Origin of the sequence: Shewanella goraebulensis (assembly GCF_030252245.1) — a bacterium.
In the GTDB taxonomy this organism is placed as follows: domain Bacteria; phylum Pseudomonadota; class Gammaproteobacteria; order Enterobacterales; family Shewanellaceae; genus Shewanella; species Shewanella goraebulensis.
Genome location: NZ_CP126972.1, coordinates 3,863,988 through 3,921,658 on the forward strand (window position 1 = coordinate 3,863,988; position 57,671 = coordinate 3,921,658).

General features: G+C 38.5%; 47 protein-coding genes and 1 riboswitch (1 of these 48 only partly in view). Of the genes, 18 read left to right on the forward strand and 29 right to left on the reverse strand.

Features of this window, described 5'->3' with window-relative positions:
* From QPX86_RS16370 to QPX86_RS16380, 3 genes are all read left to right on the forward strand, one after another.
* Positions 1-649: the 3' portion of a RelA/SpoT domain-containing protein gene (locus tag QPX86_RS16370; RefSeq protein ID WP_285163229.1), read on the forward strand. It extends 146 nt beyond the left edge of the window; only the last 649 of its 795 coding nucleotides appear in the window; the start codon falls outside the window, past its left edge; its stop codon occupies positions 647-649.
* A gap of 152 nt (positions 650-801) precedes the next feature.
* Complete coding sequence (locus QPX86_RS16375; RefSeq protein ID WP_220751918.1) at positions 802-1,206, forward strand: SMI1/KNR4 family protein; 405 nt, start codon at positions 802-804, stop codon at positions 1,204-1,206.
* 69 nt (positions 1,207-1,275) lie between these two features.
* The gene (locus QPX86_RS16380) at positions 1,276-1,776 is read left to right on the forward strand and encodes a DUF4447 family protein (protein WP_220751920.1); all 501 of its coding nucleotides are present in this window, start codon (positions 1,276-1,278) and stop codon (positions 1,774-1,776) included.
* 69 nt (positions 1,777-1,845) lie between these two features.
* On the opposite strand, the gene QPX86_RS16385 is transcribed toward QPX86_RS16380, so the two are convergent.
* The gene (locus QPX86_RS16385) at positions 1,846-2,508 is read right to left on the reverse strand and encodes a glutathione S-transferase family protein (protein WP_285163230.1); all 663 of its coding nucleotides are present in this window, start codon (positions 2,506-2,508) and stop codon (positions 1,846-1,848) included.
* 160 nt (positions 2,509-2,668) lie between these two features.
* Positions 2,669-5,263 (reverse strand): TonB-dependent receptor plug domain-containing protein, encoded by a 2,595-nt coding sequence (locus QPX86_RS16390; RefSeq protein ID WP_285163231.1) that lies wholly within the window; start codon positions 5,261-5,263, stop codon positions 2,669-2,671.
* A gap of 311 nt (positions 5,264-5,574) precedes the next feature.
* Here QPX86_RS16390 and QPX86_RS16395 point away from each other — a divergent pair, with 311 nt between their 5' ends.
* Entirely contained in the window at positions 5,575-6,837 is a 1,263-nt protein-coding gene (locus QPX86_RS16395; RefSeq protein ID WP_407696597.1) for an NRAMP family divalent metal transporter, read from the forward strand.
* A gap of 164 nt (positions 6,838-7,001) precedes the next feature.
* Complete coding sequence (locus tag QPX86_RS16400; RefSeq protein ID WP_102528924.1) at positions 7,002-7,472, forward strand: YehS family protein; 471 nt, start codon at positions 7,002-7,004, stop codon at positions 7,470-7,472.
* Positions 7,473-7,538: 66 nt separating this feature from the next.
* Here the strand turns inward: QPX86_RS16400 and QPX86_RS16405 are convergent, their stop codons facing one another.
* Positions 7,539-8,126 (reverse strand): C40 family peptidase, encoded by a 588-nt coding sequence (locus tag QPX86_RS16405; protein ID WP_220751928.1) that lies wholly within the window; start codon positions 8,124-8,126, stop codon positions 7,539-7,541.
* A gap of 330 nt (positions 8,127-8,456) precedes the next feature.
* Between QPX86_RS16405 and QPX86_RS16410 the strand changes: the two genes are divergently transcribed.
* A complete protein-coding gene (locus QPX86_RS16410) occupies positions 8,457-10,145 on the forward strand; it encodes an NAD-dependent malic enzyme (protein ID WP_220751930.1) in 1,689 nt (562 codons plus the stop codon).
* 133 nt (positions 10,146-10,278) lie between these two features.
* Here the strand turns inward: QPX86_RS16410 and QPX86_RS16415 are convergent, their stop codons facing one another.
* Complete coding sequence (locus QPX86_RS16415; RefSeq protein ID WP_285163232.1) at positions 10,279-10,962, reverse strand: Crp/Fnr family transcriptional regulator; 684 nt, start codon at positions 10,960-10,962, stop codon at positions 10,279-10,281.
* 28 nt (positions 10,963-10,990) lie between these two features.
* Positions 10,991-11,425, reverse strand: coding sequence for a DUF3069 domain-containing protein (locus tag QPX86_RS16420; protein WP_220751935.1), 435 nt, complete (start codon positions 11,423-11,425; stop codon positions 10,991-10,993).
* A 722-nt stretch (positions 11,426-12,147) separates the two neighbouring features.
* On the opposite strand from QPX86_RS16420, the gene QPX86_RS16425 reads away from it, so the two are divergent.
* The 4 genes from QPX86_RS16425 (at position 12,148) to queG (ending at position 19,188) form a co-directional block, all read left to right on the forward strand.
* Positions 12,148-14,004: a tetratricopeptide repeat-containing diguanylate cyclase gene (locus QPX86_RS16425; protein WP_220751937.1), complete on the forward strand. Its 1,857-nt coding sequence runs from the start codon at positions 12,148-12,150 to the stop codon at positions 14,002-14,004.
* A 111-nt stretch (positions 14,005-14,115) separates the two neighbouring features.
* Positions 14,116-15,987, forward strand: a complete 1,872-nt coding sequence (locus QPX86_RS16430; RefSeq protein ID WP_285163233.1) for a tetratricopeptide repeat-containing diguanylate cyclase — start codon at positions 14,116-14,118, stop codon at positions 15,985-15,987.
* Entirely contained in the window at positions 15,984-17,927 is a 1,944-nt protein-coding gene (locus tag QPX86_RS16435) for a tetratricopeptide repeat-containing diguanylate cyclase (RefSeq protein WP_220751941.1), read from the forward strand. The genes QPX86_RS16430 and QPX86_RS16435 overlap by 4 nt, the downstream gene beginning before the upstream one ends.
* A gap of 112 nt (positions 17,928-18,039) precedes the next feature.
* The gene (gene queG / locus QPX86_RS16440; protein ID WP_285165186.1) at positions 18,040-19,188 is read left to right on the forward strand and encodes a tRNA epoxyqueuosine(34) reductase QueG; all 1,149 of its coding nucleotides are present in this window, start codon (positions 18,040-18,042) and stop codon (positions 19,186-19,188) included.
* Positions 19,189-19,289: 101 nt separating this feature from the next.
* Here queG and QPX86_RS16445 read toward each other — a convergent pair whose 3' ends face one another.
* Positions 19,290-19,499: a dodecin gene (locus QPX86_RS16445; protein ID WP_055026266.1), complete on the reverse strand. Its 210-nt coding sequence runs from the start codon at positions 19,497-19,499 to the stop codon at positions 19,290-19,292.
* A gap of 692 nt (positions 19,500-20,191) precedes the next feature.
* On the opposite strand from QPX86_RS16445, the gene QPX86_RS16450 reads away from it, so the two are divergent.
* On the forward strand, positions 20,192-21,103 hold the full coding sequence (locus tag QPX86_RS16450) for a LysR family transcriptional regulator (protein ID WP_220751945.1): 912 nt from the start codon (positions 20,192-20,194) through the stop codon (positions 21,101-21,103).
* Positions 21,104-21,225: 122 nt separating this feature from the next.
* On the opposite strand, the gene QPX86_RS16455 is transcribed toward QPX86_RS16450, so the two are convergent.
* The 6 genes from QPX86_RS16455 to QPX86_RS16480 form a co-directional block, all read right to left on the reverse strand.
* Positions 21,226-21,978 carry an HDOD domain-containing protein gene (locus QPX86_RS16455; protein ID WP_220751947.1) on the reverse strand — a complete coding sequence of 251 codons (753 nt, stop codon included), beginning with the start codon at positions 21,976-21,978 and terminating at the stop codon, positions 21,226-21,228.
* Positions 21,979-22,158: 180 nt separating this feature from the next.
* Positions 22,159-24,138 carry a TonB-dependent receptor gene (locus QPX86_RS16460; RefSeq protein WP_285163234.1) on the reverse strand — a complete coding sequence of 660 codons (1,980 nt, stop codon included), beginning with the start codon at positions 24,136-24,138 and terminating at the stop codon, positions 22,159-22,161.
* 146 nt (positions 24,139-24,284) lie between these two features.
* A riboswitch (cobalamin riboswitch) is annotated at positions 24,285-24,539 on the reverse strand.
* A gap of 177 nt (positions 24,540-24,716) precedes the next feature.
* Entirely contained in the window at positions 24,717-25,373 is a 657-nt protein-coding gene (locus QPX86_RS16465; protein WP_220751951.1) for a hypothetical protein, read from the reverse strand.
* A gap of 108 nt (positions 25,374-25,481) precedes the next feature.
* The gene (locus QPX86_RS16470; protein WP_220751953.1) at positions 25,482-25,799 is read right to left on the reverse strand and encodes a DUF3622 domain-containing protein; all 318 of its coding nucleotides are present in this window, start codon (positions 25,797-25,799) and stop codon (positions 25,482-25,484) included.
* A 107-nt stretch (positions 25,800-25,906) separates the two neighbouring features.
* Positions 25,907-27,835, reverse strand: a complete 1,929-nt coding sequence (locus QPX86_RS16475) for a peptidase U32 family protein (protein ID WP_220751955.1) — start codon at positions 27,833-27,835, stop codon at positions 25,907-25,909.
* 141 nt (positions 27,836-27,976) lie between these two features.
* Positions 27,977-28,543, reverse strand: a complete 567-nt coding sequence (locus tag QPX86_RS16480) for a phosphoribosyltransferase (RefSeq protein ID WP_102528939.1) — start codon at positions 28,541-28,543, stop codon at positions 27,977-27,979.
* A gap of 178 nt (positions 28,544-28,721) precedes the next feature.
* On the opposite strand from QPX86_RS16480, the gene QPX86_RS16485 reads away from it, so the two are divergent.
* Complete coding sequence (locus QPX86_RS16485) at positions 28,722-29,396, forward strand: DNA-J related domain-containing protein (protein WP_407696598.1); 675 nt, start codon at positions 28,722-28,724, stop codon at positions 29,394-29,396.
* A gap of 190 nt (positions 29,397-29,586) precedes the next feature.
* On the forward strand, positions 29,587-30,333 hold the full coding sequence (locus tag QPX86_RS16490) for a thiol:disulfide interchange protein DsbA/DsbL (RefSeq protein WP_285163235.1): 747 nt from the start codon (positions 29,587-29,589) through the stop codon (positions 30,331-30,333).
* Between the two features lie 128 nt (positions 30,334-30,461).
* Here the strand turns inward: QPX86_RS16490 and QPX86_RS16495 are convergent, their stop codons facing one another.
* The 5 genes from QPX86_RS16495 to QPX86_RS16515 all read right to left on the reverse strand — a co-directional run bounded on the left by QPX86_RS16495 (position 30,462) and on the right by QPX86_RS16515 (position 36,499).
* Positions 30,462-30,992 (reverse strand): cytochrome b/b6 domain-containing protein, encoded by a 531-nt coding sequence (locus QPX86_RS16495; protein ID WP_285163236.1) that lies wholly within the window; start codon positions 30,990-30,992, stop codon positions 30,462-30,464.
* A 94-nt stretch (positions 30,993-31,086) separates the two neighbouring features.
* Positions 31,087-31,608: a menaquinone-dependent protoporphyrinogen IX dehydrogenase gene (gene hemG, locus QPX86_RS16500; protein WP_285163237.1), complete on the reverse strand. Its 522-nt coding sequence runs from the start codon at positions 31,606-31,608 to the stop codon at positions 31,087-31,089.
* Positions 31,609-31,906: 298 nt separating this feature from the next.
* On the reverse strand, positions 31,907-33,568 hold the full coding sequence (locus tag QPX86_RS16505; protein WP_285163238.1) for a di-heme oxidoredictase family protein: 1,662 nt from the start codon (positions 33,566-33,568) through the stop codon (positions 31,907-31,909).
* A gap of 255 nt (positions 33,569-33,823) precedes the next feature.
* Positions 33,824-34,993, reverse strand: a complete 1,170-nt coding sequence (locus tag QPX86_RS16510; protein ID WP_285163239.1) for an imelysin family protein — start codon at positions 34,991-34,993, stop codon at positions 33,824-33,826.
* 81 nt (positions 34,994-35,074) lie between these two features.
* Positions 35,075-36,499, reverse strand: a complete 1,425-nt coding sequence (locus QPX86_RS16515) for an OprO/OprP family phosphate-selective porin (RefSeq protein WP_220751965.1) — start codon at positions 36,497-36,499, stop codon at positions 35,075-35,077.
* A gap of 182 nt (positions 36,500-36,681) precedes the next feature.
* Here QPX86_RS16515 and QPX86_RS16520 point away from each other — a divergent pair, with 182 nt between their 5' ends.
* Both QPX86_RS16520 and QPX86_RS16525 read left to right on the forward strand, forming a co-directional pair.
* Entirely contained in the window at positions 36,682-37,878 is a 1,197-nt protein-coding gene (locus tag QPX86_RS16520) for an MFS transporter (RefSeq protein ID WP_285163240.1), read from the forward strand.
* A 33-nt stretch (positions 37,879-37,911) separates the two neighbouring features.
* Entirely contained in the window at positions 37,912-38,745 is an 834-nt protein-coding gene (locus QPX86_RS16525; RefSeq protein WP_220751968.1) for a TIGR03899 family protein, read from the forward strand.
* 7 nt (positions 38,746-38,752) lie between these two features.
* On the opposite strand, the gene QPX86_RS16530 is transcribed toward QPX86_RS16525, so the two are convergent.
* A complete protein-coding gene (locus QPX86_RS16530; protein WP_285163241.1) occupies positions 38,753-39,406 on the reverse strand; it encodes a hypothetical protein in 654 nt (217 codons plus the stop codon).
* A gap of 458 nt (positions 39,407-39,864) precedes the next feature.
* On the opposite strand from QPX86_RS16530, the gene QPX86_RS16535 reads away from it, so the two are divergent.
* Positions 39,865-40,287: an organic hydroperoxide resistance protein gene (locus QPX86_RS16535; RefSeq protein ID WP_220751972.1), complete on the forward strand. Its 423-nt coding sequence runs from the start codon at positions 39,865-39,867 to the stop codon at positions 40,285-40,287.
* 85 nt (positions 40,288-40,372) lie between these two features.
* On the opposite strand, the gene QPX86_RS16540 is transcribed toward QPX86_RS16535, so the two are convergent.
* Positions 40,373-40,900 (reverse strand): DUF3087 family protein, encoded by a 528-nt coding sequence (locus QPX86_RS16540; RefSeq protein WP_285163242.1) that lies wholly within the window; start codon positions 40,898-40,900, stop codon positions 40,373-40,375.
* A gap of 147 nt (positions 40,901-41,047) precedes the next feature.
* On the opposite strand from QPX86_RS16540, the gene QPX86_RS16545 reads away from it, so the two are divergent.
* Positions 41,048-41,221, forward strand: coding sequence for a helix-turn-helix domain-containing protein (locus tag QPX86_RS16545; protein WP_285165188.1), 174 nt, complete (start codon positions 41,048-41,050; stop codon positions 41,219-41,221).
* A 198-nt stretch (positions 41,222-41,419) separates the two neighbouring features.
* On the opposite strand, the gene QPX86_RS16550 is transcribed toward QPX86_RS16545, so the two are convergent.
* The 6 genes from QPX86_RS16550 to QPX86_RS16575 form a co-directional block, all read right to left on the reverse strand.
* On the reverse strand, positions 41,420-41,557 hold the full coding sequence (locus QPX86_RS16550) for a hypothetical protein (protein WP_285163243.1): 138 nt from the start codon (positions 41,555-41,557) through the stop codon (positions 41,420-41,422).
* Positions 41,558-41,567: 10 nt separating this feature from the next.
* Entirely contained in the window at positions 41,568-41,708 is a 141-nt protein-coding gene (locus QPX86_RS16555) for a hypothetical protein (protein WP_285163244.1), read from the reverse strand.
* 327 nt (positions 41,709-42,035) lie between these two features.
* Entirely contained in the window at positions 42,036-42,941 is a 906-nt protein-coding gene (locus QPX86_RS16560) for a viperin family antiviral radical SAM protein (RefSeq protein WP_285163245.1), read from the reverse strand.
* A 74-nt stretch (positions 42,942-43,015) separates the two neighbouring features.
* Positions 43,016-43,672, reverse strand: coding sequence for a hypothetical protein (locus QPX86_RS16565; protein ID WP_285163246.1), 657 nt, complete (start codon positions 43,670-43,672; stop codon positions 43,016-43,018).
* A gap of 10 nt (positions 43,673-43,682) precedes the next feature.
* Positions 43,683-44,063, reverse strand: a complete 381-nt coding sequence (locus QPX86_RS16570; protein ID WP_285163247.1) for a hypothetical protein — start codon at positions 44,061-44,063, stop codon at positions 43,683-43,685.
* Positions 44,060-44,710 carry a hypothetical protein gene (locus tag QPX86_RS16575; protein ID WP_285163248.1) on the reverse strand — a complete coding sequence of 217 codons (651 nt, stop codon included), beginning with the start codon at positions 44,708-44,710 and terminating at the stop codon, positions 44,060-44,062. The genes QPX86_RS16570 and QPX86_RS16575 overlap by 4 nt, the downstream gene beginning before the upstream one ends.
* A gap of 597 nt (positions 44,711-45,307) precedes the next feature.
* Here QPX86_RS16575 and QPX86_RS16580 point away from each other — a divergent pair.
* Positions 45,308-46,198, forward strand: coding sequence for a hypothetical protein (locus QPX86_RS16580; RefSeq protein WP_285163249.1), 891 nt, complete (start codon positions 45,308-45,310; stop codon positions 46,196-46,198).
* Here the strand turns inward: QPX86_RS16580 and QPX86_RS16585 are convergent.
* The 4 genes from QPX86_RS16585 to QPX86_RS16600 all read right to left on the reverse strand — a co-directional run bounded on the left by QPX86_RS16585 (position 46,187) and on the right by QPX86_RS16600 (position 57,484).
* Entirely contained in the window at positions 46,187-50,623 is a 4,437-nt protein-coding gene (locus tag QPX86_RS16585) for a DUF3883 domain-containing protein (RefSeq protein WP_285163250.1), read from the reverse strand. The two genes, QPX86_RS16580 and QPX86_RS16585, sit on opposite strands and share 12 nt — an antisense overlap.
* Before the next feature lie 26 nt (positions 50,624-50,649).
* Positions 50,650-52,686, reverse strand: coding sequence for a hypothetical protein (locus QPX86_RS16590; RefSeq protein WP_285163251.1), 2,037 nt, complete (start codon positions 52,684-52,686; stop codon positions 50,650-50,652).
* On the reverse strand, positions 52,686-57,176 hold the full coding sequence (locus tag QPX86_RS16595) for a hypothetical protein (RefSeq protein ID WP_285163252.1): 4,491 nt from the start codon (positions 57,174-57,176) through the stop codon (positions 52,686-52,688). The genes QPX86_RS16590 and QPX86_RS16595 overlap by 1 nt, the downstream gene beginning before the upstream one ends.
* Positions 57,177-57,277: 101 nt before the next feature.
* Positions 57,278-57,484, reverse strand: a complete 207-nt coding sequence (locus tag QPX86_RS16600) for a DUF2188 domain-containing protein (RefSeq protein WP_285163253.1) — start codon at positions 57,482-57,484, stop codon at positions 57,278-57,280.
* Positions 57,485-57,671: the final 187 nt, after the last annotated feature.

Genomic DNA, 57,671 nt, shown 5'->3' on the forward strand with positions numbered 1-57,671 from the left:
CTTAGCCAGCACTTCTGGCACAGCGCCAAAACAATATACAGATAACTTAAACCAATTATTTGAACGAGCCCCCTTAGCACAAACCGAATTAACCAATTTACTGAATGACATTAGTCAAGATTGCCATGCACAATTGCTAATACCAGAGATTAAAAGCTACCAACGTGCCCAACTTAAAATTGACCGTAAATTTGATGGTGATGCAAGTTATATAACCGACATAGCCAGAGCAACCTTGGTTGCTGATGACGTTGAAACCTTAATGCGTAGCTATCACGCTTTGGCTGAGACCACTGAAGTTGTGCAAGTTAAAAACCGTTTTGCAGAGCCAAAGGCCTCAGGTTACCGCGATTTAAACTTGCTAGTAAAACTGCCTCAAACCAAGATGATTGTAGAAGTTCAATTACACCTAGCTGAAATTGCCGACATTAAGAGTGGTCCTGAACATCACGTATATGAACAGATTCAAAATATTGAAGCTATAGCACAAACCCAACACCGTGCACTTACAGATATTGAGTTGATGCAAATCGTCAAATTACGTCAGTCATCTCATAAGCTTTACCACAAAGCTTGGCTTGGCTATAAACGCCAGAGTCTTGCTCAATTTGACAACTCTCAAATAGGAGAACAGACACAAGCAGCATAACCCCATTTAGTTTCATCTATTTTTCGTAAGACCCCCTTCCTTTCGCACCTTATTTTAAGGTGCTTTTTTTGTCTTTTTACCGATGAGATAATTGGTTATAGGCGCTATTCAAGCTATACTCCCGCCATTATTGCCGATAACGGGAAACACTGATGAATGACATCATTGAAATGCTTCAAGAGTTAAGCGAAACGGTACCTGTACCACTTGAATTACCGACATTCGAGCAACTGGTAGAAGTTGAAGAACAAATTTTAATTTCACTGCCAAACGACTTAAAAGAATACCTGCTATTTGGCAGTGATGTAATTTACGGCGCCATCGAAATGGTCACCGCATCTGATCCATACTCTCATACCTACTTACCAGAAGTGACCAGCTATGCATGGTCTGTTGGTATGCCAAGAGAATATATTGCTATTTGTCAGCAAGGGGATAACTTTTACTGCATCGATCAAGAAGGCAATGTGCGCTTCTTTAAAAATGGTCGCATGGCAGACATCATGTGGGAATCGCTTTGGGATTGGATCCAAGATATTTGGCTGAAACGCAAATAGCCAACAGCTTATCTTGAAGCTAAAACGCCAAAGACTTCACCAGCAAGAATTGAATTTATAGGAACTACCATGGCTAAATCAAACACCCTAAACGCAATTGAAATGCAGTGCTTACGCTTATCTTTAGGCTTAAGTGTTGAGCAAATTGCTGAGCTAACTAAAAGCACAGCTGAAGCCGTGACAGCTTGGGAAGCCGGTGAAGCCGAAGCGCCAGCTATTGCACAAAAGAAGCTGCTTGAAATTGAAGATACCATTGAGATGCAAGTCCTCAACACCACAGACGGTATCGAAGCATTATTTAAAACAGAGCCAAAGCGTCGCTTAGCCTTTGTGGTGTATCCAACTCAAGCGATTTACACTCAGTACAACCCCGAGTTTTTAAGCTCACTACCTTTTACAGAGCTTTATAATACTGCGGCATGGCGCATCAAAAAAGAGTGTCAAATTGTACTAGAAGTAGAAGTTAGCTTAATCCCACTTGAAGTTGAAGCTTATAAAAGCTTCCGCGCTGATAATGGCATGAGTGAGTCTCGTGAAAGCCGTGCAAAATGGGCTGCGACTCAGCTATAAAGCTGTCTAATGATTAAAAAAGGGAAGCAATTGCTTCCCTTTTTTATATCCATTATTCGGACTAAATCATTACAGCTCTTCTTGAGTCGCTTTAGCAATCGCTTCAGATTTTTCTAACGCCCTTGTCATTGCAGGTCGCTGTTTTAAGCGGTCTCTATAGGCTGCGAGTTTCGGCGGTATCGTTTGTTCAAATACCGTTCCCCATAACAAGGTTTGAGTCAGTAGAATATCTGCGATAGTTAGCGAGTCACCACAAACATAACCTGTATCGGGTACCCATTGCTCTGCAATTTTAGCGGCTTTATCAAATTCAAATTTAGCAACGGGTAACATGGCGTCTACACGCTGTTCTTCTGGCAGAGCAAAACGGTGTTTGCCCATACTCCATAACGGCTGTTCTAACTCACATATGACAAAACTCACCCACTGATGGTGCAAGCCTGCTTGCTTGCTACCTGGTTCTGGTAAAAATTTACCCTTGCCGTACTTCTCTGCAAGGTATTGCAAAATAGCGGCTGATTCTGTCAGCACAAAGTCACCATCGGTAATCACTGGCATTTTACCGCTTGGATTAAGGCTTAAAAATGCCTCGCTACGGTTATCACCTTTAGCAAAATTAAGAAATCTAAATTGCCAATCAACCCCGAGTTCTTCCAATAACCATGAAACCCGCAGCGCTCTAGAACGTGGCGTGCCATATAAGGTAATACCTTTGCTTACATCTATTTCCATGCTTTATCTTCCTTTGGCGAATGAACTACTGAACCAGACTTCGTTAACAATCAAACCGACTTTAAATTGGCGCCACCAAAAATCGGTATTAAAAAAAGACGAGCCTAAAGCTCGCCTTCTTTGTAAAGCTAGGAATTAAACCTAACATATGTTCAGTTAATTAAAACTGATAACTGACTTTACCGTACCATAATGCACCAATGGCTGAATGGGTCGCTTGATCGTAACCCATAAAGTCTGCGGCACTGAATGAAGGCTCTTCATTCAATACATTATTACCACCTAGAGTAAGTGACCAATGATCGAAACCGATGTAAGTCACGTTCAAGTCAAGTGTCATCATTGAATCAATGGTACCCGTAGCGCCAGCATCAATGTTATCAGCGTATTCACCAATATAATTTAAACGCGCACTGGTTTGCCAATTGGTATAACCCCAATCCATGCCACCCGTCCAACGATACTCAGGATGCTGATACTCACCTGCTAATTCACGCTTGCTGCCATCTTCGCGAACCTGATCAAAACTATTAACCCAAGTTAAGTTATAACTAAAGCCAAATTCACCAGCAGACTGAGTATTCATGGTGTACTGCAAGTCAACATCAACACCGTCTGTTGTTTGACTTCCTAAGTTGGCAAATTGGTCGTAAATCTCGATAATTCGCCCAGGTACACCATTAGCATCTGTTGGCTCGCGCTTAACCACACTTGGGTCATCACCTTGAGTGTTTACCAAATATTGAGTATCCGAGGTAATTAGCCCATCTTGATCATAATTCCAATAATCCACTCCGACGCTTAAACCATCGGTAATTTCCCAAATACCGCCGAAGTTATACGAAGTCGATTCTTCTGGCTGTAGATCAGGGTTACCTGAAAAAATAACTGTACGCTCTTGCGCGGTACAATCTTCTTCAAGCCCAGTTAAAGGACAACGCACCGCATCAACTAAACCTGGAGATTCCTGTGAAGGGCCTAAACCTAACTGCACTAAAGACGGTGCTCTAAAGGCTTCGCCCCAACTTGCACGGAAGGTTAAATTATCAAGCGGTGTATAGCGCAGAGCTATTTTAGGGTTAGTTGTGTCACCAAAGTCACTATAATCTTCATAACGTAGTGCTAATTGAGCTTCAAGCTTTTCAAAAACGGGAACAGCTAACTCAATAAACAATGACGTTTGATCGCGTTCACCATAGGCTTCAGTGGCTTCTGTACCAAATATTTCTCCCCGCTTAAATAACTCATCAGGATTATCAGATAACTCTTCTTCACGATACTCAAACCCAACGGCCATCGCTACACTACCTGCTGGCATATCAAATAAATCACCGGTTATTTTTCCGTCAAAAGCATTGGTTGTGGATTTACCGTTACGAGTGGTACTGACACTAATCTCGTCAATCACATCACCTTGCTGTGTGGTGGCTAACGGATTAAATTCACCTGAATTTATGGCCTCTTGCAAACGTGGAGTCCATACAAAACCTTGCTCACCGTACTCATGATTGCGATTATAGGAATAGGTATAAGCTAACTCCCACTCCCAATCTGATAGCATGCCATTAAGCCCCAATACCAATCTCGCACTGTCAGATTCTGAAGATTTCTGACGCGGGCCTGTTTCAGTTAGACGGCGACGCATAGTTAAATCTTCACCAGGAAACGGGTTTATTGCTGCACCACTGGTGAATAATGGGTTGTCGTTAAGCATATAAAACTCGCCAAACGATGGACTCGCAGCCCCTTTAACCACACTTTCATTATGTTGATACATCATTTCAGCAAACAGACTTAAGTCATCATTAAACTCATAGTTTTGAAAAACAGATAAGCCCATGCGTGTGGACTCTGGTACAGAAGTCATTAATGGCGCGTAATCATATCGACAGTAATTTCCCTTCACGCTATCAGCAGGACAATTAACGTCTGGCGTCCAACTGAACAAATCAGACTTAGGGGTGATTGAGCCATCAACTCCAATAGTGGCTGGAATATAAGAGCCTGGGTTACCTGCGGACGATCTAAAGTCGTCCCCGCCATTAGGGGTTTGATCGGCAGAGCTTGAGTAATCGCGATCGGCAAAAAGTGTTTCACGCTCTTTGAAGTAATCTAGAATCACAGTGGTATGAGACTTACCGTTTGCCGCCTCTGTCCCCCACAAAATAGACCCTGCTTGCTGGCCTCCTCCATCTTCAACAGTTTCAGCAAGTTTGCCGTTGACTTCAAAGCCTTCGAAGTCTTTTTTCATAATGATGTTAATTACACCTGCAATCGCATCGGAGCCATAAGTCGCAGATGCGCCATCTTTGACGATATCGATACGTTTCACCGCCGAAATAGGTATTGAGTTGATATCAACAAACGCTGTATCAATCGACTTAGCAAATGATGACACCGCTATACGGCGACCATTTAATAACACTAATGTGGCATCCGCACCTAAGCCACGTAACGATACCGCAGCGCCACCATTCGCGGTGTCATCTGAGTTATTACCTTGAGTTGAAAATGTGCCGCTCCCTGACACGGGTAATTTACTCAATAACTGCGAAATATCTTGCGCGCCTGAGCGAGCGATATCTTCAGCACTTAACACCGTCATCGGTGAAGCACCTTCTAAATCGGTTCGTTTAATATGGGTTCCTGTGACTTCAATGCGTTCGACTTCGGGTTCGGCAGCAAAAGCAGTAGGAGTAAGGATGAGTGATACGGCAGCGGCGCAGGCGCTCTGCCAGAATTGAGGTCGTTTCATAATTGTCCCTAATATGAATTATTATTTTGAATAGGCTCAACATCATTTTTAAGCCTTTATGTTCCTAATATGAATGACTTACAAATTATTCTATTTAGGTTCATCTCATGCGCACTACATTAGTGCATCATGTTTTTCTAACATAAGTAATTCACACCAGATGTCAATGGCTAGTTTTTAATCACTTGTAACAGAACGCTTTATCACTTACATATTGTAAACAATTTGTTATTTTGCGCATTCAGCAAAATATGACATAGTCATACATCACCTTGAAACTGAATAGTATTCTCACCTTAAACAATAAGAACATGATGCCGAATCAAAAATCCTCCAACAGTAATTACTCAGCTACCACATTATTTGCCAGTCTTGGCCCAGGGATTTTGATGGCCGCAGCCGCAATTGGGGCATCTCATTTGGTGTCTTCCACTCGCGCTGGGGCAGAATTTGGATGGCAACTCGTGTGGGTGGTGTTACTGGTGAATTTTCTTAAGTATCCTTTCTTTGCCGCTGGTGCTCGTTATACCGCAGCAACTAATGAAAGCTTACTGCACGGCTATTTTAAACAAGGCCGCGGCTATTTGTTAATGTTTACTTGCTTAAATACTATCGCAGCCATTGCTAGCACTGCGGGAGTCTGCATGCTAACCGCGGCAATGCTGACCCAGTTCATCCCTTTACCCATAGATGTGTTAGCCTTTTTAGTCTTAATCAGCTCTTTAGCTGTGCTAATTTTAGGTCATTATCAACTGCTCGACAAAATGACCAAAGTCATCATGCTCGCACTCACCTTAACCACCCTTATCGCCGTAGCTCTCGCTTGGCAACATTATCAAACACCAGCAATTACAGAGACCTCGACCAGCCCTTGGCAATGGGCTTATGTTGGATTTTTAGTGGCAATGATGGGCTGGATGCCAGCACCGATAGAAGTCAGCGCATGGAATTCGTTATGGTTAATCGAAAAGAAAAAAACACAAACAATAACGAGTAAACAAGCAATATTCGATTTTAATTTAGGCTTTATCGTCACTGCTATTTTAGCCATAGTGTTTCTTGCTCTTGGCGCATTAGTCATGCATGGAAGCGGCGAGTCTTTCTCAAACTCTGGCGCTGTTTTCGCAGGTCAGTTAGTGGATTTATATAGTGATGTTATGGGCGAACAAACTCGCTATTTAATTGGCCTTGTGGCTTTCTTATGTATTTTCAGTACCACTGTGACTGTGATTGATGGCTATAGCCGCACATTAGATATTGGTTGGCAGTTATTGAACAACCAACAGGACTGCTCAAAAAGGTTAACCCGTGTCATGTTGATAGTGTCGGCACTGGGCTTACTATTAATCTGGTTTTTTAAAGGTGCACTACTGCCACTACTTGAATTTGTCATGACCCTAGCGTTTTTAACCACTGTGATTTTTGCATGGCTCAACCTTCGATTAATGACCAGTGATACCCTGCCAGAAAAACACCGTTATGGTACAAAAATGAAGATACTGGCGTGGACAGGACTGGTCTATCTGGTTGGATTTTCTGGCTTATTTATTTATTGGAAGTTAGCCATTCAGTAAATGCAGCAATTTTTGCTATTTACCTTCAAGCTTTTAACCGTTTAATTGCAGATAATCTGAACTATTAGGCTATTTTCAGGTATAATCCGTGTCCGATTTTTATTTAATTGCTGGAATCTTAATCCTGCTATTAAAAAACTGCGCAGCCGCGCCCAGAGACTTATATGATTAACAACGATATTATTCGCCGTCTTCGTTTTGTGTTTGATTATTCGAATGCCAAAATGATTAAAGTTTTCGCTCAAGCCAATGTTGAAGTCAGCACTGATGAAATCATTAGCTTACTTAAAAAAGAAGCGGAAGAAGGTTACAAAGCCTGTAACGATAAGGTTATGTGTCAGTTCTTAGACGGACTAATTATCGAAAAACGTGGTTTACGTGAAGGTAGTGAAGTACCTGCACCTGTTAAAAATCTTACCAATAACCTAATCTTCAAAAAGTTACGCATTGCGCTTGAACTTCGAGAAGATGACATTATTGAAATTTGTGGCTTAGCTGACTTTGTTATTGGCAAGTCAGAATTAGGCGCATTGTTCCGTAATCCTGATCATAAGAACTACAAAACCTGTGGCGATCAGATTTTACGTAACTTCTTACACGGATTATCAATCAAGCACCGCGGTGTTGAGTTGTAAAAATGCGTTGTAGTGTTCATCGCTATTGATTGCACAGCTTTGGCTGTGCATTTTTATGTCTTTTTTTCACTTATCACTTAATATCACTTCATCCCAATAAACAACCTGCTTAAATTTCTGTGCTAATAGCGTATTGAGTTGTTCAAAGCTCCGTATTTCCACCTCTTCACCGTTAACACACGACCATACAAAACGATGGCAGTTGTTAGTGAATAAATCATATTCTCTATATTGATATATTGCTTTTTCTGCTCGCGTGAGCGCATTCGGAGAAATAAGAGGTTGATGTAAATGGTTACATGCTTGGAAAATACGACTGCCACTGCGCCCTTTTAAAAACCGTTGTGCCGATATCGGCCTTATTAAGCCACTGCCATGTAACTCAACCAAGTGATTATCCCCTAGCCAAATACCGCTATGCTCAATCACGCCAAAAACAAAACAACAAACAATAGCACCTGGCGCAGCTGCAACTTTCACCTCTCCTCTATGCCAAATGCTTGGAGTTAAAGCGCTCGCTGAGTTTTCAGTAGGTATTTTGGGCGATCGCCCCATGAGGCGCTCATGCTGCAATGTTTTTCGTTGTTTTCGATCGTCAGCAAGCAAAATAGCACCCACAGCTGCGGTTCCAAGCCAAATAAGTGGAAGAGCCATTCACACCTCACAGAATAAAATTCATACACAACTCAGCATGGCACTTAATCACCTTAATGTCAGAATCAAAATGTTACGATGTTTTACACCTTCACTTTCATCAATTAGCCGCCTTACCTCTAACAACATTCCCGCTGCTATAACCAACCGCCCAATCTCAAGTCAAATTCAAACAGAAAAAAAGTGTGAAATAGCTCACTTAACAGACCACAAAAAATATAACTTGTGTTAACCTTCACCGATAACAATAAGCGTCTACTATTAGGCAAGAATAACCGCCTAACACTAGCTAGAAATAACAGTAATTCGACACTGATAATAAGGTTTCCAATGGACGATAATAAACGCCCTCTCTATCTTCCTTTCGCAGGTCCGGCCATTCTTGAGTCTCCTTTGCTAAATAAAGGCACCGCCTTTAGCGAAGAAGAGCGCATTTACTTTAATCTTGAAGGGCTAATTCCTTGGGTTATTGAAACCATTGAAGAGCAAGCATCACGAGCTTATGAACAATATAAAAGTTTCAGTAATGACCTCGATAAGCATATTTACCTGCGTAATATTCAAGATACTAACGAAACCTTATTCTATCGCTTAGTGCGCAACCACATCAGTGAAATGATGCCGATTATCTACACCCCTACAGTGGGTTTAGCTTGTGAGCGCTTTTCGAAAAACTATCGCCGTAACCGTGGCCTGTTTATCTCATACGACAACAAAGACCGTATTGATGACATTTTAAATAACTCAACCCGTCACAAAGTGAAAGTCATTGTAGTAACAGATGGCGAACGCATTTTAGGCCTTGGCGATCAAGGTATTGGTGGCATGGGGATCCCAATTGGTAAGTTATCGTTATACACCAGTTGTGGTGGTATAAGTCCAGCCTATTGCTTGGCGATTACCTTGGATGTGGGTACCGATAATCCTAATTTACTAGACGACCCTATGTACATGGGCTCGCGTCATCCTCGTATTGGTGGCGAAGAATACGCAGACTTTATCGAAGAGTTCATGCAAGCAGTGAGTCGCCGCTGGCCTGAAGCGTTAATTCAATTTGAAGATTTTGCTCAGAAAAATGCCATGCCATTACTTGAGCGATATAAAGACAGATTCTGTACTTTCAATGATGATATTCAAGGCACTGCAGCAGTGACTGTCGGCTCATTATTGGCGGCATGTAAGGCGGCTAATACTCAACTTTGTCAGCAGCGTGTCGCTTTTTTAGGTGCTGGCAGCGCAGGTTGTGGTATTGCTGAAGCCATTGTGGCACAAATGGTTTCTGAAGGTATTTCAGATGAACAAGCACGTTCGCAAGTCTTTATGGTCGATCGTTGGGGTTTATTGCTTGATAACATGCCAACCTTACTCGACTTCCAAAAGAAACTGGCACAAAAAACAGTCAATGTTGAGCAGTGGGATGGTTTTAGCGATCATATTTCATTACTTGATGTGGTAAATAATGCCAAACCAACCGTATTAATTGGTGTATCTGGCGCGCCAGGTTTATTCACTGAAGAAATTATTCGTGCAATGCATAGCCATTGTAAACGTCCGATTGTATTCCCTTTATCGAACCCGACTAGCCGTGTTGAAGCGACACCTAAAGATGTGCTGCATTGGACTTCTGGTCAAGCATTAGTCGCGACAGGTAGTCCGTTTGAGCCAGTCGTCATTGATGGGGAAACCTTCGAAATAGCCCAATGTAATAATAGCTTTATCTTCCCTGGTATCGGTCTAGGCGTATTAGCTAGCGGGGCAACACGCGTGTCAGATGAAATGCTAATGGCTTCTAGTCTGGCGTTATCAGAATGCTCACCACTAGGTAAGAATGGCTCAGGTTCATTACTGCCAGCCCTTGAAGATATTCAAGAAGTCAGTAAATACATTGCCTTTGCCGTGGCGAAAAAAGCCATAGAACAAGAATTGGCATTACCTTGCCCTGATGACTTATTGATTCAGAAGATTGATAGCAACTTCTGGGAGCCTGAATACCGCCGTTATAGACGTACTTCGTTCTAATCATTAATAGTTGAAGCCATTAAATCATAAGCACAAAAAAGCCTAGCAATTGCTAGGCTTTTTTATTGAGCATATGGTGATGTTTATTTTAATACCAAATGGTGCAGTATTAAGCGAGTCATATAATGTTGAATTACATGACGACTTTATCTTCTAACGCCTTACACATACCCGCATAATTTGTAATGATCATTTTGCCTCTTACCAACTCAATAAACCCTTTTTGGGCGAACTTATTAAGCACTTCATTGACGCGAGGACGGCTCACATTCGCAATTTCACTCAACTGCTGTTGAGTAATTTTGATTTCAATTCTTGTTGAGTCTGTAACCTTTTTACTGCGAGCAAGCTCTAATAAGAAGAAATTAATTCGCTCTTCAATCCCATAAAAAGATAAATGCATACCTTGTACAAGCTTAGGACTATTGGTTCGCATAATGCTGTAAAGCAGCTTGTATACTTCACCGTTAGTCTTAGCTAATTCATTGAGTTCTTTTTTAGGAAAAAACAGACTTCTGATGGGTTCAAGTTCACAAGTATATAGATTGATTTTAGGATAAATCTCAATAGCAACGGCGCCAACCCACATCTGCTTGCCAAATATAAAGCTCGCTAAAGGTCTGTTATCTAAACTGGTTGTCGCAAATGTTCCTAACCCTTGGGCACAATAAAACAAACCACGTTCATCATCACCATGAAGAAGCGTCGCATACTTTTGAATGCCATCAAGTTCAATCGCAACATCTAGTATTTCGGCTTTAGTTCGCTCGCTTAATTCACAAGGCCAGGTTATTTGGTTGGTTAATATTGACGTCATTGGGTTTCCAAACATTTGCTATAACAAGTTATGCTGACATAACTTGTTTAAAACTATTCAACATCGAACGATCAGTTCGGGCTTTTTTCAATTTTCTAATACTTTCTTTCAATGACTGCTCAGCTAAGCGGCCAAAGACACCGTCATATTCTTTTTCATCAATAGCTTCATCAGACTCAGCTTCATCAGCGATTTCTTGAGCGACCCGACTTAATTGCATCCAAGCATTGGCAATATAGAAACCGTGGAACTCCGCTTGTGGCATCAATTTCTGCGCACTCGCTGGCATAGCATCCCAGCTTTTAACGAATAAGCCGGCATTATCTTCAATTAACTCTTTGAATAAGCCTTCATAAGCTTCAAGTAATGTCTCTGGCAATTTATCCATCGGCAGTACTTTGTTGGCTACGTTGAAAGACACTTGCTTCGCTACTGCTTTATATTCTTCACTCATATGACTCATTTACATTTCTCTCTTGATTTAAAAGTACTTCTAGATACCAATCAGGGTTTGGATACTCGACGGTGTATATCCAGCAATGGCGCATACCTTAATGCCTTCACTTAATCTAGTAAAGCAACATAGCCTGCGTAAGCTGCATCTTTGAGAGTTTCACAAACTTACCTCTCGCGTAGACTTTAAAAGTAGCAAACATAACTTGAGTCACCACTTCATACACTGGATGCTGATATTTATGCAGTCATGTGTTCTAAGCTGATGTTATAAAGCTCAGCCTTATAAATAGTTACCTAATTAAGCTTAGATAAAAAGAAACACATTGTTTAACTGGCATAAAGCTAAAGACGTTCAAGAGAAAATATGATTGTTTAATATATTTAAAAACACAAGATATCAACATATTTGTTTCAGTAAATATGATGAATTCATTTCAAATTTAGTTCAGAAGAAGTAAGTGAAATAGAAGCCTAACAAAGTGGGTAGACACATGACTAGTACATTAATTACCATTCACTTAAACTTAACCTTTGTATCAATAAAAGTTGCTATTTAAGCAACAGTAACCCGCTAATTAATCTCAAATAAGTTAACAAAAGACCACATAGCAATCACCTTAAAGCTTTAATTGAACAAACCAGTTTATATGTCATAATGAAGCCAGACATTTAAACTCACATGAGACATATTCGATTAAAATCCTGCTGCACTTTGTATTAGCTATATTCTTGTGTGTCTCGGCTCTCACAACTCAAGCTAAAGCTAACGACAATATTAATGATCAGAAAACCCAACAAAGAATCGATTATCTATTCGACGTGTTCAATGAGGGGAAAGAAGGTGATCTTGAAAAACTAGCAGCATACTTAGCTGAACTTGAAACACTCATTCCTCAAGATGATATTAAGCAGCAAGAAAAACTCATTCCTCTTCAATGCTGGTACCATCCTTCAGAAACGTCCGAAGAATTTATACAAGCGATTAAACACGCCGAAGAATTAATGAATCGCCATCAAAAGAGCTATCCATCAGCCCTTCACGCAGATTTGTTACTTTGCCGCGCTTCTCATTATCAATATTCAGGTAAGCCTCAACAGGCAAAATTAGACTACGACGCTGCGATTCAAGAAGCTTATCAAATTGAAAACTTACGCTTAATTGCCGATGGTAGAAGTATGCGCGGTGCTATGCTGTCCTATGAAGGAGATTATACTGGCGCGCTTGAAGATCTCATTCCCGCGCAATCTATGTATGAACAGCTTAAATTGGATTACTGGGCACAAGTTAACTTAAGTGAGATAGCCAATAGTTTTCGCCGTTTCGGCGACCCACAAATGGCGCTTAATTATCAGCAAAAGCTCGAGAAAGCTTATCTTGAAAATAATCAAGATTTAGAAGCTATCGATGTCAATACTCAAATCGCTTATTCCTACGAAGAACTCGGAAAAAATGAGCTAGCACTTGAACGATTCGAGAAAAGTTATCAATTCTGGATAAACAGAGACCAGCCAATCCCTGCAGCAGGTGCTGCAGTTGATATTGCAGGTATTCAGTTAAAACTGGGTCAAGTTGATTTAGCCATCGAAACGTTAGAGCTCGCAGAAAAGACCATTACCATAGAGCTTGATGGTTTATTTAGTTTTATGAAGTTATTCAGGGCTCAGGCAGCACTAATAAAACAGCAACCAGAAAAAGCATTAGACTATGCAATCGAAGCTGAAATGGGTTTCGATGTCAGTAAAAATGAGCGAGGTCTAAGCCAAGTTTATACCTTAAGAAATGAAATTTATTTATTTTTAGAGGACTATCAATCTGCCCACCACGCTTTGAGTGATTATCTGAAACTGCACCATAAACTTGATCAAAAAAGCCTCAGCAGTCGCAATAGTGAAATGCGTGCACGATTTAATACCGATAAAATTGAATCTGAAAATCAGGTGCTTCAACACATACAGCGTATAAAAGAACAAGAGCTCAAAGTATTAGAGAAGAATAAAGAGTTACAGCAAGTTATTATTTTTTTAGTCGCCATTATTTTAATTATAATGACCCTGTATGCAATCAAACAGGTCAAACGAAAGCAATTATTCAAGAACCTAGCACTTACTGACGAGTTAACACAATTAGCCAATCGTCGACACACATATAAGTTGGCAAAGAGTTATATTGAACAAGCACGTAAAGAAAGTACTCATTTTTCGCTGATTTCATTCGATGCCGATCATTTTAAAAAGGTAAACGATACGCTTGGCCACGATATAGGCGATAAAGTATTAGTGCTATTAGCTGAGGTTTCTCGTAATTTAATGCGCAAATCGGATACTGTTGGACGCGTTGGTGGTGAAGAATTTTTGGTTTTATTACCAGGTGCCAATGAGCAACAAGCACAGGATATTGCCGAAAGATTAGTCAAAACCGTAGCTAATGCTGATTGGCATGAAATTGCCCCTGAGCTTAAACAAACTATTAGTGCGGGCGTGAGTCAATTTGACAATGATAGTAACTTAGAAGCGCTATTATTACGTGTCGACAATGCACTGTATCAAGCAAAGTCTGCAGGAAGAAACTGTGTTAAGACGGTATAAATAACCTTGCAAAAACATATTCGATGTAACGATTATTATAGATATCTCATCCGTATATTTGTCTCAATTATCGTGTTGTTCGGGCACGTTTCATTTTCAGCCTCAGCCAACATGATAGAGAATAAGGCGGCAGATGAGTTAATAAGTCAGTTTGAAAGTGATCAACTGACGGGAACGTTATATTTTGATGAAAAGCTACTTGAGCTTGAAGCTCTGATAGATGAAGCTGATAAACCAAGATTAGAAAAGCTTTCTACCTTAAGCTGTACTCGAATCCCATCTGGTTCAAAAGAAAAGCTGCAGGATTTTGTTACTCAATACTCAAGCCTTGAACAACAGAATTTTTATTATCAATCTTCGCCCGTATTACTTAATTTGTGCCGCTCTATTGCGCTGATGTACTTAGGTGAGCTGCAACAATCTGAGCAGATAAATCAACAAATGCTAGCCAAAGCAGAGGCATTAGGCGAAACCAAATTAATTGCCGATGCATATTTTACAATAGGCCAATTAAGCTTATTTAAATCCCAGTTTTTAAGCGCTATCGACAGTATGTCGATATCGTTTGAGCTCTATCAAAAGCTGGGCTATTGGAACACTGCCAATATTAATATTATCTCCTTAGCCAGTGCTTACCGTCGTTTGGGAGATAACAAAAAAGCCCTCTATTATTATAATATTGTTGAGCAACATTTTATCGAGAACAATAAGCTCAATTTATTGGCCACGGTAGAACAAGCGATGGCTTATATTAAGCTCGATAGCGGTGACTACCAAGAGTCACTGAATTACTTTGAGAAGATATATCAGGTCGCAGTAAAATCTGGAAGTGACTTGTACATGGCTGAAATCGCTGTCGATATGTCAGCACCTTTAATTAAACTTAACCGCTTAAATGAAGCAGAAAAGTGGTTAGATCAAGCTAAGCCCTTCATTAAAGCTAATAATTATTCTCACTTTGGTTATATGCACACTTACTACCTTGAATTGCGATTACGACAAGAGCAATACGAGCAAGCATTAGTGCATTTTATTGAAGCCAAGAAGAGCTTTGATAAATACAATAACAAGAAAGGCCTAGCCATTGCTTATCCTGTGGTTGCTGAGTTGTATGCTCAGCAAGGAGATTTTAAATCAGCTAATCATTGGCATCATAAGTTTTTAACCATCCATAATCAATTGGATGAAAATGCACTCGCCACCTTTAACTCTGAAATGCGTATTCGGTTTGACTCAAAACAGCTTGAAGAACAGCAGAGCCAGTTAATTGCATTCCAAGCCTTAAAAGAAAGCCAGCTTGAAGCCTTATCCACCAAACAACAGTTACAATATGTAGCTATAGTGCTCACCTTTATTCTCATTGTTATATTGGCTATTTTCTTCGTCAAACTCATATTTAAATCCATCCAATATAAGCAACTTGCTTTAACTGATCCACTGACTCAAATCCCTAATCGATTGTTTGCATATAAAATAGTTAAGCATCTATTTTTAAAAGGAAATAAGTTCTCTATCCTACTAATTGATGTTGACCACTTTAAAGCCGTAAATGACAATTTTGGCCATGATGTTGGTGATACAGCATTGCAATTAATCGCTCATAAAATCAATGAAATCTGTCGCAAAGAAGACACGTTAGCGCGTATTGGCGGCGAAGAGTTTCTGGTTATTATGCCTAATGCTGACGACACCGATGCAATCAGTTTAGCCAGTAGAATTAACCAGCACGTAAAGCTCATTGATACGCAAGCTCTGTCGATGCCAAACCCATTTACTGTCAGTATTGGCATTGCAACAGTCACAGATGAAAAGGCAATCTCGCCATTACTTAAAAAAGCAGATATCGCACTATATCAAGCAAAAAATGCTGGCCGAGATGGCTACGTGAATTATCAAATAGCTCTTGAAGATGAAGATGAAGATGAAGATGAAGAAGATTTAGCACTAAACCTTAAATCATCAAAGCAGGAGCACAGCCAATGATGCGCCATCTCTTCACTGTCATGTTCATGCTTTCCATGTCGATATGCTTGACAGTATCTATCACGCTTTCTTCGCAAGCCTTCGCATTAAGCGCTGATACAACTCAAATTACTGCAAGCGAAAAGAAACCATTCGATAACCCTAGGTTTGAAGAGATTTTTAAACAAGTTGATGACGGCGATATCAATGATGCCAGTTTCCCCATTCTAATTGAAGAAATGGCGCAGCTAATTGCTGAAGGTGATATTGAACGAACTTACCGTCTAATGCCAAAGCAGTGTATGGCATATAATTTTTTAGCAGAGCAACAAAACCAGAATGCTCAAGAGTTTCTTAGCAATATCTATAATCATTATCCTGACATACCACCAGCAATTAGCATTGAACTAAAGCTCTGTGAAGCAACGTTATTACGCTATAAAGGCGAGATTACTGAAGCAAACGAAATGGTTAAAGCAGCTCTTAACAACGCCCAACAAATAGCAAATGAGCGACTCATTGCCGATGCTTATTCAATGCTAGGTCAAATCGCCTCCTATACAGGAGATTTTGCTTTTGCACTTAAAAACCTACTAGAAGCTTATGAGCGTTACCAGCAATTAGGATTGATCACACTTGAACGGTTAGGTTTGCTGGATTTAGCCATCACATACCGCCGTCTTGGTGAAACCGATACGGCGCTTAAGTACTACGCAGAACTTGAACAAGCTTTTAGTGACAGCAATCAAATTGCCTTGGTTATGTTAGTGAAAAATGACATGGCTTATGCCTATGAAGATATCAATGAATATCAAAAGGCCGCTGATTATTATTTAGCAATTTTTAAATACTATGAAGAGGTCCATTCAGATCCTACTTTTACAGCCCGTGTTGCAGTCGATATGTCATCAGCTTTAATCCGCCTAGGCCAGTATCAGCAAGCATTGGATTATCTCGACAAATTTGAATCGGTGATCAGCCCATCAGTTGATACCCATTACAGCTTTTTACATCTTTATAAAGCCCAGGCGAAACATGGTTTAGGCTTAACCGAGCAAGCCATACCCCATCTCAAAAAATCCACTGCAGGCTTTAATAAAAACCACAATAAACGTGGTCATGAAATGCTTCTCGAACTAAAAGTAGAAATTTATGAATCATTAGGACTGTGGCAACAGGCTTACGAAGCACAACTTAAGCTCTATGATATTCACCTTATTCTAGATAAAGCTCTTGAAAACCAAGCCAGTACTGAAATGCGTGTAAAATTTGATAGCGAAAAAATTGAAGCCGAAAATGCCGAATTAGTGGCGTTTCATCAGTTAAAAGATCAACAATTGAGCATTAAACAAGACAACGAGAGATTACAAATCATCACCCTTGCGCTGGGTTTTGCATCGATATTATTGTTAATTTTATTCAGTCTCTATTTCAATAAAAAGTCTAAACAACTCAAGGAACTTGCGTTAACAGATTTATTGACTCAATTACCCAATCGACTCAGTTTTTATCGAGAAGCCCAGGATACTTTTAACCGATTATCTCAACATCAACAGCCCTTCTCGATAATATCTATAGATATCGATCATTTTAAACAGGTTAATGACCAACATGGTCACAGCATTGGCGATATAGTGTTAAAAACTATTGCACAAATCTTACGTCGTAAAATATCGCAAACGAGTGTTATGGGCCGTGTAGGAGGGGAAGAGTTTTTAGTGTTACTGCCTAACACTCGCTCCCAAAGTGCAATAAAAACAGCTCAAACTATTATTGATGAAGTAAATTTTGTCGAGTTTAGTAATTTTAGTGAAAACTTATCGGTAACGGTAAGTGCTGGAGTCGCGGCCTATAAAGACGAAGCTAAACTTACCGAGATCATTAAAAAAGCCGACTTGGCTTTATATCAAGCTAAGAACCAAGGCCGCAATCAAGTGGTTTACTTCCGTGATGATGCTTAGCCAGCCGTTAGCGAGTATAATCAGCACTAGTAATCATCAACTGTAATAGCCTTTCATGCCTGACTCAAAACCAAACACCGACATTCAAGCTGACTCAAGCTTGAGTCGTGAAATGACAGCTCAAGAAACGTCAGATTTGTCACGCCAGATAAAATCATGGGCACAAGAGTTAGGCTTTGCCGAGATAGGAATAACAGATACGGATCTCAAAACAGAAGAACCTAAGTTACAGCAATGGCTGGACAATGGTTATCACGGCGAGATGAGTTACATGGCAAATCACGGCATGATGCGAGCACGCCCCTATGAGCTTCATCCAGGTACTGTGCGAGTGTTGAGTGCAAGAATGGATTATTTACCGCCACAAGCGGGTTTTGCGACTAATCTCTCCGATCCCAACCTTGGGTATATTTCGCGTTATGCTGGCGGACGTGATTACCATAAATTAATTCGCAAACAGCTTAAAAAGCTCGGCGATAAAATTGTCTCACATTGCAACGACTTAGGTGTAACAGGTGTTGATTTTCGACCTTTTGTCGATTCAGCCCCAGTGCTTGAAAGACCATTGGCTGAAAAAGCGGGTTTAGGCTGGACAGGGAAACACTCCCTATTGTTAAACCCAGAAGCTGGCAGTTGGTTCTTTTTAGGTGAAGTATTAATAAACATTCCACTGCCAATTGATATTCCAATCAATCAAAGCTGTAATACCTGCGTAGCTTGCATTAAATCATGCCCCACCAATGCAATACTTGAAGATAATGTGGTTGATGGCCGCCGTTGTATTTCTTATTTAACCATAGAGCTTCAAGACGCCATCCCTGTTGAGTTTCGTCGTGCCATTGGTAATCGTATTTATGGTTGTGATGACTGCCAATTAGTCTGCCCTGTTAACGCCAAAGCCCCTTTAACAGAGCAAGCTGATTTTCATATTCGTGAGCCATTATTGCAGCCTAAATTGCTCACCTTATTCGCTTGGACAGAGAAACAGTTTCTTTCACTCACCGAAGGCAGTCCAATAAGGCGAATTGGCCATAAGAATTGGCTCAGAAACATCGCCGTTGCATTAGGTAATGCTCCATTTAATGAAGATATTATATTGGCGCTGCATGCTCGTAAGGATTCTGATGAAGTAAACGATATGGTCATTGAACATATTGATTGGGCCATCGAAGAGCAAAACAAAGCTCATACAGAAATACTCAGCCGTAAAACTCAACGTGTTATTAGAGCCATTGAAAAAGGCTTACCTAGAGACGCCTAGCACTCTTTCATATAGCCATAGCCAAGTGATAAAAACTAAAATGCAGCTGAAGTGACCTTCAACTGCATTGTGTTTAATAGTAAAAGAGTCACTAGAAGCTGCTAACTTTGATCTAAAGTGAATCCAACTTTAATAGTCACTTGCCAATGCGCAATCAAACCTTCTTCCAAATGCCCTCTTGTTTCGACCACTTGAAACCAGCGCATATGCTTTATTGATTTATTAGCCGCCGCGATCGCATTTTTGATCGCGTCATCCGAGCTAATTGGTGATGATCCTGTCAATTCAATCAGTTTATAGGTATGACTCATTGTTACTCCATCATTATTAAAGGACATTAACTGAGTATAGATAACCTATAAAAATCTGCGTAACTTCAACACAATGAATGAATATTACTCATATTAAAAGCACTTTTAAGGATAAGCAGCAGAGTCTTGTTATGTTTATTCTAAGTTTTAACCCAAATCTTTTTTCATCAATAAAATGAGTCAAACAAGTCACTAAAAGTGACTTACTTATACTCTCACATTCAACTTTTAACCACTACCAAAGCTGAAGCATAATTGAACGTTTGACATTTTATTAGCCACTTTATGGCTTAAACAGGTTATTGCATAAACAGTATGGATATTTGGTGATTGGATATCATAAAAGCCTTATTCTATAAGGCTTAGGTAACTTTGCTAGCTACCCTAACTCAAATGGATTTATCTACGATCATAAGGCCGAACGAACCATTAGGCTTATTCAATAAAACACTATGAGTTTATCCGCAAAAGGAATCGATAATACAAGTTTTAGCTTTATTGGTGACGAATAAAAGGAAACCGTAAGTTTGTAATTTTCATATCAAAAAACGCAACAAGTTAACAAGTTAAGTACATTTATGTAAATTAATTACACAGGCGTCTGGACGTCTAGAAGTTTACTGTGGTACTCTGCATCTAAGCAATCGAATAGATTTCACCCGAAAGTTGAACAAAATTCATGTGAGGATAATATGATAGAGCTGAGACACCTTCGTACTCTAATGGCGCTCAAAGAGAGTGGTAGCCTAGCTGGTGCCGCGAAAAAACGTTTCGTAACTCAGTCAGCGTTATCACATCAGATTAAAGAATTAGAAACCCGAATTAACTCGGCTATTTTTATTCGAAAAAGCAAACCGCTGTCATTCACACAAGAAGGCGCTAGATTATTGAATCTCGCTGAAGAGATTTTGCCTAAAGTGATGGTAACCGAATCAGATCTTAAAAAAGGTCTAGATGCGGAGTCACAATCACTAAAACTGGGCATTGAATGTCACAGCTGTTTCCGCTGGTTAATGCCAGTGACAGAAGCTTTTAAACATATTGCTCCAGACGGACGAATTGACCTTTCAAGTCGACATTTGTTTGATTCATTAAATGCATTAGAAATGGGTGAGTTAGACATAGTGCTGACCTCAGATCCTGTACCTGGTCACGCCTTGGCTTATCAGCATTTATTCGATTTTGAGGTTAAACTAGTTGTCGCTAACGAAAATTCATTAGCAAAAGAAGCTTTTATCAAGCCTGAGCAATTAGCTAAACAAACATTAATTACATACCCTGTTCCACTACAGCGTCTAGATATTTTTAAACACTTTTTAGAACCTGCAGGTGTTGAAGCTGGTGAGCAAAAACAGTGCGACTTAACCGCGATGTTATTACAACGTGTCGCGTGTAACGATGGCATAGCGGCATTACCAAGTTGGTCAATTAATGAGAGCCATGGATTAAACCTCTCTTCAGTAAAACTTGGCGCAGAAGGATTAAAGCGTCCATTATTTGCAGCCTATCGCCGTAATGCGGCTAATACGAGTTTAATTCAAAAATGGTTAACGTTAGTGGCAGCAGAGGGCTTAAAGTTACAGCGCTTAAGTCAGCAACACTAATCTGAGCGCAGTTATATAACCTGTCAAAGAGCGCGTTAGACATAAAAATGCCACTCATTGAGTGGCATTTTTGTATCTGAAACTATTTAGATAAAACCATGAGTTAACTTATAAGTTAGCAGTTACTCATCTCCCACAAGCGGATTAATCAGCACATTGCGCTTAGCTAGCACATGTCTCAAAACCATCCCCGCAGAATTAGGATTATTCGTTTGGCTAATATTATGAGCAACCATAAATTCATTACGTAAATCATCATCTAAACCTAGCGCCTCAAACGCTTCGATAGATAAACTTTGCTGCTGTGTATCAATTAAGTTTTTAATCACTTGCAATGCAATCGCTTTCTCTGAGGCGGCATTTAAAAATGCAAAAGCACTCAAGGTAATCACTTGGCCAAATACACTGAATAAGGCTAGGGTTTGCACTTCGTCAGCATCAATATCAATGGGTTGATCGCTCTCTTCAATATCACGAAGGTGCTGAACCGCATCAACTGCAATATTCTCAGTTAATGTCCAATAGCCTTTTACCAGTTTACTATAAGGTTCTTTTAACTCATCTAAACGCTCTTTTAAATAAAAAGAAAACGCATAGCGATAAATATTCACTTGTCCTAAACGGATAAGAGCATCTTTAATACTACGATTTTTAGTAGAGATGATACCACCAGCTTGAGCAGTATTACTGCGCCATAATAGATGCGCAGCTAAGGCTGGGTCACTTGAAACGATGTCGATTAAAATACGAATATCGGCTTCGTTAATCAGTGCTTTCTTTAAAGGAATCAAAATACCACGTCGACCAATCACTTGCTCTTCGTTTCCGATAATAGCTTTGACTTGAGTTAGCACCTGTTGCTCAAGATAGGTCATATTGTACTGCTTCCCTTTAATATTTTTAGATTTCTATTAGGGAATTTATCCACATAAGCGGCACTAAGGTCAAGTAATTAATCTATTATCAAACAAAAAGCCGACAAGCTGCTTGTCGGCTTTAGATTCTTCGTCATTTACGCAGCTAAGCGAATATAATAGCAGTACAAAAAAAATGGCTTAAAAGCGGTATCCCGCCGTTAAGCGAACTGAGCGACCATTACCAGAATAATATCCATTGCCCCAAGCAGAGTAGTAACCCGCACTGACATATTCTTCATCTAATAAGTTATCGGCGCGCAAACTCGCAGACCAGTTATCGCGTGTATAGTTAAGCGCTAAGTTAGCTAACACATAGCTTGATAACTTAGGATCAACGTTGCCATTATCACCTTCAATAAAACGTTCACCTGTGTAGATACCTTCTACAAATAGCTGCCACTCAGATGCAATATCGTAACTTAAGTGCGCGCGGCCGTTATGCTTTGCAACCCAAGAAAGTGCTTTACCTTCGTTTTCGCCTTCAGTGAACTCTGCATCAATGTATTCATACGATGCTCCTAATAACCAATCAGCTGATAACTGAATATCGTAACTGGTATTGATCCCGTATCGACGCGATGCATCAGCATTAACGTTAGCCCCACCACCTTGAGGACCGTCAGTACGACCAGCATCGTAAACAATCTCATCTTCTAAATCGAGGCGGTACGCATTTAACTTAAATACCTGTGCTGTTGTGGTCCAATCCCAACCCGCTTCATATGAGCGACCAGTTTGTGGGTCTAGCCCAATAGTGGTGATAGGGGTATAAGCTTGTTCATCCACTTTAGCGAAGCGGAAGTTATCATTGGCGCGGATATAAAAACGGTTTTCAATACTTGGACGATAGTTAAGGCCTAACTCAAATGCATGCGCATCATTATCAAGCTCTACACCAGTTGGATAGAGTGTTTGATCTGTTAAGTCATCAGTGACTTCACTGTAACGACCACCAACAACATAAGATAATGTCTTAGTTAACGGTACTGACGCTTGAGCATAAACACTGGCCATTTTTTGCTCATTGTTTCTTTGAGTATAGGCTAAATCAAAGTCAGCTTCACCGATGCTTAAATCAATACCTGCAACAATATCTAAATCACCCTGTTCAAGCTGGTAGTTAGCCGTGGCTTTTGGTGAAAAACTTAATAAATTACGTTCAATACGGCCAGCGCTGCCATATAAAAAGTTAGTGGTTAACGTGTCTGAGTAGGTTAAATCAGCAATTAATGCCCACTCTTGGTTTAACTGATATTCATAGCCACTACGCAGCGCTGTGGTCATTTCGTGAGTGTATTCGCCATCAGTGAAAGGAGCAGCTTGAGTTGGGTCTTGCTCAAACTGTTCAAGTGATAATGCACCTGGTGCTTGGCGGTTATCATCAAAATAGTTAGCTTCGACAAAGAATTGCTGTTTATCTGATTGATACTGTAAACGACCTAACACTGAGCCAGTTTCGCTTTCATTATTGTCTCGATAGTTGTCACTTTGGTTATAGCTCGCTGCTAAATAATAACGCCACGCGTCATTTATCGCCCCAGAGAGATCACCTTTAGCTTCATAAGTATCAAAGCCACCACCACTAAGTTCAAAGCCTCCACCAGTGCCATTAGGTGCCTTAGTGATGATATTAATAACACCACCTACAGCTTGGTCACCATAAAGCACACCTGCTGAGCCGTATAGAACTTCTACGCGCTCAACTTGATTTAATGGCACGGCATTGATGCTAGGCGCTGAGATATCGATATTATTTAAGCGGCGACCATCAATCAAAATCAAGGTGTTACTGGCAGCTTGTGACGCCGTAAAGCCACGCATCGCAAAGGTGGTTCCTGAGTTATTATCAGAAACTTGAATACCTGCTTGGCTACGCAGTAAGTCAGTTAAACTCACCGCGCCGCTCATTTCAATATCAACCTGATCAATTACGTTAACGTTGGCAGCGATGTTTAACGGATTGGCTTCACTCCGACCGATAACCACTATGGTTTCAGTGCTATTAGTAGCAGAAGAAGTGTTAGCTGTTTCAGCTGTTGCGCTTGAAACAAATGATACAGCAGAAACGCTTAATATTAGGCTAAGCGCAGTTGCGATTTTAGTTGGATTAGTACCCATTTACCTTTAACTCCTGAAAGGAAAAATGGGGCATATTTGCCGCAGCGAATTGTGCTAGTGTTCAGCCAGATAATCGGATCGATTGGATCCACCACCTTTGCTATCAACTAGTGAAGCTACATTTCGAGATCTGCCCACCGAAATCTCAAAATCATCTTTTTGGGGCCGGTCTCCGGACTTAGGATAAAGTCATATAAATGACTCACGAAGCAGAGTTTTAAACGTTTTCATTTACTGTAATTACCTTTATTGTAATTAATAGCAAACATAAGCAAACGCACTCAGTTCTCACCATTACCGTTGCGGGGGCAGCACTAGACTCTCACTAGTTTCCCGATTATCCCGTGTCACAACATCACAAAGATGAAGCACTCACAGGCACCACATAAGATTGACGATAAATTTGTCATTGTTACGATTGTCGTTAAACAAGTCCATATAACAACTAGGCGCATTATAACTGGTTAAAGTTACTTTTTGGTATAAAGAATGAGGATCATTCATATTATTCAATGCTGAGTTATACAGATTGAATAATATGAGCTCATATAAAATAGATAAAGGCTTGCTAAATAGACCTAACGCTGAAATTTAAGTTGCAGCATTTTTGAAATGAAATCGCGATGATTTGAGCCATTTAGCGGTGGATTAGACTCGCTAAACACTTCGCCTCTCATCGACTTATGAATTAAATACATATCTTCGGTATCTTTAAGTACAGCGTAATAACCAATTTCACCCTGACGTGTTCTAGATGTTGCTCCACCATAAACATTCTTCATATTGGTACAGCCAATAATACCGTGATAAGCCTCTTTGCCACCAATTTGGGTCATACCAAGTTGCTCATAAGTCACACTACCTTGGCAGGCATCTTGGTATGTATCAGCAAATCTATCTAGAAATTGAGTGCTATCAATGCTGGTAGCTAGGCCTTTAAAGCCTTGAATGCAATATAACGCAGACCAATCGTTGAGAGTTTCACCAGCAGGTACAAACTCAGCTTTGTACATGTTGCCTTTTTCAGAATTAAAAGCCATTTTCCAGCCAACAGGCAGATCAAATGATACTTTATTAGCAAAGATTGAAAGTTGTTTCTGTTCTGAACCGCCATCAGCATCTGAATATGCCGTTATAGCGTTAATATGAGGGGTTGGCTCTTTGGCCATTACATTATAAGAAGGGCTCAATAAAAATAGCCCCGCAGATATTATTAGGGTCATGCTAGCTTTCATACCGAAATCATCCTTGGTATTGGTGCTGAAAGGTGAAACCTAGTTAAATCAAACAGAAATACAGCAACTATGTCACCAAAATGTTGCATTACTGTATTATCTTAACGATTAATCTTCAAGCTCATCCGCTGAATCAGTTAGATCTATTTCATTTGCTTCATCAGTTAACGCTTCTGCAGCAATGGCATCAGCAATAGATTTGGCTTTAATTTTCTTTTCAGTTTTACGTTTATTACGTTCAACTTGGGTGCTCATAAATGCTGTTAGCTCTTTTTGACCCCATGCAACCGCTTCATCTTCTGTTGTAAAACCATCGTGACTCTTAGACACGATCGTTTTAGTTGCACTCATACGACGAGTGATTTCAGTCTTGAAAGTATCGCCAACGGTTAACACTCTAAAATCGTACTTCTTACTTTTGCTCATTATTCGGTTTTTCCTAGCTAAACTCAGCTTAAATTAAGGTCGCGCAGTGTACGCGAACATTGTCTATTTAGCACTCATTTTGAGCACTTTTAAATTAAAAGGTAAAGCTACTGCTTTACTAGTTGGTTTGAGCCCACAATCATCATTTCACATTTCTGACAATCAAAGACTAACTTCAATCTATCTTTACCGATATCTAACACCATAGGATCGGCTTTAATCCCTTCAACTTCTTTAGGACATAAGTTGAAACTGTAACGTAAACAGTGCTTAGTCACCATCAATGGCGCATCAGTTAATACTTGGTTTTTCTCGTAAGTATCTTCCATCTGAATCACGCCATGCTGCTCGTAAAACTCACGAGACTTATCATTGGCAACGTTAGATAAAAAGCTTAAATACTTTTGCGGGAAACGCGCTTCTTTATCATGCTCACCACGAAGTGGACGCTGATAAGCATTTACACGAGCCTCATCAAAAGCTGCTATCGCATCTCGGCGTAGACCATTAATCACTGAGGCAGGTAAAAACCAACGATTGGCACAATTAACCTGTAACTGCTGCAAGCTGTAGTCACTGTTACCCAGTTTAGCTAACTGAGTACGTAAATTCGCGTCAGCTTTGGCGTAATCTTTTGCTGGCTCTTTAGCCCATTCAAGTTTAACCGTGACTGAATGTTGATGCTTATCTGAAACTGTTAATGCAATACCAGTCTCAGTGTCATCTAACACCATATCGACCATGATTTTACGGGTGGCTGAATCTTTTGATAGCAAAGCATCAAACTGGTGGTCAAAGTTTCTGAAAAGCTCGACACCCACTTTCAAGTCTTTACTGACATCGGTTAAAAATAAAGTATTCCCATCGGCGCGGTTTACCCGCAAACCTTTGGTTTTGTTATCTGACAAACGTTGCTTTTGATAACCATCAATAAAGAAACACAAACCATCACCATTATTAAACTCGATGGTTTTACCAGCTTTTGCACTGTCGACTTTAATGAAGTCGCGGCCAACACCCACAATGGTACCGACCTTTTCACCTATGTATTTAGGCGAACTAAAATGCTCAATCAATGCGGTACGCTGATTGATAAAATAATCGGTTTTGCCACGGTTAAAGCTTTTTTCAGGATCTGGTGTGAAAGTGAACTCACTGCGACCATGAGACATAGATTCTAAATCGCTACGGCGATCGATAATCGCATCAAGCTGCTGACGGTAATGTGCGGTGACATTTTTAAGGTAGCTGATGTCCTTTAAACGTCCTTCAATTTTAAAAGAGGTAACGCCCGCATCAATCAATGCTTCGAGGTTTTCCGTTTGGTTATTATCTTTAAGTGATAATAAATGCTCATTTTCAGCTAAGACTTCACCATCTCGGGTTGAAAGGTCACAAGGAAGGCGGCACATTTGCGAACACTCACCGCGGTTAGCACTGCGATTTGAAAACGCATGACTGATGTTACATAAACCGCTGTAACTTACACATAGTGCGCCATGGACAAAATATTCCAATTTAAGCTTGGTGTTGTCAGCAATTTGCTTAATTTGCGGCAAGTTTAACTCGCGGGCTAATACCACTTGCGAGAATCCCACCTGCTCTAAAAATACTGCTTTTTCAGGTGTGCGGTTATCCATTTGCGTACTGGCATGCATGGCAATTGGCGGTAAATCCAATTGCAGCAACCCCATATCTTGGATAATTAACGCATCGACACCTGCTTCATATAATTCCCAAATTAAGCTCTGCGCCTGCTCAATTTCGTCATCCATCAAAATGGTATTTAACGCCACAAATACTTGAGCATGATAGCGATGAGCAAATTCAGCTAAACGAGTAATATCTTCAACACTGTTACCCGCATTATGGCGTGCGCCAAAAGCTGGGCCACCAATGTAAACCGCATCAGCACCGTGACGAATGGCTTCAATACCATAGTCAGCGTTTTTTGCAGGTGCAAGAAGCTCTAACTGTTTCTTTTCAGTAGGCTTAGTTGGCGTTGATGTCGGCGAAAATATTTCTACAGAACTCATAATGAATGTTTATCTTTTTCTAGGTAATAAAAAATGCATCAAGATAGTAGCTAAACACGGACTAAAACCACGTGTATGTCACTATCATTGACGCACTGTTCAGCTTACTAGTTTAGCAAAAAATAACCAGTTTCGCGGCTTTTACTTAAACAAATGCTGAATATTCTTAAAATCACTTTTACCTTCAGCGATTTCCTGCGGGTTTAATCCCGATACTTCATGAGGGAACACTAACCACTCTTCAGACTCGTGAATAAAGTAATCAGGCTTCAAATCTACCGCTGTATTCTTTGGTTTGTAATAAGGGCAGGCAACACGAATATCAGTAGGGATGTTCTTACGCATAAACTTTTGCAGCTTATCGATTAACGCATCAACACTACGACCAGAGTCAAAAACATCGTCAACAATCAATAGTCCATCATCAGCATTAGCATTTTCAATAATGTAATGTAGGCCATGTACTTTGATTTTCTTGCTTTGCTTGTCGGTACCAATTCCGTAATAAGAAGACGTTCTTACGGCGATATGATCCGTTTCAACATTTTTGAAATCATAGAATTCTTGCACAGCAATACCGATTGGAGCGCCACCACGCCAGATACCAACAATAAATTGTGGTCTAAAGCCACTGTCATAAACCTGCGCAGCAAGTTTAAAAGAATCTTCCAGTAGCTGTTGTGCACTGATGTAATGTTTATCTGTCATTGGTTTTGGCCCCTATCATTTTTATTGCGGCGAATTTTATACCAAATTAGGATAGTTTGTCTGTGAGGAATACGTTTAATCGTCATATTTGTTAAACAAAATGAACTTAGGGACGCTATAAGCGGTTGAACAAAAAAACATCATTGACTCCACATTCTTCTGTGGCATAGTAAATTTAATGCCAATTCATAGCGAAACCAACACTATGCTTGCAGCTAATGACGCTCAACTTCGACAACAAGCCGACTCTGATAGATTATCTTCAAGAAGTGATAATCCGTTGATATGGCCGCTTCTCACTCTACTGCAAAGTTCTTGTCAAAGTTGGAAAGTCCACCATTTAGCCAGCGAATTGCAAAGCAAAGGATTAATGCATGATTTAGATCCTGAACCTGAAAAAGCTCTCTTCAAACGTAACTTCCTGTTAATGAACGCCCTTTTTGAACTACAGAGCTTGCTACTTCCTAATCAATGGTTGCAAGTTAAAGCTATGGATATTCAGATTTTCAGAATTTTGCCCCATGACATTGCCGTGCAGCAAAGCCATGATGCAGCGTTAAAAGAGTATTACCTCGATTGGCAGCAATACGATACGTGCGCTAACGTAGTCAAAGAAATGTTAGAGTCCTTTTGGTCGAGTTATCAAGAGTATATTGGCGTCAATCAAGTATTAATGCATGACAGCCATGCCCTGAGTATTTTTGAGTTAGATGCAAGCGCCACGAATAAAGATATTCGTAAACAATGGCGTAAGCTGGCACTAAAGCTTCACCCCGATCGCCCAGGCGGAGATGCACAGCAGTTTCGACAAGTTTGTGAAGCATGGCAAACTTTACGCTCAAAAGTGGGATAGCACCTAACTTAGTAGCTATTTATTTTTATAAGAAAGCCGCATCACATCACATATTTACCCCTGAAATAAATCATCGTTTAGGTCATAATTCTTGTTAATATTAAGGCAATTAAGTATTGGCTTAATTAAGACTATTTTAAGATTTCTCGCAACTACCAGCGGGTAACGCGACACTTTTATTGAGGCTGAAATGATTAAGATTAAACCTATTGCATTCACTATGGCACTTGCGGCATTCACAATGGCTCTTACTGGCTGTGGTAAACCTGCTGAAGTCACTGCTGAAAAAGCTGTTGAAGTCACTCCTGAAAAAACGGTTGAAACAGCTGCTGTTATTCCATCTAAATTTGTTGAAGGCCAGCATTACACTCAAATTTCTGATGGCCCAGCTTCTAGCGAACCTAAGATTTCTGAGTACTTCTCTTTTTACTGTCATAACTGTTACAACATGGAAACCAAGTACCTGCCAGAAATCAAAGGTAACTTGAATAAAGAGATTGGCTTTGAAACTAAGCACGTTGACTTTATGAACAGCGAGATTGGTACCGAAGTGATGCGCGCACTAGCTGTTATTCATGAAGTTGGTAATGAAAAAGCGTTAAACACTGCAATGTTCCAAGCCATTCAAGGCGAAGGCGGACATCACGATCATAGCGCTCCAGGTCACAGCCATGACGAGCCTGAAATCAACAACCGTGATGACATCAAAAAAGTATTTGCAGCAAACGGCGTTGATGCTGAAACTTATGACAAAATTGCAGACAGCGAAGCAACTGATGCGAAGCTAGCACTATGGCGTCAACAGCAAGTGATGTTCCGCGTACAAAGTGTTCCTACATTTATCGTTAATGATAAATATGCGATCAACATGAACGAAATGCGCACCTTAGGTGACTTGATTGATGTTATGAATTACTTAGCGTTAGAAAAGAAGTAATTTATGATGTCGCAAGCTTCTAATATAAATTGAAGCGCTGATTAGGACATTAAAAAGCCCGACTTTATTAAAATAAAGTCGGGCTTTTTGTTTCTTGCTTATATTACAACTTTAACCATCTTAGTAAGTTAAGAGTTTCGCACCATATCGATAATATGAAATGCAGCAAACACGATGTGAATCATTAAAAAGCCAACAAAACCTTGAGCGAACATAATGTGGTACTTACGCCACATCAATGCATCACTGGTTCCTTGAAAAATAAACCAAGCAATACCAGTAATACTCACTAGCGCCATCAAAATCAGGCCTATTCCTTCAACAATACTGAAAATGCCCTTACCGCCAGAACTAGGCAGCTTGCCTTGCTTTAATTGTTTTACTTCATCAATACATTGTGAAAAGTCTAATTTAAGCCATGGAAAAAACTGACGCCAATGGCCATTAAGTAAGTTTTTCAGTAAAAACAATAAGCCAAATACTGCCGCTATCAAGCCTATATAAACGTGTAAACTGTCCCAAATACTGGCTTTAGCACGTAAACGACTACCAATTAATATCCATGGACTAGTCACTACAAGAAACACACTCAAGGCCACGACAATGACATGAAGTTTCTCTGATATCAGCTGAATTAACTTGGATGAACTCTGGCTCATAATGCTCCTTACTTTATGTTCAGCGTGTTAGGAAAACGAAATTGGGTCATAAAATCAATAAAGCCAACAAGTTAATTGTTGGCTTTAAACTTATTTACGCTGACTGAATTTGAGCGACGTAGTTATCTACTTTCGTCCAATCAGTGTATTCCACTTTGGTATTTGGATCGGTTGGGCCTTTGGTGATCCACATGATAAAGCGGATGATATTGCGATCCATTGGCCCATAGTATTGATAATCTAAATTGCCGCCAAACACTTCTAATACTTTAGGCTGCCATTCACTTTGCTTCAAAAATGCCTGCATATACATATTAGTATCTGGAGTATTCTTACCTGGTTTTCTTGCCACTAAACTCACAGAGAAAAAGCCATTAGCTTTAGTATCAAGCGCAGCTTTGTTATCAGCCACAAACTGATAAAGCTCAGGGCGATGTTTACCATGACGAATACTGGCACCAATGAACACTTTATCAAAACCACTGATATCTGGTTTATCTTGCAGCGGCGCTAACGTGACGGTTTCACCAGCTGCTGTAAGCTTCTCTCCCATGTAATCGCAAATCTTACGGGTTTGACCGTGGACAGTTGAATAGATAATTAAAATGTTACTCACGTGCACCTCGATGATAATAAAAAAGCTAATACGATTATTTAAACCTTGAAACACTCAGTAAGATTTTATTCAACCATGCTATTACATCTAATCTTAATAGAAAGCGAAATATAATTACATGGACCAGATCACGGCAAATTAGCAACAACGACTATTAATAGTTAAGACTTTTGAGTTGCTCACAAAAAAGTGGATAACCCTGATGAGTTATCCACTTCGTTTTTGTTAATCAGCAATTTAAAATTGCTGATTTTGACACTATAAATAAGGTGTTAAAGCAACTAATACGACGAATGCATTATAGCGACATTAGGAAAGACACTAACTGATCTCGTTCTGCTTTAGTTAAAGCCATAAAGGCATCTTTACTGTTTTTAGCTTCACCACCATGCCATAAAATAGCTTCTTCAACACTTGCAGCGCGGCCATCATGTAAAAAACCTGCTTGCGGATTAACTGTTTGCGTTAAGCCTAATCCCCATAAAGGACGAGTACGCCACTCATTACCATTCGCTAAAAAGTCAGGGCGACCATCGGCTAAGTCATCCCCCATGTCATGCAATAGCATATCGGTGAATGGATATATAACTTGCCCCTTGAGTGAATCAATTATCTCAATACCACCAATATCGCCTGCAGTTTTAGTAGTAAAGCTTGGAGTATGACAGCCAGTACAATTAACTTGAACAAATAAGCGCGCACCTTCACGTACATAACTATCATCGACATTACGTCTTGCTGGCACGGCTAAAGTTTCGGCATAAAACACCACCGCATCACTAAAAGCCTGATCAGCTTCAGGCTCTCCATTTTCGTCACTACCGGTATCAACAAAACCAGTACGGGTTAAGTAAGAGTCATGCAAGCTGGTGCCAACAACACTTTCATCAGGAAATAACGGGTTTGTAATACCAATATCACCTCTAAGTGCACCTAAAGATTGCACTCTGACACTTGGCGTATTCGCTTTCCACCCAAAACGGCCAAGTGATACTGGGGTTTCATCACCGTTACGCGCCTTAATGGCATCAAACACCCAGTTCGGACGACCTGAAATCTCGTCACCATTTGCATCATCGGCATCGGCTAATGCCAAGATGTCCGCTTCTGGGATAGCTTCAAGTAAACCTAAACCAAATACTGGCATGCCATTACGCCAACCCATTAACACATCATCTTGCAGTAAGTTAGAGGTGACATTAGCACTTTGCTTAGTTTCACCTGGTGCATCATATGGGTTTTCGACTTCAAAAATCGGCTTTTTCAGCTCAACACTGGTGCCATCTGCATAGGTGACAGTATTGCGCTCATAGGAAAGATATACATCGGCTTGACCACCAAAAGCATTATCTTGCCAATCTGCACGAGCTTTAAGTACACCACGATGGAATAACTGGCCGCCAAAATCTGGTACGGCAATGGGCGCACAATAGTTATTGTCAACAGTCGGTGTGACACACTCTTCTGCTGCTTTACTGATCCGCAAGAAGATCCCCGCATCAGAGCCTAACTTAACTCGTGTTGCATCAGCTGCTAAAAATGGTGTTGAGTTACGACCATCACGCTGATGACAAGAATTACAATCTGCATTATTAAATACTGGGCCTAAGCCATCCAATTCAGGGTGCTCAATATTAGGCGCGGTAGTAAACGAGATTTCAAAATTGGCATCACCTTCAAGGTGCAATGCTAAATCAGCGTCCGTTAAATTGGGGGAAGGCGTTGAGAAGCCATGACCAGAATTGCCTGCATCATAGGTTGTGGTATCACCGCCACTGGCAGTAATATCGGTAAAATCAGGATAAATAACAACTGGAGGCTCTGTTATGGTTGGCGTTTCATCATCACCACTGCCGCCACAAGCTGATAAAAGTAAGGCACTCACAACGGATGTCAGCACTACGTTTTTATGATAACGATGGGATTTAGAAGGCTTTACGCTTTTAGGATTCTTGTTCATCTCTTTACACTCTTGTATCACAATCAGCGTTGCTAATATCAGTATTACCGTCGTTTCAGCATTACTGCCGACTTAGAATTACTGGCGATTCAGTATTACTGACGACTTAGAATTACTGCCGAATTAGCGTTACAGCTAAAAATAGTAAATAGCTAAATTGATTTGCCTTGCTCTTTATGGCGGGCTTCATCAATGTCAATAAATAGCTCTACCTCACCTAAGTGTGATGGTAGAGCTACTGTTATCTAACCCGATTTACTGAGCGTTCCACTCAGATAAAAGTGGGATAACATCTGACTCTAATGAGGTTTGTAAAGTAGTAAGTGCTGTTACAGCTGTTTCAACACGAGTACGACCCGTTTCATCAAGAATAGCTTGACGAAATGGCATATCGTCGCTGCCTGCAATAGCTTGAATTTTCAAGATAGCATCATCAATTTCGCTAGAAATACGTATTGAAAGTGTGCTGTCAGCAGCTGCTACGAAATCGATAATACCTTGCTTGTCTGCACTACCAGTAAACTCACCATGGTATACATTGCGCACACCTTGAATGTTGTCAGCAAAATCAGTCAACGAGTTCCAAGAGTATTGTGACTCCACTTTTGAAGTGTCAGCGTTTGCAAGTGAATTACCGAAAGGATCAGCAATTTTACCGTTACCCACTTCATCTACAATTCCGATCATGCCATTGATTAATTCTTCAATTACAGCAAGTTCTGATGAGTAAATAGTGTTGTTATCACTGCCAGGTGTTTTTAATAAATCAGCATATGGCAATGCATTAGTATCTTGTGGGTTATGAGAAACTTGCCATGCATCATCAAGTTGAACCGCATAGTCACGGAAAACTTCTGCAAGAGCGATGACGTATTCTCGCTCAGCAGTGGTTAACTCAGTAATTAATTTAGTGTTATCAGCTACGCCGTCACCAAATAGTAAATATTCGATGGTGTGGAAACCTTGCACGTCATCATTCCAGCTTTTAATGGTTTCAGCATCAAAGCCTGTGTTGCTGTCTAACTGAGTTTGTAGGTCCGTAGTATTTAGCGGCCAGCTATCTAAATGCGGATCAATACTTAATGAATCAACAGGGCCAAAAATGTGCGACTCACCTTGTTCCCAAGGTTTACGTGCATCTTTCCACGCTTCTTGTGCGGCAACTAAATCAGCTTGCGAAGTTGAATTTAATAGCTTTTGGGTTGCCAGTAATAATGCATCACCTTGAGCGGCTAAATCAGCGTAACCGGCAACAATCACATCGTCAGTTAAGTTAGTTATCATTTCAGTTGCAGCGAAAGTAAAGCCTGTTTCAGGTACTACCGGATCAACTGTGTTCGAATCATCAGAATCAGAACCTGAACCACCACAAGCTGCTAAGGTACCCACTAACGTTAATGCTATCGCTGTATACTTAAAATTCATGTAAAACTCCATTTAATCGATATTATTTGCTGATTTAATTCAGCACTTTCATTTCAAAATTAGATAATTCGCTGTCAACCATTACAGCGAGAATTGATAACCCACGCCTAAAGCAAAGAAGTTAGTGTCAGGAATGCTGGCAACTGCGACTTGCTGTAGTCCGCCTTCTGCTTTAATGACAATTTCAGGAATTGGGAAGTAGTTAACTCCGATACTGCTCCACGTATTTTCATAACGCTTAGTCGCAGTACCACTTTCCACTTCCATTAGTGGATTTGAATAATCTATATTGGCAAATACAGTCATAGGAATATCTAAGTAGTCATCAAGCTTAAAGCCTGCTTCAACAAAGAAAGATTGCGATTTAGAGCCCAATTGCGCGAAGTTACCTGGCTGTAAACCTGGAGTGGTTTTATTCGCTAATGTAATTGCATCAGAGTCACTTAAGGTGCCATACATGTATTGACCACGTAGCACCCAAGGCCCCTCAACAAATGCAGCTGCAGCTGTCACTATGCTCAGCGTTCCGTCAACATTTAGCTTGTTGCTTTTGTTACGATTGCCTGAGGTATTGCCGTAATAGTAAGACACGCCAATAGCACTACCAGTTTTAAAGTTGCCGTAATCGATACGCCCAGCAAACGCTAAGTCGTCAGCGTTAACATGCTCAAACCGGGTTTGATGTCCTGATGCAACCCAATCATAAGTTCGAAAGTATTCAGAGTTTAAGCCGCTGACAATCTGGGCTTGATAATGAAAATCAGAGATTTCACCGTAAACACCAATACCATTCTCGTTCCACACGGCCGGAATCATGGCTGCTTCACTTTTGTGACGGAGTACAGTGAGATATTGGTTTGGTTTGTGTAACGTGCTCGTTAGGCCGATTGGCAAGTGAATATTACCGAACTTAACGCCAAAGGCTTCACTAGGGCGATATCTAATTTCCGCTTTTTCGACAACAACTTCGCCGCCAGCTTCTATTTCAGATTCAAACTCACCAAATTCATCAAAGCCATCGTATTCTAGAGCTGCGCCCGTTCCGCCATGCTCATACTCAATCTCAACTTCCATGCTCCACTCATCTGTGAACTGGTAGCCAAACTCAGTAACAATGCGCTCTAAATCGAAACGACTTCTTCTTTCTGGCGAAGTGTCTTGTACATTATCGAAATATTCATCACTGGTGTAGTTCGCGCTCCCGTATGATTTGAATGAGAACTTACTTAAACGATCCTGTGAAGCCGTAACAGTTTCTGTCACTTCTTTAACTGCGACTTGTTGTTCATGTTGAGCAACTTCAATCTGTTTTTGAGAGTCATGTTGAAGAGACTGCTGCTGAGCTAGTTGTTGTAATTGCTCTTTTAATGATGCGATTTCAGCTTCTTGCTTAGCAATTGCTTTTGCTAAATCATCTGCAGAAACAGCTGCATATGCTGTATTCGTCGCACCCAAACCAATCACACTCGCTATAGATACTGCCAACAGCGTTAACTTTTTGCTCATCTCATTCTCCACCATAATTGCGCGCTTTGTTAATACGGCGACACATTATACCAAATGATAATCATTTGCATTAAAATTTACATTTATTTTTACAACCTCATTTACATTTAATTTACACTTAGCGTATAAATGCAATTTATGTAACCATATGTCTATTGAGTTAAAATCAGGAAAAGTGCCTTATGTCAGTTAGTTCCAGCAAAAATCCTCAGCAGCTTTTATTGTGGATGACTTTCGTTATGTCGATGGTTTTTGCGGTATGGCAGGCGCTACTGAATAATTTTGTGATTGAAAGAGCGGCTTTTAGTGGTGCTGAAATAGGTATGCTGCAAAGCTTGCGTGAAGTACCTGGCTTTTTAGCATTCACAGCAATATTTGTATTACTCCTTATACGTGAGCAATCCTTTGCCTTAATCTCATTGGCCGTTTTATCTATCGGCATTGCTATAACAGGTTTTTTTCCCAGTGTTTTGGGGTTATATTTAACAACAGTATTGATGTCGATTGGATTTCATTACTTCGAAACCATCAATCAATCGCTGACTTTACAGTGGGTAGATAAAAAGGATACCGCAGGATTTTTAGGTAAAGCCTTAGCATGGCGATCAGCTGCTGCACTGATGGGCTATGGCAGTATCTGGCTTATCATGAGCTGGCTTAAACTCGACTATGTTTGGATGTACGCCATTATTGGCTCGTTAGGATTAGTCGCTGTATTGATTATGGCCGTCTACTACCCCAGGTTTGAAATCGCTGAACCGCAACACAAAAAGCTTATCTTCAGAAAGCGTTACTGGCTTTACTATGCTTTAACGTTTTTGTCTGGCGCTAGACGACAGATTTTTATGGTGTTCGCAGGTTTCATGATGGTCGAAAAATTTGGCTATTCAGTTTCGGAAATCACTGCCCTATTCTTAATTAACTATGTGGTTAACTTGTTTTTTGCGCCTGCGATTGGTCGCTTTATTGGCCGTATTGGCGAGCGAAATGCCCTAGTGATTGAGTACGTAGGATTAATCATTGTCTTTGCCAGTTACGCGGTGGTTGAACACGCTGAAGTCGCTGCAGCTCTTTACGTTATTGACCATTTACTGTTTGCAATGGCCATTGCTATGAAGACCTATTTTCAGAAAATTGCTGACCCGAAAGATATTGCCGCAAGCATGTCAGTCAGCTTTACGATTAATCATATAGCTGCGGTGATCATTCCTGCTCTACTGGGTCTCTTGTGGTTAAGCTCTCCCCAATGGGTATTTATGATAGGTGTGCTATTTGCCTTATGTTCATTAGTGCTTTCGTTAAATATCCCCTCAAAACCTGAACCTGGGCACGAAACAAACTGGGGCAAATCAGCTAAAATGAATAGTGATACGATGTAATGTGGACAATGCGTTAAGCCTAAGAGAATAACAATGACAGATAACCATCCTAATCAAACAGAAAATACTGCCAATACCAGTATGTCTGCCCGAAAAAAAGCACTACTTTTGGGCAAAATGCTCGGGTTAGCCAGTGAAGATGATTATCGACCCTCTCAAGCCTCTATTGGCGAACGCGCGCAGTTTAGATTACAAAAAAGCCAAATTTTACATCAGCTTAATTTGGAAACTATTTTTTCGTTAGCCTTAAATTACACCCCTTCTGACGTCACTGGAGAAGACCTTGATCCAGATTGGAGTTACCAGTTTTTTCAAATGGCTGAACAAATCAGTTCCCGCAGAATGCAGGACTTATGGGCACGGATTCTCGCTAGTGAAATTGTAAAACCAGGTAAGTTTAGCCTCAGAACATTAGCCATTTTAAAACAGCTAACCCAACGGGAAGCACAAGTACTTGAAAAAGCATTAGGTATGTCTGTAAAACTCAATTCCGAAACCCGATATAAACTGTTAAATGGTTACCGTATTCAGGGTGGGTTACAGCAATATTTTAGAAAAACCTCCAACGTTAATGTCGGCCTTTCAAAATTCGGGCTCCCATACTCAAGCATATTGACGTTAATGGATGCGGGTATTTTACATAGCAGTGAATTTGAAACTGGATTATTGGATAAAAATGCTTCAATTTTACTGAGTATGACTGATTCTCAAATTAAACTAACCCCTAAAAGTAATAGCTTATTATTCAGTTATTACCGTTTTACTCCAGTCGGGGATGAGCTATGTTTATTGGTTCAAGCAAAAGCAGATAAGGAGTTTTCTCGGGCGTTAACGCAAATTTTAAAAGCTGATTTTTTGATAGGTTAGATTGGTTTTAATCCGACTTTAATTTCAGCACGTTACTTGCATTTGTATCGTTAGCATTCATTTCATGTTCATATAAATATGAATGCTGGGCTTTATGCATAGAGAATAGGAACTGCCTTAAAGTCTCTCGAGACTCATCACTCACCACAATTGTTGCAGCAATAACATCATTTTCAGAGCGAACAATTTGATATTCAATCTCAAAGTTTATCTCTTTGGTTAAAATCAACTTGGCTCGTCGCGAATGATTATTAGCAGAAATGTTTGGTGCATAAAGAGTTAAACCAGTACTTGAAAGCGATAAAACTTCAATTGCAAGATTGGTATCGAAATCAATAATTCTGACATCATCAAGCTCTTTCATACGCCAGCTTCGTTCAGCACCACGACTGTCTACAACCTCTGGTATTCCGAGCTTTGGCGTGAACTGACCAAGTTCGTCTATAGCAATATTTAAAGGAAACCATAATCGATAATGGCTAATTTCCGCTAGTAAAGTTAACTGAGTTTTACCAAGTAAACTTGCCAAGGTTGATGGAATTTCTGTAGTGACTGAAACCGTTTCTGAGTTGCCATCTGCCAACGCTTTAACAGCAGAAGGCTTTTTAGCGAATAATTCGCTAAAACAAGCTAACTCTTCTTTTGTTAAGTTGGTATTCATTCTCTACCCTTGACACTCAATTGTTATATCTCGCAACAATTGTAACACGCGAATTTAACGTGTACAATTTTCGCCCTGCACTAAAAAATTTAAAACTCTAATAAAAAGAACTACTTTCTAGATTTTATCGCTATAAGCCATTCCTTACGCTGTTCAATATATGACCACATTTTTATAAAAAAGTTTCAAACCGATGATTGACACTTTAATAAGACCGCCCAAATGGATAAGTTATTGTACGATTTAGTCCGTCTTTTTGTTCATTTTTGAGTTCTTAACCATTCCTTACATAAGCAACTGTTTTTATTGATTAAGAAAAATAATTGATTAAATTAAACTAAATTAAATTGCGCGCAACTTAATTTGGGCGTATTGTATTCATCATTGAGTGAATAAAGTGCGATTTCTTATTGAGTCACTCATTTTCAATTCATATTAATGACGATTAGGAGTTTTCAATGGATATCATTTATTCAGCTACAGCAACTACAACAGGCGGACGTGATGGCAAATCAGTATCGTCAGACAACAAGCTTTCAGTTAATTTAAGTACCCCAAAAGAGCTTGGCGGCGCAGGTGGTGAAGGTACCAACCCAGAACAATTGTTTGCTGCAGGATATTCAGCTTGTTTTATTGGTGCTATGAAGTTTGTTGCAGGACAAGATAAGAAAATACTAAGCTCTGATCTTTCAGTTGAAGCGACTGTAGGAATTGGGGGAAACACCGCTGGAGTTGGCTTTGCAATTGATGTTGAATTGCGGATCACTCTACCTGGTATGTCTAAAACAGAAGTTGAAGCTCTGGTAGAAAAAGCACATCAAGTTTGCCCATACTCAAATGCAACTCGCGGTAATATTCGTGTTGAGCTAGTTGTATTATAAAAATACATCATTATTTTTTATATAAAAATGATACAAAAAAGCCGTTTATCAATTAACTGATAAACGGCTTTTTAATTGAGTTATCTCACTGTATTTCGTCAATTAAAGAACTGGAAAAGTCATCAAGGGTAATCACTAGATTTAAACTGGCAATTTGCGTTTCAGTTCTACTGATATCACTGTCTACTTTCCCCATCGTCAACGTATTGTTGTCTAACTCATATATCTTTTTCTGGCTGTGGTAGTAATAAAGTAGAATCGTTAATGCTTTAACGTCATTCTCACTCGCTGCAGCAATCACTTTGTTTAACTTACGATAAATATGGTTTTGCAATTGTTTAACTTGCCAAACCCAATAAATCTCTTTCATGTACGGCTTAGTTTTAATCGCATTCATCACTAAACTGCAGCTTACAACAGCTAAAAAGACACCGATGAGGTTAAGATGAAAATGGCCAGTGGACTCACCTTTAATAACTGTATCACTGCCAAAAAATTCAATAAGAAGGCCACCAAAAGCGAGTGAGAGTATGGTTAAACTGGCCACCAAACTAATTAGCAATACGTTAAGTCGTTTACGATATTGTGGCTTGTCGATTGAGATAAATTGCATACTGCACCTTATTAAAGAAAGTCACAGTATTTTACACCTATCATGTCGAAGCGATATACGGTTTCAATATCTAGTGACCTAAAACAGATCTTAATATACCAAGATGGATAACAGAAATTAAAATTTAGACACAAAAAAGCCGAGCTAATTGCTCGGCTTTTTCTAAATTTGGCAGGGGTAGCAAGAGAAACAGGTATCAATAAAAATACTTTGCACCGCCTTTATAATGAGACGGCAACACGAGTAGAATTAGATATGATTGAGACGCTATGCAGGTATTTAAATGTTGACGTGGGCGAGTTGTTGGAAATTCAAGATTAACCCTCTGCTAGAATCAAATATTCTTGGAGGATTAAATTACAATTACATTTCAGCAATTAACCTAGATAAATAGCACTTAACTTAAGCAAAGGTAACTGCTCCAATCTCAGTCTAGATAAAGTAAAATAAGGTGTAGAAATTCTACACCTTATAAAACTTCATTAGTTTAATGCAATGAAAAACTTACCTGTGGATTCGTTAATCATCTCCCAAGTATGAATCGTTATTGGGATTATGAGCATCTGCCCAATCATCCATATCTGCATCATTGTTGGGATTGTTAATATCAGACCAAGTGTCTAATTCATCTTGAGACATATCAGATGTATCTGGCATACAAACCTCCTTATTTTTTATCTTTGAAGTTGGGATTATTAGGGTTCAACTGATTACTGCGATTATCCTGCACTTTCTGGTATGCAGAGTTTTTACCCGATGTCCCCTTATTTGAATTACCTTGATTAGCTTTATGATTATTATTTGGCATATTTTTTTCCTTAAAATAGATTAATTAACGATTGCTTAGGGGCTTAAACACCTCAAGTCAAAGCCCCTGCAATCGGCGAACGTCATGTTTAAAGTTCATATATGCTCTGCGATCACTAGGCGTACTTGGAACCGCTAGTCTTTTACCGCTAGGAGCCGTCAACACAGAATGACGCCCTCGTCTGATTCTCCATTCATCACTTTTTAAAAGACGATTAACTAATTTATTAATATTTTTATCACGACTATATTTCTTCATTTAATGACTCCAACTAAACCCGTAATCACATAACGTCAAAGCAGAAACGAACTGCTTAAATATGATTTATCAGGTATAGGGAAGCGTTGAGTCATGAGTTTGATAACGCTTGGAAAAGGTTTCTGTATTGAATGCTACATGCGCAATCGCTTTATCAACACCAACATCTAATATTGATGGACTTTGTACAACGCCCTGACAAGCATTTGAATTTTGATAAAAGCGGCCTTCAAGGTTATGCATCAGATAGGATTGCCACATATCCTGATTATCTTCTAAACTCACTATCTCTGAAAAAGTCTTATGCCTTTCAATATATTTACGGTACTGATCATATGAAATTGTCAGCTGGTGAGAGTAAACAGGTAATACCCTAAGAAGTTTCCATTTATCAGGCTTTATTTGATTAATCAAATTACACATATCTTCACGCCAATTAAAAGCATTAACGACTGTATTTATCTTAACCTTGCCTTGATTGTTTAAAGACCGATACGCTGCAACAACCTCAATAACCCTAGAGGGTGAAAACCACGAGCTTTTGCGATCGACACGCCCGATACTTTGAGCGATTAGCAAATCAGCAGTATCGAAACTTAATCCCAACATATCAAGATGTGGAGCAATTCTCGACATGATCTTGGCTGATAAAAGGTGTCCATTAGTTATGATTGATGTACGAAAACCAAGCTTTTTAGCTAACAAGACTGCCTCAATAAAGCGACCGCCAAGCATCACTGGCTCGCCACCAGCAAAATTAAGGCGGACGGATGTATAACCCAAAGCTTTTCGTATTGGATTATCAGCAAAAAAGTAGTCTGCTAGCTTTTTTAGAAGAGATTGAATATCTTGCGAGGAATGATGTAACTCCGATTGCGAGTCATTGCCTTCCCAAGTGGCATAGCAATATCCGCAGCGGTAATTACAGGCTTCGGTCATATGAAAATTGATGACCATTTCATTTGTACTTGTCATGGTTAGCTCCGTTTGTTGACGACAAACGTAGAATCACCTAGTGCAATGCACTAACAAGCTTTTAGAATAAAAAATTACATATTTCTAAATTGTTCCACCAAATCATCAAACTCAACAGCCTCTGTTACCTCTTTCTCAACATGCTGCTTCAATTGATTTACTGCATCATTTTCAGAAGGCATCAACGATGCGATATTAGCTGCTTTATCAAAATTACCCTGTATATAAGCAAGTAGTAAATTATCTGTAGGTTCCATGGCGGCAGATTGTGCTAACAGGGCATGCAACAAATTTAAATTTTTACCTAAAGCGATCTGTGGCAGTACTGCAAAAGGGTTAGGTAACTTCTCCTTATATAAATTAAAATCGCCAGCCAATGCATCAACAAACTTATGCGCTGAAATACTAGTTATAGCTATTCCCATTACAGAATGACTTTCACCAAACATAGCCTTAACAACTAAAGCACATTCATCTCGATAAGCTTTATTTTCAAATATTCGCTTAACATTTTTAGGATCATGGAATATTGCATTGAGTAATAACGCATTAAACAACACTGTTAACTGTTCTTTATCCGCCAACTCTGTTCTATAACGATGATCATCTAATTTAGGTTTGGGCGCTATTTTAATGAGTTTATTACGAACAAAAGAATCAGCCTTATTTCTAAGTAACTGGCTCTCTGTCGCAACATCAATATTAAATAACAACCGAATAGCATCTGGCACGGTTAATCCACTACTCACCGCAATAAGCCCTCTTAAGTAATGTACTCGCCATAATTCGATTAAATTGATCTTGCCCAATTGAAAAGCTTGCGATTTCCTTGATCATACCTTGCCAATTACCTCTCCCGTATGAAGAATAGCAACTATGTGAAGCTTTGCTATACTGTTGAACGACACCAATACAGTAGCCAGCTCGCATGGCTTCAGCCATAGATGTATGTATGGCGGCATATGTTCCTGGTTGACCTTTATTATCAAGAAGTTCTACTGCATCACGGCATGATTGTTGTAAAAACTCTGCATTATTACTATTAAACGATGTCTCTTTAGCTTGTAATACACCCGTAATTAAGAAACTCGAACAAAAGAGGCTAATTAGTATTAATCTCATAACTTTCCCTGTGCAAAATTTGAAATTGAATCAGCTTGCTGCTCTGTCTGAGGAGTTAATGTAGACACCGATTCAGGTTGCTTATTTGAAGTAGTCTGTGAGTCAGGTTCTAGTGTAGAAGATGTTTGAAGCACACTATCGGGTTGTTTTATAGGAGTGTCTGTAGATTTGTCTTCTGTCTTTTCTTTTTGCCATAACTTAGGCAAGGGAGCAGCCGCATAAATGACAAGAATAACTAAAATACTAAAAATATAGGTATCAAACTTATCAACAGTAGTAAAAAACTCAAGTTCTAATCTCCCTTTATTTGAAACTTCGTCCCATATTCCAATTAGTGCTAAGGATGATAAGAGTAAAGCCATGCTCGATACTGTAAAGACAAAACGCCGAAGCATTTGCCACTTAGTCCAATTCAATTGGTTTCCTCGACGGTAAAAACGCCAAATTACAATACACAAGCAACTAATCAGTCCTATTTCAGCTAAGTCCAACTCACTTATACCTGCCCCATATTCAAAAAAATCAATCGGGATAGATACCAGAGAGAAGATAGCGACAACTCCGAGGCTTAAATAGAGCAAAAAAGTCATAATCCCTGCTGCAATATGCCCCAGAAGAATATCTAGAACATTCAAAATTGATTTCATTTTTCATCCTTGATGATACGACTACAATGGTAATAACCACCATCTTCAACAGACTGTATATTACACTTTATGCAATAACAATCAATTAGATAGGGATTCATGGTAGCCGAGTTTTAAATAAATATCCATACAAAGATTTCAACTGCATTCAGAGATTTTCAAGCTGTCATCATTGATAATATGGTTTGCTGTTCAGCATGAACGGCACATTAGCCTTTGAAGGTAAATATAATGAAACCTGTAGTGGAAATTTAATCTATAGCTCCATTATTCATCAAGTTTAGATTACTTCGATATCGAATGTTCCTACGAAAAAAATTTGATGACACACCAATAAAAGAAAATAATTTGAAGATACCTCAAACAGAGAAGTTTCACTCATTACCAAAGCCATTTATTAGTGAATTCACTCCCAATAATGGTATAGCATGAGCGAATTTGATATTTACGATATTGAAGAGCTAGATGAAGATAAAGCGATTATTGGCGTCCCCTATGCGCTGAAGCATGCAGGTTATAGCAAGTAAAAGATGGTAACTGCTTGGTTAAGTCTATACAACGAGTTTAATCCAATAACGAACTGAAGAGGGTTAAAAAGTGGGTTTAGAACCTAAAGAACAGCAAATTCTTGAGATGCATATACCTTCTATAAATCAATTAAGCTGCGAGGGTTTAGAGACTGCATTGAGCGCACTACCTGCTTTTACAATGTACCAAATCAATGCTGAACATCAGAAAATAAAAGGTAAAGGACAGGACGCCCTTTCAATGCATGAACTCTGTCGTGCAGAAAGAAATATCTGCGACTACCCCAACCTACTAAGTTATGACATTCCTCACTGGCAGTATCAGGACTACCACTTCAAAAATTTTAATGACGTCGATGAGTTAAAATTACAAGAGCTATCTGACGCTATTGAGGTACCGAGATACTATTCAAAATCACCAGTGAACTACACAAGCCAATATAATGGTGATTGGATTCGTCTGTTTATAGATAATAAATTTTATTACGGCAATCTATACTCGGCGGTTCACTTCATTTTAAATACCGTAGAAGAAAAAGTACATAACTGGCTTAATCAAAAATACCCTCATCAAATACAGATGAACTCATACTTATGCCAAGATAAGTCATATAAAGAACCAATGTACACAGTTGAATTTACGACCAATAATGTACTTAATAGCAATGCTTCAGGTGAATTACTTACGGCATACCGTCACTTCGAAAATGCCCTAAGACCTGAACTGAATCGGCTCCTTAACACACAAACTCCTGCAACTTACATTATCTATAATGTTGATGACAACGGTTGTCCCACAGTCGACTTGATCTGTAAGAATGACCAAACATTATCTTTGATACGTCCCGGCAGATTTGTAGAAGATTTTATATCCAAAACACAAAATCCAGCCTACTTAGACTTTCTTGCTAGCAGATACGCAAAACAAGCCATTGATAAAATTCTAGCGTTAGGCTTTTAAACATTGAATAGACAATGAAACAACATACTCTCGACTTTCTAAATGAAATCGATCTTTGTCATCAAAATCAATATTATCGATTTTAAGAATGTCGTCAGATACTAAAAATATTTCATAATCTTCAATATGCTGCCTAGCGAACTCCAACTCATTTCTAGATAAGAAGAACTTATCACCAGAATATGTCTTCACTTCGACATACTTAGTTATTCCGTGCTCATTTATATATTTAATGTCATATCCATCACCATCGCTGACCTTAGACACCCATGTAACTTTATTTGCACCATACTTTTCAACAAGAGATTCATAAACATCTTTTTCTGATTTATTACCTCTAGTTTTTTTACTGCTACTTGCGCCATTTGAGTGTTTGAATGGATTTTTATTCTTAGGCTTTTGAAACCCTTTTGTGCTTGGTTTAGTCAACTCAATATCTTTAATTATCTTCGGAGGTTTTTTCTCGTTGCCTAAATCTAGTGCAGGGTTGTCACGTAATCGCTTTTCTTCATTTATCTTTTCAATTCCTTTTTCGATTTCTTTTAACTTATGAGAAAAAAACAACATACTTAAAAGCTCAAAATCTTCTTCAAGGACATCGATATCAATTAACCTTTCATTTTGTGCATAAACTTCATCAAAGTTAATATTGGTAGCCTTAACCTTATCAAGCTCAAAATGCTGACTGATATAATTTTGGATTATTAATTCGTAATTTAACGACTGATTAATTTTATTATTTAAAGAGCATCTTTCGATAAACTTTTGACTGCTTTCGTATTCTTTAATGATTGTTGTAAATGAATATTCCTTAGAGTTTGAAATGCACCATGTATATAGCTTTCGCTTAAATGGGTATAAATTTCTTTCTAAGTGCAACTTCAGATTACGTTTATGATAATCAGTTAAGTCGATTTTGTAATATGCGTGCTCAGAGATATTGAAATCACTTACTTTTATATTTAACTCATCAAAAAGAATTTCAATAAATTGACAACTTTGATAACTATTCAAGTCTTTATATGTAATATCGTTGATGCCACTTTTTAGGTTTAAATCATTTAATATGTTTTCAAACAAGTGTTCGTTAGTTGAAAACTCATACTCCCTTCCAATCAGTGAATAAACAGTCTTCCAAAAAGAGTAGTATTCGTCAGATATTCCCAATAACTCTCTTGTTCTAATTAATTCTTCTTCACCTATGTCATTTCTAATTGATTTTTCAATATATGCAGAGCTTTCTTTCACTACTTCTCTGAATACTCTAGTATCTTGAATATCAAAAATCAGCCCAATAATATCCGCAAAACTTTCCTGAAACTCGAAGTCATGCCTCAACTCATCTAATGTAGACTCATTACTAACCTTAATAATGAAGTCACTATCACTCCTAATGTAATCATTATTATCAAGCTGAGCAGTTTCACCTTCAACTAAATACTCTACATTTTCACATAGTAATATATTAAAACGTTTAAGCTTGGCGAGCTCAGCTCTAGCAGACTTGTCCTTTTCAATATCTTGAATTCGATAAACCAATATGTACGGTGTAATCTGTTCTAAAAAATGAGAAAAATCGCGTGTTAAATCAACCAAAGGCGAAGCATTATTAACTGAAATATTTAAAGAATTTAAATTATTTATTCCAAAAAACTGAGTAACATTTTGCGTACTTTGCCTTCTGGGATAATGTAAAATTGGAACCGTAGAAGATATCTTTCGAGGTAACTTGATGTTTCCGTTATAAAGCACTTTATTGGCAGGGAAATAGCCTCTATGCTCCCCCTTAACGGCAAATAACATTGCTTCTGACAAGTCAATTGGTTGCTTATTGTGCTCAAAGTGCTTAACGCCTAATTTATATATAGCTTGAGATTGCTTACCGTCAGGGGAGTTGTCTGGAAGTTCAAAAATAGTCCTTTGAACAGTTTCCTGTGAGAGCTTTTCAAATTTATCTGTTGCCCCTACTTTAAGGAGCAAGCTTTCGATGTCAGACCTACTAATCCCATAGTTTTCAAACGCTGAAAACTCGAAATCAAAACTTATGTCATTTATTAATAAGCTCAGCTTGTCACTACCAAAGAAGAAGTCTTTAAATAAGCCTAGGCTTTTTACTTGATATTTAATAAATGACGGTTTAGCTGCAATGAAGTGCCCATAAGAGCCGTAATACTCCCTATCCTTATTATAATCAAACTGATCTGAGTTAGATGAGTCATCAAGTTGAGAAAAAATATTGGCATCTCGTAAAAACCATATTACTAATTTTTCCAGCGACATTTCCCTTGCTATGTGATTAAACTCTGATATTTCTTTGTATGTTAAAGAGCTCTGGCGATACCCTACAGGGCGTTTAACATTTAGAAAAACAAACTTTTCATAGTCTAGATTTCTCTTATTTTTCTCTTCAATGAATTTGGTATGTTTATTTACACCAAGCCATAAAAAGAACCTTTGGAGTTCTTCAGGCTCTTTATCCATCAATCCATATTGAGCAGGTGAAGATAAAAACAAGTCTTCACCAAATATATCTTTGAAGAGAAATTCTGTTAACTCACCAGAAGGATAATAGTCAGATAAGTATAAATCTCGTGCATCAACTAAAACCCCATTCTTACTATATAATTGAACTCTTGAATCTGGGACTTGCTGTTGAGATTTGAGATTCCTGTAGTTTTCAAAAAGTGAAGAAACCATTTTTTCGATAATTTTTGGTACATCTCCAACAATACCTTCACGTATTAACTTATTGGCATTAGAAATTATCTTTTGTAATACAGGGGTTGGTTGATATTGTTGAATATTAGTAATATTCCTCAAAATTCGTTGAAGCTCTCTTGCCTTTTCACTAGAGTCAATCTCAAACTTCTTGATTAGTGCGTCAAATAGCTCTTTGTGAATAAACTTAATACTTACGTAATCGGGTACATTGATATCGATTACTGAAGGTGTATATACCTCGTCATCAAGTGAAATCAATTCCCCCTCTGAATCAATCAAAAACTCTAGCTTTCCATCATGCTTAAACGTATTGTGAAACATATAAATCATAGAAGCTCTATCTTCTATACTCTCTATGTTTTTACTTAAAGTAGTTAATTTTTTAGTAATTACATTTCCACTAAGGCCTAAACCTGAAAGTTCAACGGATCCATCAATGGGAATTAATAAATTATCAAACAATCGCCTTTGGTTAACTGAACTCACGAAAGTAGAAAGTGAATCAATAAATATTACATCCGGTTTTTTTCTATAGATTCCATCTAAACAAGGAAAAACAGATAAAGAGTTCAACGCCTCATCAATTGCATCATAGAGCCCTAGTTCCATTAGTATGTTGTTTGGAGTTTTGTATGACAACAATTCGATAGCTTTATAGCTTGTACACCCTATCGTTAAAGATTTTGCAGTATCAATGATTAGGTTTACTAACTCTTTTAAAATGAATCTATTTTTTTTACTATCATTCAGCTCATTTCTAGAGCTATTTAATTCAAATGTTCCGTGAATAATAAATGGAAAGTCAACAACTAACTTAGTCGGAAAATACGAAAAAACTTCTCGAATATCACAAGTTAAATCATCTTGTAGTGCAATTTTCAAATCAAAAAATTCTGCCTCATTTTCTTTATCCCAGAATTCTTTAGGTAGTTCCCCTCTGTGCTCATGAACCTTCCATGTTTTGTGTAGTTCTGCCTTTTCTATTGACTTAATACACTTTCCATCAATAAACACTGTCAATTTCTTAATAGAATTTAGAAAAAGTAAAACTTCACTTTTTAACTCATTTATCTGTTTTTGAATATCACTAAGGAATTCAGTTTTATAAGTAATATCTATCGAAGTAATCCAATCTTGGTCCATATCATCTGCAACCTCTGGCAATGACAAAAAGGGGATAGGATAAATAGACTCTGGTAAGTTTTGCTCATGCCTAATAGATACTCTCTCTTCAATAGAAAACATTTCATCAAAGGCTTGGTGAACAACTCTATTAGAAAACTCAATGCTTAGATCATTACTTCTAATTGTAATATCCTCACTCCAATTGATAATAGACCTAAAGCCAAGTCCTTTGTTTCCTATATACTTTTTTGAATTCTTCGTACTCAAATTAGATATCATTAATGATCTAATACCTTTAGCACTAAAAGCTTTACACTCACTTCCTCTATTTTTAATACTTAGTTGATTTGTTGAAGTATCAAGTTCAATTTTTACTTCATCAGAGTTTTCATCATCAGCATTTTGCAGGAGTTCAAGTAACTGTCTTCCGTTGTACTCTTTCTCTGTTTCAATTTCACGGTTATAAGCAGAAACCATATCTGAAGGTGACTTTTTATAAACCTCCTTACGTTTAATAATTTCTTCGATGATTTGATTTTTGATAATTAATTCCTTTTTACTGCATATCAAGGATGGCAATTTTAAACTAAAAACACCCTACCTTATTAATTCTCTATATATAACTTGGCTATTTTTTCCAATAGCGAGCTCTTACTTACTTCATTTATTTTTAAAATATCTTCGGTAAACGAATTAAAAAACAAATGTGTTATTGGTTGTTCTAAAGCATTTAACAAATCACCATTACTATTGAAAGTGAGTAAGTTATAGATACGATTTTGCTTTGCAATATCTTGATTAGGTCTTTGCTTTTGGGCTACAAAGTAGAATAAGTCAACGCCAGCTTCTTGCAGGTAAACATGATGATACTGCTTGCGCTCTTTAGGCAACAAGTAATAGGGCAACACAGAACTTTCAATACTGCTTTGTCGATTTACTGTTCGCTCATCACTTTCCGCAACTGAAATGGAATCAACTAAGGTGTTACCGATAACTTGAGGCACACGTATTGTGCTATATGACGTAAGTAAAACATCATTATCTTCATCGTATAAATAGAAACTACCGTTGTGAAAGTTTCGTTCACCAAAAAAAGAACACTCTAATTTCAATCTAGCTTCAGATTTAATCACCTGGTTATTTGTTATTTTTAATACATTGTCTTTTATCGTCACTTCAACAATTGATGCAAAAAAGTTATTTTTTCTTCTTGCCGTTTTTCTTACATAAACAAGCTTTAGACTTGCACTAGGCAAGTTAATGTCTGTAAATTGCTGATTAATGAAGACTCTCTGTTTTAACCACAGTTCCGATTTAATTCTTTCTAACTTATAGGGGGATATCGCATAGCGTTCTTCATCACCTTTTACTATCGATTCATTATCCGATTCAGAAAAGTTTAACCCCTGTATAACAACCTGCGTTTGTGATTCAAATTTATCAATTTTTAATCGTGTATAGTAATCAAGGTTCTGCTTTTGCGAAAAATTTGTATTGCAATAAGCATCCCAAAAGCCAGTAAACACCCTATCTGGCTCACAAGATAAAGTGATACTAGAATTTCCATCCCCTTCATTTAATACGATATAACTTACATCCGGTGACATATCTTCAATTACTAATGAAGGCTTAACAACTGACAGGCCAGCTTTCTCGAACTCTGAATGAAGCTGAGATAAAGCTTTATCTTTTTTCACTGGGTCAAAATCACGCCCTAAATTATCTATTAGAACAATGTTTGAGGGATGCTCTTTTTCAGACTCTAAAAATTGATCAGTTACATGCGTTGCATTAAAGATGCGTGGTTCGAATGCTATATCTAGTCTATTTAATATGCCTTGTAATATGTCAGAGATAAGGTTTTGTGCATAATTAACTGAAGCAGGATACTTTTCACCAAAAGACATAAACTTGCGTTTGGAGAATTTCGTGGCGCTAATATCTCTACTTGCCTGATAGGAAAACTCTTTGTTTTTAAATAACGCTTTAGTCTCATCTAGATCTGCTGTTACAGCTTCCAACTTTTGAGTTTTAAAAACCTTCTTCTTCAACTCAAAACACAACTCTTGAGTGGGCGAAAAATAAATTTCAGGTTTAAGCACTTCAAAATATGCCGTTCCATTCTTTTTTTCTCGACCAGACCTTTGCACGCTCAAGTAAAGCTCTGCGTTATAAAAGCTTGGAGAAAACTCATATTTATCCTTGGTTTGCTCCATAAACTCTGTCTTAAGCTGCAAGCTAATTAGTCCAGATATCAAACGCTCCTTTTGTGATTTACTTAGTTGAGATAATTCCTCAACCAATTCAGCGTAGTTAGGTAAAGTATGGGTTAAATAGAAAAAATATACTTCATACGAGCCATTGTTATATAGCTTTACCATCTCATATTGAACATTTTTATCCTTAGATAATTCTAATTCTCTGCGAATTGATATTTTTATTTCTCGATGAATTCTTTGCTCAAATTCAGCTTGGTTCTTTTCTTCCTTAACGAAAGACTTAGACTTACATCCTATGTATAAATCACTATTAAGTGATTGAAATAATGATGCTATAAGTTCACTTAGCTCACCGTAAACATCAATTATATTAGTAGATGCTGCTGGCATATTATTGGCAAGAATAGTACTTTGATAAGTCATTACACATTTCCTTGAAGTAAAGTTGATACCACACGATTAAGTGCAATTCTTTGTTTAAGCTGACTACCGTCAAAATATTGTGTGGTTTCACCATCTGCATTTCTTTTGTGTTTTGGTCTATAGCTAGATTCTTCTTTAAAAAGGTTCAAATAATAGAGTTTCCCGCTGTTATCAACCTCTTGCTCATGGTTCAATGAATTGTTCTCTAAGCGCCCATTTACATACATGTAATGAACTTCATCATAAGTACCACTAACGTATTCTGAGATAGTATTAATCTTTGATAGTGCTTTTTTATGAGTACTTTTAGAAAGCACGGCTTTATCTAAACTAGATGACCAATTCTTAACGTCAATGCATAACAACATTCCCTCGACTTCAACATAAAAGTCAAAAAGCTCATACGCTCTTTTTCCAACCCTTTTAATAACTTCCTGAGTAGATAGCGGAGTAACGTTAAGTTTATCTAGGAGCAGAGAAAACAAGTATTCTCCTACATTACCTTTGATCAATTTGATAAATTTAGGATGAGGTACATACTGTTGGAAAGCACCTAAGGATAATGATGCACTTTCACGAACGAGCGTTGTGACAAGGTTATCCTGAGTGAATTCCATTTTACTGGTGTAGTCTAAAGATATCATTTTTTCTGGACGGTATAGGCGATCTCCATTGACTATATCAGTCAATATTTCTGGAGATTTATCGCTGTAACAGAGCTTTAAACTCTGCTTATTTCCGTCTAACCGTATGTACATTTTATCAATTGCAGCGGCGACCAATTTATCATTTTTTGCTATTTGAGATTCTTGTAATTGTTGAATGTACTTTTCTGGGTTACTGACAGACGTTATCTTTCTTAATAATTCATTAAACTCCATAGAATCATCATCGCCTCTTCGGGCGTCTTCAATAATCTCGGGGACTGTTACTTCAAAAAATTCATTCAAAAGCTCTCCTGATGATTTGACATCTAATTCAAACGCCTCTCTCTCAGACTCTGTTTTGAATCCGACCTCAAGGCTTCTTTCGTGACATTCAGTTTTAAAGCGATGATTTAGTAACGACATACTTTCGAAAAAAATGTCATTTTTAGGGTCTTTAGATAACCTCGAAAACTGAACAGCCGCTATATCAGCAATATCAGATGCCATATATATTTCACTAAGCATATTCGCATCTTTTCTTTCAATGCGACCAATGGCTTGCATAATAGCTTTCAGTAACTCAAGTTCATGCTCATAATTCAAGAATCGGTAATCTTTACCATGAACGAGATTTACCTCAAACTCGCTAAGTGCTTTGTCTTCAGAAGTATCTGAAATGCGCTTCATTATTGATAGACAATTAGCTAACGAATAAAGCGTTTTTTCGCCGGTTGCACTATCTTTTATAACTTGGCTCCAGAAAGGAGAATTAACTAACACCAGTCGCTCAAAATCAACCTCGAATCTACTCCCCGGTTCATTGAGGTATTCAACAAAATAGTTTAACCCTGTGCCGGCACCTTTGTAGGTAGACATAAACGCCAACTTCAAATTGTTTGAATCAACTTGAACAAACTTTCTAACATCAACCTCTTTATTAAGCTCAGCATTAAAAAGCACAGTTTGAATTACAGGTTTACCTTGGAAAGGAGTAAACTGGAATATTCTTCCCTTTTTATCTAACCCTCTAAATCCTTCAGGTTTAGCAGCTTTTCCTGCCCTTATTGCCATTACATATTTTTTTAAGGCTCCTAAAAAGTTACCTGATAACGCTAAAGAAAGTGTATGTTTTCCATCATATGCACAAAGTAACCAGGCTGATAATTGCCTTTTAAATTCAATCGTTTTGTATTTATCTTGCTTATAACTGTAATCTTTTAACTTGCGATACCAGAGCTCAAAAATAGCCTTAAAATCATCTGTTAGTACACGTTCATCTATAACTTCACGGTTTTCATCAAACACGTGAAACTGAACTTTCCTCAATTCAGCTCTTGTTTCTCTTAAATTAACGAGTGTATCTTTTGAATTTGAATCTCTAACAACAATTTCTACGCCTAGGTTATTAGTACCTTCACAACAGTATTTTCTCAAAAAAGGTTGGTTATATTGACCAACAATATTTTTATTTATGCCACTTGTAGCACTTAGCGCTATTACTGCATTTTGTGTATTGTATAGCATCCGTAGAATTGAAACTTCGGGTTGTTCTTTAATTAAGTTCAAAGAAAAATTTACATAAGTGAGCTTTTCTAATGACGGCTCTCTAAATTCAAGTAACTTTTGTGGGATTAAAGAAAACACCGTTTTTGGGTGAAAGTATGTATAAAAATGATCAATCTGAATTTCCTCACTCTCATCTGGGCGATCAAACATGCTTTCAACTTCAGATGCTACCGTTCTGGCTTTCTTCATGAATTTGTATAACGGGTAGTTTTGGCTACTATCTCCGCCCTGTTTCAGTGACTTAACAAATTCAGATGAAGATTTGAACTCTTTAGCTGCTGCTGCTAAAACAGCCATAGTTACTTGATAAACATCATGCAGCGATAAAGTGTTATCAGATTTATCGGTAGTATAATAAAGCTGGCATGTACCCGTACCATGAGCTAATCGAACTTTAATTCTTTTTAGACCGTCTTCATTAAAGTAACGCTTAGGGGTAAAACAAAAAGCATTCCTTGTTAGATTAATTATTTGCTCTGCATCACCATGCCTTATCTGAACAAAATCAATATTTCCAGCAAATGTAGTTAAGACTGATTTCAAATTGAGAGCCGCCGATAAATCACAATATTTAGAAAGGTTATCTTTAATCCTTTCTATAAAAGCTAACTTATCAGCGTAAAATGGCGTGTATTCAATATCACTTTCAACGGTTTCCGTTGCTTGCATATATATTCGATAAACACCGGCAAATACATGGGCTAGCTGGATGTCTGGGGTAATTAAAGTAGTCGTTGCAGAATCAGAGAAAAGCTTGTGTGCATCATGTAATTCATCGATGACAACTGTAAAGCCTATTCCTTTATCACGGAAGTAATTAGAATCATCAGCCTCGAAAAAGTCCTCTTTTAAAAACTCGACTCTTTTCTCATGTTTATCAGACAGGTGAATACCGGTTCTAATATTAGAATCCGTCAGATGCTTTTTTCCACCAACAATGCAATCAAATGGCATTGATTTAAAGGAAAACAGTCCTTGATGATTTTTTTGAGGCAACCGAATATTAAGATCAAACTTGTTAGTTGTAGCAAGCATGATACAAGGTTTAACCATTGCTACAGAAAACGGAATACAGTGTTTAATAATTGCAGTTCGAAGCATGTCTAATTCAGTATTAGACTCAAACAAAGCCTCTAAATCCACGGGGGAAGAATTATAATTTAAGCAGGCCAAAGATAAATCAAACAACGTTTTTTCCATATTTCTGCGCTGTTCTTCAAGTTGCTTCTTCAAGTCACTTATAAGCTCTGCATTATCCGCTTCATAGGTTTTTACCTCCGTATTAATACGGTTTTGAAGTGATTCAACTGTTCTTACTGACTGTGCAAGCCTAGTTAACCCTTTTTCTAACGATTTATACTTGGTTTTCTTCTTAATCCACGTTGTGTAAAGAACACTATTTTTTATTTTTTCGCCATTTGGTGAGCTAACCCAACTCTCAAATTCGAGGTCTGTAAGATCTAACATAGAAAGAAACGCGACAAACTCAATACCGGCGTTGTGTGCTTTACTAACTAAGCTTGAATCAAAATCAAATTGTGATTTTTGTGGACTAACAAAAACAAGGTTTGTAAATTGACCGCTAATATTTGGCTTAGTGGAATAATCTATGTACTCGGAAATAACACCATAGGATTTGCCAAAGCCAGTTCCATCATTTGATTGAATCAAACAAGGCCTATTGTGGTTAGTTACATTATACAATTGGGATGCATGAGCCCTATATTTATTAACTGCATCTTTCAGTTTATTTTCGGGTTGTAACTTACCAACGGAAACAGCTATAGGTTCGTCTTCTTGAAGGTATGTTCTGTCTGAAAATTGATACCCTTTAGCACTATCATGAACTAGAAGACCTGCCCTAACTAATTCATACTTTATATTCAGTTCACTTATCTCGAATTGCTCACTTAATAGAGATAGGCAATCTTGCAGTAGACTACTAATTTTGATCAATTCGGTTAGTGCCAACTCAAGTTGAGTTGCTCTTTCTGTAGATAACCTTTCAAATTGTGGATGAATACTAAACTGCTCAATAGAAACGTTAGCATCTCTTTTATAAAAAACACCATCTCTATAACTAGTACGGTTATTAACCTTAAAAAATCCCATTTTAGCTAACATGAATAAAACAGCACGAGGTTCTTCATCAACTTGTTCAGCAATACAATGTATTACCTCACTTGACTCATTTACTTCCTTCAAAGCTACTAACTTTTTATCATGCACCTTAGCAATAACAAATAGCTGCTCTTTTTTTCCATTAGTCCATTTCATGAATAACCTCTAATACTATTAACCTTCAAATTACATTACATAATAAGAAATACCGAAGTTTTGCCTACCAGCAGTAATTACATATAAAGCCACTAAAACAATTAGCCCTTCGGTGGATATGGATCATTACCGTAACTATTTTTCTCTCTGATTTGACCGTTCTTACCATGTATTAGCATTTCTGAACTTTGATTTTGTGCGATAGAGCGAGCCTGTGTGCCGTGAACTGATGTAGCTTTAGAATTACCAGCGCCTTTTACAGCCCAACCAGAGTCATGTCGTACTACATGTTGATTTTTTCCTGACATTTTTTACCCCTTATTAAACAACTTAATGAATCTATATAGCGAACATATCTAGGTGTTCACACAACCACCCTCACAGTTCAATTAATAGGCTACCGTACACTAATGATACATTCAAGATCTATTTTAAGTTTGATAGGGAAACCAATATGATTCTCATAAGGCGTTATATTTGTACCTAGATAGAATC

What these genes read in the sequence shown, in the direction of transcription:
- QPX86_RS16375 (WP_220751918.1), top strand. Translation starts at nt 802, where the DNA reads ATGAATGACATCATTGAAATGCTTCAAGAGTTAAGCGAAACGGTACCT.
- QPX86_RS16380 (WP_220751920.1), top strand. Translation starts at nt 1,276, where the DNA reads ATGGCTAAATCAAACACCCTAAACGCAATTGAAATGCAGTGCTTACGC.
- QPX86_RS16385 (WP_285163230.1), bottom strand. Translation starts at nt 2,508, where the DNA reads ATGGAAATAGATGTAAGCAAAGGTATTACCTTATATGGCACGCCACGT.
- QPX86_RS16390 (WP_285163231.1), bottom strand. Translation starts at nt 5,263, where the DNA reads ATGAAACGACCTCAATTCTGGCAGAGCGCCTGCGCCGCTGCCGTATCA.
- QPX86_RS16395 (WP_407696597.1), top strand. Translation starts at nt 5,575, where the DNA reads ATGATGCCGAATCAAAAATCCTCCAACAGTAATTACTCAGCTACCACA.
- QPX86_RS16400 (WP_102528924.1), top strand. Translation starts at nt 7,002, where the DNA reads ATGATTAACAACGATATTATTCGCCGTCTTCGTTTTGTGTTTGATTAT.
- QPX86_RS16405 (WP_220751928.1), bottom strand. Translation starts at nt 8,126, where the DNA reads ATGGCTCTTCCACTTATTTGGCTTGGAACCGCAGCTGTGGGTGCTATT.
- QPX86_RS16410 (WP_220751930.1), top strand. Translation starts at nt 8,457, where the DNA reads ATGGACGATAATAAACGCCCTCTCTATCTTCCTTTCGCAGGTCCGGCC.
- QPX86_RS16415 (WP_285163232.1), bottom strand. Translation starts at nt 10,962, where the DNA reads ATGACGTCAATATTAACCAACCAAATAACCTGGCCTTGTGAATTAAGC.
- QPX86_RS16420 (WP_220751935.1), bottom strand. Translation starts at nt 11,425, where the DNA reads ATGAGTCATATGAGTGAAGAATATAAAGCAGTAGCGAAGCAAGTGTCT.
- QPX86_RS16430 (WP_285163233.1), top strand. Translation starts at nt 14,116, where the DNA reads ATGATAGAGAATAAGGCGGCAGATGAGTTAATAAGTCAGTTTGAAAGT.
- QPX86_RS16435 (WP_220751941.1), top strand. Translation starts at nt 15,984, where the DNA reads ATGATGCGCCATCTCTTCACTGTCATGTTCATGCTTTCCATGTCGATA.
- queG (WP_285165186.1), top strand. Translation starts at nt 18,040, where the DNA reads ATGACAGCTCAAGAAACGTCAGATTTGTCACGCCAGATAAAATCATGG.
- QPX86_RS16445 (WP_055026266.1), bottom strand. Translation starts at nt 19,499, where the DNA reads ATGAGTCATACCTATAAACTGATTGAATTGACAGGATCATCACCAATT.
- QPX86_RS16450 (WP_220751945.1), top strand. Translation starts at nt 20,192, where the DNA reads ATGATAGAGCTGAGACACCTTCGTACTCTAATGGCGCTCAAAGAGAGT.
- QPX86_RS16455 (WP_220751947.1), bottom strand. Translation starts at nt 21,978, where the DNA reads ATGACCTATCTTGAGCAACAGGTGCTAACTCAAGTCAAAGCTATTATC.
- QPX86_RS16460 (WP_285163234.1), bottom strand. Translation starts at nt 24,138, where the DNA reads ATGGGTACTAATCCAACTAAAATCGCAACTGCGCTTAGCCTAATATTA.
- QPX86_RS16465 (WP_220751951.1), bottom strand. Translation starts at nt 25,373, where the DNA reads ATGAAAGCTAGCATGACCCTAATAATATCTGCGGGGCTATTTTTATTG.
- QPX86_RS16470 (WP_220751953.1), bottom strand. Translation starts at nt 25,799, where the DNA reads ATGAGCAAAAGTAAGAAGTACGATTTTAGAGTGTTAACCGTTGGCGAT.
- QPX86_RS16475 (WP_220751955.1), bottom strand. Translation starts at nt 27,835, where the DNA reads ATGAGTTCTGTAGAAATATTTTCGCCGACATCAACGCCAACTAAGCCT.
- QPX86_RS16480 (WP_102528939.1), bottom strand. Translation starts at nt 28,543, where the DNA reads ATGACAGATAAACATTACATCAGTGCACAACAGCTACTGGAAGATTCT.
- QPX86_RS16485 (WP_407696598.1), top strand. Translation starts at nt 28,722, where the DNA reads ATGCCAATTCATAGCGAAACCAACACTATGCTTGCAGCTAATGACGCT.
- QPX86_RS16490 (WP_285163235.1), top strand. Translation starts at nt 29,587, where the DNA reads ATGATTAAGATTAAACCTATTGCATTCACTATGGCACTTGCGGCATTC.
- QPX86_RS16495 (WP_285163236.1), bottom strand. Translation starts at nt 30,992, where the DNA reads ATGAGCCAGAGTTCATCCAAGTTAATTCAGCTGATATCAGAGAAACTT.
- QPX86_RS16505 (WP_285163238.1), bottom strand. Translation starts at nt 33,568, where the DNA reads ATGAACAAGAATCCTAAAAGCGTAAAGCCTTCTAAATCCCATCGTTAT.
- QPX86_RS16510 (WP_285163239.1), bottom strand. Translation starts at nt 34,993, where the DNA reads ATGAATTTTAAGTATACAGCGATAGCATTAACGTTAGTGGGTACCTTA.
- QPX86_RS16515 (WP_220751965.1), bottom strand. Translation starts at nt 36,499, where the DNA reads ATGAGCAAAAAGTTAACGCTGTTGGCAGTATCTATAGCGAGTGTGATT.
- QPX86_RS16520 (WP_285163240.1), top strand. Translation starts at nt 36,682, where the DNA reads ATGTCAGTTAGTTCCAGCAAAAATCCTCAGCAGCTTTTATTGTGGATG.
- QPX86_RS16525 (WP_220751968.1), top strand. Translation starts at nt 37,912, where the DNA reads ATGACAGATAACCATCCTAATCAAACAGAAAATACTGCCAATACCAGT.
- QPX86_RS16530 (WP_285163241.1), bottom strand. Translation starts at nt 39,406, where the DNA reads ATGAATACCAACTTAACAAAAGAAGAGTTAGCTTGTTTTAGCGAATTA.
- QPX86_RS16535 (WP_220751972.1), top strand. Translation starts at nt 39,865, where the DNA reads ATGGATATCATTTATTCAGCTACAGCAACTACAACAGGCGGACGTGAT.
- QPX86_RS16540 (WP_285163242.1), bottom strand. Translation starts at nt 40,900, where the DNA reads ATGCAATTTATCTCAATCGACAAGCCACAATATCGTAAACGACTTAAC.
- QPX86_RS16550 (WP_285163243.1), bottom strand. Translation starts at nt 41,557, where the DNA reads ATGCCAGATACATCTGATATGTCTCAAGATGAATTAGACACTTGGTCT.
- QPX86_RS16555 (WP_285163244.1), bottom strand. Translation starts at nt 41,708, where the DNA reads ATGCCAAATAATAATCATAAAGCTAATCAAGGTAATTCAAATAAGGGG.
- QPX86_RS16560 (WP_285163245.1), bottom strand. Translation starts at nt 42,941, where the DNA reads ATGACAAGTACAAATGAAATGGTCATCAATTTTCATATGACCGAAGCC.
- QPX86_RS16570 (WP_285163247.1), bottom strand. Translation starts at nt 44,063, where the DNA reads ATGAGATTAATACTAATTAGCCTCTTTTGTTCGAGTTTCTTAATTACG.
- QPX86_RS16575 (WP_285163248.1), bottom strand. Translation starts at nt 44,710, where the DNA reads ATGAAATCAATTTTGAATGTTCTAGATATTCTTCTGGGGCATATTGCA.
- QPX86_RS16590 (WP_285163251.1), bottom strand. Translation starts at nt 52,686, where the DNA reads ATGACTTATCAAAGTACTATTCTTGCCAATAATATGCCAGCAGCATCT.
- QPX86_RS16595 (WP_285163252.1), bottom strand. Translation starts at nt 57,176, where the DNA reads ATGAAATGGACTAATGGAAAAAAAGAGCAGCTATTTGTTATTGCTAAG.
- QPX86_RS16600 (WP_285163253.1), bottom strand. Translation starts at nt 57,484, where the DNA reads ATGTCAGGAAAAAATCAACATGTAGTACGACATGACTCTGGTTGGGCT.